This window comes from Ancylobacter rudongensis (assembly GCF_900100155.1).
GTDB classification, from domain to species: domain Bacteria; phylum Pseudomonadota; class Alphaproteobacteria; order Rhizobiales; family Xanthobacteraceae; genus Ancylobacter; species Ancylobacter rudongensis.
Genome location: NZ_FMTP01000008.1, coordinates 56,864 through 113,492 on the forward strand (window position 1 = coordinate 56,864; position 56,629 = coordinate 113,492).

Annotated in this window: 49 protein-coding genes and 1 pseudogene (2 of these 50 cut by a window edge); 28 read left to right on the forward strand and 22 right to left on the reverse strand. The window is 69.9% G+C overall.

All coding sequences use genetic code 11. The annotated features are described in order from the left end of the window. Positions 1-773, reverse strand: the 5' portion of a protein-coding gene (locus BLO63_RS17565) for a mannose-1-phosphate guanylyltransferase/mannose-6-phosphate isomerase (RefSeq protein ID WP_091443287.1). It extends 670 nt beyond the left edge of the window; the window shows 773 of its 1,443 coding nt (coding positions 1-773); it begins with the start codon at positions 771-773; its stop codon lies beyond the left edge, outside the window. Positions 774-975: 202 nt separating this feature from the next. On the opposite strand from BLO63_RS17565, the gene BLO63_RS17570 reads away from it, so the two are divergent. Further along, the gene (locus tag BLO63_RS17570; RefSeq protein WP_091443289.1) at positions 976-2,337 is read left to right on the forward strand and encodes a phosphohexomutase domain-containing protein; all 1,362 of its coding nucleotides are present in this window, start codon (positions 976-978) and stop codon (positions 2,335-2,337) included. Between the two features lie 3 nt (positions 2,338-2,340). On the opposite strand, the gene BLO63_RS17575 is transcribed toward BLO63_RS17570, so the two are convergent. The 5 genes from BLO63_RS17575 to mdoH all read right to left on the reverse strand — a co-directional run bounded on the left by BLO63_RS17575 (position 2,341) and on the right by mdoH (position 7,509). Continuing rightward, entirely contained in the window at positions 2,341-3,255 is a 915-nt protein-coding gene (locus BLO63_RS17575) for an alpha/beta hydrolase family protein (RefSeq protein WP_091443292.1), read from the reverse strand. A gap of 183 nt (positions 3,256-3,438) precedes the next feature. Beyond that, positions 3,439-3,642: a hypothetical protein gene (locus BLO63_RS17580; protein WP_091443294.1), complete on the reverse strand. Its 204-nt coding sequence runs from the start codon at positions 3,640-3,642 to the stop codon at positions 3,439-3,441. Positions 3,643-3,793: 151 nt separating this feature from the next. After that, positions 3,794-4,276: a hypothetical protein gene (locus BLO63_RS17585; protein WP_244517942.1), complete on the reverse strand. Its 483-nt coding sequence runs from the start codon at positions 4,274-4,276 to the stop codon at positions 3,794-3,796. 199 nt (positions 4,277-4,475) lie between these two features. Beyond that, complete coding sequence (locus BLO63_RS17590) at positions 4,476-5,543, reverse strand: rhamnan synthesis F family protein (RefSeq protein ID WP_091443298.1); 1,068 nt, start codon at positions 5,541-5,543, stop codon at positions 4,476-4,478. 151 nt (positions 5,544-5,694) lie between these two features. Next, the gene (gene mdoH, locus BLO63_RS17595) at positions 5,695-7,509 is read right to left on the reverse strand and encodes a glucans biosynthesis glucosyltransferase MdoH (protein WP_091443300.1); all 1,815 of its coding nucleotides are present in this window, start codon (positions 7,507-7,509) and stop codon (positions 5,695-5,697) included. A 151-nt stretch (positions 7,510-7,660) separates the two neighbouring features. Here mdoH and BLO63_RS17600 point away from each other — a divergent pair, with 151 nt between their 5' ends. From BLO63_RS17600 to BLO63_RS17615, 4 genes are read left to right on the forward strand one after another with little or no spacing between them, the layout of a single operon-like run. After that, the gene (locus tag BLO63_RS17600) at positions 7,661-8,644 is read left to right on the forward strand and encodes a zinc-dependent alcohol dehydrogenase (protein ID WP_091443579.1); all 984 of its coding nucleotides are present in this window, start codon (positions 7,661-7,663) and stop codon (positions 8,642-8,644) included. An 8-nt stretch (positions 8,645-8,652) separates the two neighbouring features. Next, on the forward strand, positions 8,653-9,054 hold the full coding sequence (locus tag BLO63_RS17605) for a 6-pyruvoyl trahydropterin synthase family protein (RefSeq protein ID WP_091443302.1): 402 nt from the start codon (positions 8,653-8,655) through the stop codon (positions 9,052-9,054). A gap of 10 nt (positions 9,055-9,064) precedes the next feature. Continuing rightward, positions 9,065-10,111: a glycosyltransferase family 4 protein gene (locus BLO63_RS17610; protein ID WP_091443305.1), complete on the forward strand. Its 1,047-nt coding sequence runs from the start codon at positions 9,065-9,067 to the stop codon at positions 10,109-10,111. Beyond that, the gene (locus BLO63_RS17615) at positions 10,108-10,944 is read left to right on the forward strand and encodes a class I SAM-dependent methyltransferase (protein ID WP_091443307.1); all 837 of its coding nucleotides are present in this window, start codon (positions 10,108-10,110) and stop codon (positions 10,942-10,944) included. The genes BLO63_RS17610 and BLO63_RS17615 overlap by 4 nt, the downstream gene beginning before the upstream one ends. Before the next feature lie 20 nt (positions 10,945-10,964). On the opposite strand, the gene BLO63_RS17620 is transcribed toward BLO63_RS17615, so the two are convergent. Further along, positions 10,965-11,531, reverse strand: coding sequence for a cytochrome b (locus tag BLO63_RS17620; protein ID WP_091443309.1), 567 nt, complete (start codon positions 11,529-11,531; stop codon positions 10,965-10,967). Next, a complete protein-coding gene (locus BLO63_RS17625) occupies positions 11,518-12,267 on the reverse strand; it encodes a RibD family protein (protein WP_091443311.1) in 750 nt (249 codons plus the stop codon). The genes BLO63_RS17620 and BLO63_RS17625 overlap by 14 nt, the downstream gene beginning before the upstream one ends. A gap of 111 nt (positions 12,268-12,378) precedes the next feature. Between BLO63_RS17625 and ribA the strand changes: the two genes are divergently transcribed. The 9 genes from ribA (at position 12,379) to BLO63_RS17670 (ending at position 22,189) form a co-directional block, all read left to right on the forward strand. Then, positions 12,379-13,533: a GTP cyclohydrolase II RibA gene (ribA, locus tag BLO63_RS17630; RefSeq protein WP_091443314.1), complete on the forward strand. Its 1,155-nt coding sequence runs from the start codon at positions 12,379-12,381 to the stop codon at positions 13,531-13,533. Between the two features lie 190 nt (positions 13,534-13,723). Next, positions 13,724-14,428, forward strand: coding sequence for an FCD domain-containing protein (locus BLO63_RS17635; protein ID WP_091443317.1), 705 nt, complete (start codon positions 13,724-13,726; stop codon positions 14,426-14,428). Between the two features lie 119 nt (positions 14,429-14,547). Further along, a complete protein-coding gene (locus tag BLO63_RS17640) occupies positions 14,548-15,504 on the forward strand; it encodes a Bug family tripartite tricarboxylate transporter substrate binding protein (RefSeq protein ID WP_091443320.1) in 957 nt (318 codons plus the stop codon). Positions 15,505-15,649: 145 nt separating this feature from the next. Continuing rightward, positions 15,650-16,141: a tripartite tricarboxylate transporter TctB family protein gene (locus BLO63_RS17645; protein ID WP_091443324.1), complete on the forward strand. Its 492-nt coding sequence runs from the start codon at positions 15,650-15,652 to the stop codon at positions 16,139-16,141. Next, positions 16,129-17,634: a tripartite tricarboxylate transporter permease gene (locus BLO63_RS17650; protein WP_244517944.1), complete on the forward strand. Its 1,506-nt coding sequence runs from the start codon at positions 16,129-16,131 to the stop codon at positions 17,632-17,634. The genes BLO63_RS17645 and BLO63_RS17650 overlap by 13 nt, the downstream gene beginning before the upstream one ends. Further along, complete coding sequence (locus BLO63_RS17655; RefSeq protein ID WP_091443330.1) at positions 17,631-19,001, forward strand: MmgE/PrpD family protein; 1,371 nt, start codon at positions 17,631-17,633, stop codon at positions 18,999-19,001. Before BLO63_RS17650 ends, BLO63_RS17655 begins: the two co-directional genes overlap by 4 nt. Continuing rightward, complete coding sequence (locus BLO63_RS17660) at positions 18,998-19,762, forward strand: SDR family NAD(P)-dependent oxidoreductase (RefSeq protein ID WP_091443333.1); 765 nt, start codon at positions 18,998-19,000, stop codon at positions 19,760-19,762. The genes BLO63_RS17655 and BLO63_RS17660 overlap by 4 nt, the downstream gene beginning before the upstream one ends. 33 nt (positions 19,763-19,795) lie before the next feature. Beyond that, positions 19,796-20,551, forward strand: coding sequence for a sulfite exporter TauE/SafE family protein (locus BLO63_RS17665; RefSeq protein ID WP_091443336.1), 756 nt, complete (start codon positions 19,796-19,798; stop codon positions 20,549-20,551). A 114-nt stretch (positions 20,552-20,665) separates the two neighbouring features. Continuing rightward, positions 20,666-22,189, forward strand: a complete 1,524-nt coding sequence (locus BLO63_RS17670; protein WP_091443339.1) for an MFS transporter — start codon at positions 20,666-20,668, stop codon at positions 22,187-22,189. Positions 22,190-22,204: 15 nt separating this feature from the next. On the opposite strand, the gene argE is transcribed toward BLO63_RS17670, so the two are convergent. Then, complete coding sequence (gene argE / locus BLO63_RS17675) at positions 22,205-23,359, reverse strand: acetylornithine deacetylase (RefSeq protein ID WP_091443342.1); 1,155 nt, start codon at positions 23,357-23,359, stop codon at positions 22,205-22,207. A gap of 218 nt (positions 23,360-23,577) precedes the next feature. On the opposite strand from argE, the gene BLO63_RS17680 reads away from it, so the two are divergent. After that, on the forward strand, positions 23,578-24,828 hold the full coding sequence (locus BLO63_RS17680; protein WP_091443344.1) for a Zn-dependent hydrolase: 1,251 nt from the start codon (positions 23,578-23,580) through the stop codon (positions 24,826-24,828). Between the two features lie 48 nt (positions 24,829-24,876). Here BLO63_RS17680 and BLO63_RS20990 read toward each other — a convergent pair whose 3' ends face one another. The 5 genes from BLO63_RS20990 to BLO63_RS17700 form a co-directional block, all read right to left on the reverse strand. Further along, positions 24,877-25,224 (reverse strand): hypothetical protein, encoded by a 348-nt coding sequence (locus BLO63_RS20990; RefSeq protein ID WP_143007081.1) that lies wholly within the window; start codon positions 25,222-25,224, stop codon positions 24,877-24,879. A 156-nt stretch (positions 25,225-25,380) separates the two neighbouring features. Continuing rightward, a complete protein-coding gene (locus tag BLO63_RS17685) occupies positions 25,381-26,103 on the reverse strand; it encodes an ROK family protein (protein WP_091443347.1) in 723 nt (240 codons plus the stop codon). A 13-nt stretch (positions 26,104-26,116) separates the two neighbouring features. Beyond that, a complete protein-coding gene (locus BLO63_RS17690) occupies positions 26,117-28,615 on the reverse strand; it encodes a glucan 1,4-alpha-glucosidase (protein WP_091443350.1) in 2,499 nt (832 codons plus the stop codon). A 157-nt stretch (positions 28,616-28,772) separates the two neighbouring features. Further along, positions 28,773-31,484, reverse strand: coding sequence for an autotransporter domain-containing protein (locus BLO63_RS17695; protein WP_244517945.1), 2,712 nt, complete (start codon positions 31,482-31,484; stop codon positions 28,773-28,775). Positions 31,485-31,641: 157 nt separating this feature from the next. Further along, positions 31,642-32,679, reverse strand: coding sequence for a LacI family DNA-binding transcriptional regulator (locus BLO63_RS17700; protein WP_091443357.1), 1,038 nt, complete (start codon positions 32,677-32,679; stop codon positions 31,642-31,644). Between the two features lie 164 nt (positions 32,680-32,843). Between BLO63_RS17700 and BLO63_RS17705 the strand changes: the two genes are divergently transcribed. The 8 genes and pseudogenes from BLO63_RS17705 to xth all read left to right on the forward strand — a co-directional run. Then, complete coding sequence (locus tag BLO63_RS17705; RefSeq protein WP_091443360.1) at positions 32,844-33,902, forward strand: sugar phosphate isomerase/epimerase family protein; 1,059 nt, start codon at positions 32,844-32,846, stop codon at positions 33,900-33,902. After that, entirely contained in the window at positions 33,899-35,050 is a 1,152-nt protein-coding gene (locus BLO63_RS17710) for a Gfo/Idh/MocA family protein (protein ID WP_205409356.1), read from the forward strand. The genes BLO63_RS17705 and BLO63_RS17710 overlap by 4 nt, the downstream gene beginning before the upstream one ends. Then, positions 35,047-36,576, forward strand: a complete 1,530-nt coding sequence (locus BLO63_RS17715) for a sugar ABC transporter ATP-binding protein (protein WP_091443361.1) — start codon at positions 35,047-35,049, stop codon at positions 36,574-36,576. Before BLO63_RS17710 ends, BLO63_RS17715 begins: the two co-directional genes overlap by 4 nt. Further along, on the forward strand, positions 36,569-37,609 hold the full coding sequence (locus BLO63_RS17720) for an ABC transporter permease (RefSeq protein WP_162841837.1): 1,041 nt from the start codon (positions 36,569-36,571) through the stop codon (positions 37,607-37,609). The genes BLO63_RS17715 and BLO63_RS17720 overlap by 8 nt, the downstream gene beginning before the upstream one ends. A gap of 28 nt (positions 37,610-37,637) precedes the next feature. Continuing rightward, complete coding sequence (locus BLO63_RS17725; protein WP_091443364.1) at positions 37,638-38,603, forward strand: ABC transporter substrate-binding protein; 966 nt, start codon at positions 37,638-37,640, stop codon at positions 38,601-38,603. Between the two features lie 75 nt (positions 38,604-38,678). After that, on the forward strand, positions 38,679-39,212 hold the full coding sequence (locus BLO63_RS17730) for a DNA-3-methyladenine glycosylase (RefSeq protein WP_091443365.1): 534 nt from the start codon (positions 38,679-38,681) through the stop codon (positions 39,210-39,212). 158 nt (positions 39,213-39,370) lie between these two features. Continuing rightward, positions 39,371-41,482: a catalase gene (gene katE / locus BLO63_RS17735; protein WP_091443368.1), complete on the forward strand. Its 2,112-nt coding sequence runs from the start codon at positions 39,371-39,373 to the stop codon at positions 41,480-41,482. Between the two features lie 58 nt (positions 41,483-41,540). After that, a pseudogene (xth, locus tag BLO63_RS17740) lies at positions 41,541-42,306 on the forward strand (exodeoxyribonuclease III); the annotation flags it as partial. A gap of 47 nt (positions 42,307-42,353) precedes the next feature. Here xth and BLO63_RS17745 read toward each other — a convergent pair. Genes BLO63_RS17745 through BLO63_RS17765 form a run of 5 tightly spaced genes read right to left on the reverse strand, consistent with a single transcriptional unit; the run spans position 42,354 to position 45,828 of the window. Then, positions 42,354-43,604 (reverse strand): RNA polymerase sigma factor, encoded by a 1,251-nt coding sequence (locus BLO63_RS17745; protein ID WP_205409357.1) that lies wholly within the window; start codon positions 43,602-43,604, stop codon positions 42,354-42,356. After that, positions 43,604-43,975 carry a YciI family protein gene (locus tag BLO63_RS17750; protein WP_091443373.1) on the reverse strand — a complete coding sequence of 124 codons (372 nt, stop codon included), beginning with the start codon at positions 43,973-43,975 and terminating at the stop codon, positions 43,604-43,606. The genes BLO63_RS17745 and BLO63_RS17750 overlap by 1 nt, the downstream gene beginning before the upstream one ends. Positions 43,976-43,999: 24 nt before the next feature. Next, complete coding sequence (locus BLO63_RS17755; RefSeq protein WP_091443376.1) at positions 44,000-44,308, reverse strand: ubiquitin family protein; 309 nt, start codon at positions 44,306-44,308, stop codon at positions 44,000-44,002. 5 nt (positions 44,309-44,313) lie between these two features. After that, the gene (locus BLO63_RS17760; protein WP_091443378.1) at positions 44,314-45,399 is read right to left on the reverse strand and encodes a WD40/YVTN/BNR-like repeat-containing protein; all 1,086 of its coding nucleotides are present in this window, start codon (positions 45,397-45,399) and stop codon (positions 44,314-44,316) included. Positions 45,400-45,411: 12 nt separating this feature from the next. Further along, complete coding sequence (locus BLO63_RS17765; RefSeq protein WP_091443381.1) at positions 45,412-45,828, reverse strand: VOC family protein; 417 nt, start codon at positions 45,826-45,828, stop codon at positions 45,412-45,414. A gap of 154 nt (positions 45,829-45,982) precedes the next feature. On the opposite strand from BLO63_RS17765, the gene BLO63_RS17770 reads away from it, so the two are divergent. Continuing rightward, positions 45,983-46,426: an SRPBCC family protein gene (locus tag BLO63_RS17770; RefSeq protein WP_091443384.1), complete on the forward strand. Its 444-nt coding sequence runs from the start codon at positions 45,983-45,985 to the stop codon at positions 46,424-46,426. A 27-nt stretch (positions 46,427-46,453) separates the two neighbouring features. Here BLO63_RS17770 and BLO63_RS17775 read toward each other — a convergent pair whose 3' ends face one another. Further along, entirely contained in the window at positions 46,454-47,092 is a 639-nt protein-coding gene (locus tag BLO63_RS17775) for an NrsF family protein (protein ID WP_091443386.1), read from the reverse strand. Between the two features lies 1 nt (position 47,093). Then, on the reverse strand, positions 47,094-47,630 hold the full coding sequence (locus BLO63_RS17780; RefSeq protein WP_091443388.1) for a sigma-70 family RNA polymerase sigma factor: 537 nt from the start codon (positions 47,628-47,630) through the stop codon (positions 47,094-47,096). Positions 47,631-47,816: 186 nt separating this feature from the next. On the opposite strand from BLO63_RS17780, the gene BLO63_RS17785 reads away from it, so the two are divergent. The 4 genes from BLO63_RS17785 to BLO63_RS17800 all read left to right on the forward strand — a co-directional run bounded on the left by BLO63_RS17785 (position 47,817) and on the right by BLO63_RS17800 (position 50,373). Then, entirely contained in the window at positions 47,817-48,104 is a 288-nt protein-coding gene (locus tag BLO63_RS17785; protein WP_091443391.1) for a BufA1 family periplasmic bufferin-type metallophore, read from the forward strand. 74 nt (positions 48,105-48,178) lie between these two features. Then, positions 48,179-49,093, forward strand: coding sequence for an MNIO family bufferin maturase (gene bufB / locus BLO63_RS17790; RefSeq protein WP_091443394.1), 915 nt, complete (start codon positions 48,179-48,181; stop codon positions 49,091-49,093). Positions 49,094-49,096: 3 nt separating this feature from the next. Beyond that, positions 49,097-49,867: an HvfC/BufC N-terminal domain-containing protein gene (locus tag BLO63_RS17795; RefSeq protein ID WP_091443396.1), complete on the forward strand. Its 771-nt coding sequence runs from the start codon at positions 49,097-49,099 to the stop codon at positions 49,865-49,867. Continuing rightward, positions 49,864-50,373: a DoxX family protein gene (locus BLO63_RS17800; RefSeq protein WP_091443398.1), complete on the forward strand. Its 510-nt coding sequence runs from the start codon at positions 49,864-49,866 to the stop codon at positions 50,371-50,373. The genes BLO63_RS17795 and BLO63_RS17800 overlap by 4 nt, the downstream gene beginning before the upstream one ends. 12 nt (positions 50,374-50,385) lie before the next feature. Here BLO63_RS17800 and BLO63_RS17805 read toward each other — a convergent pair whose 3' ends face one another. Beyond that, positions 50,386-56,629 carry the 3' portion of a type I polyketide synthase gene (locus tag BLO63_RS17805; RefSeq protein ID WP_244517952.1) on the reverse strand. Its footprint extends 2,702 nt past the window's final position, so only the last 6,244 of its 8,946 coding nucleotides appear in the window; the start codon falls outside the window, past its right edge; its stop codon occupies positions 50,386-50,388.

The following is a 56,629-nucleotide window of genomic DNA, read 5'->3' on the forward strand; positions in this document are numbered from 1 at the left end:
TCCATGATGGCGTAGTCGATGGAGATATCCTGCGCCCGCTGCCACGGCTCCGGGGCGAGACGCAGGAAATCGAGGTCGCTGGCCGCCTCCTCCACCGCCTGCCGCACCGGGGCGAGCATATCGGGCGCATGCGCCGCGAAGGCCTTCAGCGCGGTCTCGACCGAGAACAGGAAGATGCCGGCGTTCCAGAGATAATGCCCGTCCGCCAGCATGGCACTCGCGCGCTCGGCGTCCGGCTTCTCGACGAAGCGGCGCAGCGGCACCGGGGCAAGGGCCTCGCCCTCCGGCGCATGGGAAAGCTCCAGCCAGCCATAGCCGGTTTCCGGCCGGGTCGGGCGGATGCCGAAGGTGACGATGCGCCCGGCCTGCGCGGCGGGCAGGCCGGCGCGCACCGCGGCGGAAAACGCCGCGCTGTCGGGCACCACCTGGTCGGAGGGCATCACGAGGAGCAGCGCGTCGGGATCGCGCGCCGCCAGATAATGCACGGCGGCGAGAATGGCGGGAGCGGTGTTGCGGGCGCTGGGCTCGATCAGCACCGCGCCGGGCGCAATGCCGGCCTCGCCGAGCTGCTCGGTGACGATGAAGCGGAAATCGGCATTGGTGACGATGAGCGGCGGGCACACATCCGGGCCGGACAGGCGCCGGGCCGCCGCCTGGAACAGCGTCTCGCCCTCGCCCAGCTTGACGAACTGCTTGGGAAAGCTCTTGCGGGAGAGCGGCCACAGGCGCGTGCCCGAGCCGCCGCAGAGAAGAACGGGATAGAGATGTGCCATGAAGCCTTGAAGGTCGCGGTGAGCCGTTCGGGGTCGCGGTGAGCCGTGCCCGCGCGGGAAGTGTGGGCGGCGCGCGGGCGAAAGGCAAGACAGATCAAAAAGCAAGACAGATCAATCGTCTTGATCTCGCGCCGCGAAATCCGTATCGCCGAGGGCGGCGCGCCGGGGTCCCGCCTGCGCCGACGCACGGAAAGGCCCGGCCATGCTCACCTGCTTCAAGGCCTATGACATTCGCGGACGGCTCGGCGCGGAGCTGAACGAGGCGATCGCCCGCCGCATCGGCCGGGCCTTCGTCGAAGGGCTGGGGGCGAAAAGGGTGGTGATCGGCCGCGACTGCCGCGCCTCCTCGGAAGCGCTGGCGGCGGCCTGCATCGAGGGGCTGGTGGCCGGCGGGGTCGAGGTGCTCGATCTCGGCCTGTGCGGCACCGAGGAAATGTACGCCGCCGTGACCGACCTCAACGCCGATGGCGGCATCGAGGTGACGGCCTCGCACAACCCGATGGACTATAACGGCATGAAGCTGGTGCGCGCCGGCTCCGCCCCGCTCGACACCGCGACCGGGCTGGCGGCGATCCAGGCGCTGGCGGAAGGCCCCGACCTGCCTGATGTGCCCGGCGGCCACGTCCGGCCGGCGGAAGGCGCCCGCGCCGCCTATGTCCAGCGTGTGCTTTCCTTCGTCGACACCGGCGCGCTGCGCCCGCTGACCCTGCTCGTCAATGCCGGCAATGGCGCGGCAGGGCCGACCTTCGATGCGCTGTCGCAAGCGCTTGCGGCGCGCGGGGCGCCGCTCAGCTTCGTGCGGCTGCACCATGAACCGGACGGGCGCTTTCCCCACGGCATCCCCAACCCGCTCCTGCCGGAGAACCAGCCGGTGACATCCGAGGCGGTGGTGGCGGCCGGCGCCGATATGGGCGTCGCCTGGGACGGCGATTTCGACCGCTGCTTCCTGTTCGACGAGACCGGGCGGTTCATTCCCGGCGAGTACATTGTCGGCCTGCTGGCGCAGGTGTTTCTCGCCAAGGAGACCGGCGCCACCATCGTCCACGACCCGCGCGTGATCTGGAACACGCAGGACCAGGTGGCCCGCGCCGGCGGGCGGGCGGTGCAGGCGCGCACCGGCCACGCCTTCCTCAAGCAGGCGCTGCGCGACACCGGTGCGGTCTATGGCGGGGAAATGTCGGCGCACCACTATTTCCGCGACTTCATGTGCTGCGATTCCGGCATGATCCCCTGGCTCCTGGTGGCCGAACTGATGGGGCGCAGCGGGCAGACGCTCAGCGCGCTGGTGTCGGCCCGCATGGCGGCCTTCCCCTCCTCCGGCGAGATCAATTTCCGGCTGAAGGACCCCGCCGCCGCGGTGGCGCGGGTGGAGGCGGCGTTTGCCGGGCTGAACCCGGCACGCGACGAGACCGACGGGCTGTCGCTCGACTTCGGCGACTGGCGGCTCAATCTGCGCCGCTCCAACACCGAGCCGCTGCTGCGGCTGAATGTCGAGGCCAGGGGCGCGCCGGAAACGGTGGCGCGGCGGGTCGAGGAGATCACCGCCCTGATCGAAGGCGGCTGACGCTCAACCCGGCGGCAACGCCGCCACCACATGGTCCGGCCAGGGGTTGCGCCCCTCGCGCAGGAAGGTGAGCGTGTCGCGCCAGAAGCCGTCCGCATGGCTGTCGTGGAACAGGCTGAAATGGCCGATCGCCGCGCGGCCATAATCGGCGGGGGCGAGGCGGACCAGCGTGCGCCGGGCGCCGGTGTAATAGGCCAGCGTGCGGGTGAGCGCCGGCACCGTGCCGAGCGGATCGTCGCTCATCGCCACGGCGAGGATTTCGGCCCGCACGGCCGCCATGCGCGCACGCGCCGCCGCGCGCTCGGCCCGGGGATGGCTGGCTTCGAAGCGGGGGCCGCGAAAGCTCCATTCATGGGCGACGCCGGCGGGCAGATCCTCCAGCCAGCCGAGCCGCTTGCCGGGGAAATAGCCGAAAAGCGCGGTGAGAGCCGGCATGGCGACATGCCATTTCAGAAACAGGCCGGCGCGCTGGCGCGGGGCATAGTCGCGCCACCACGCATATTGCGCGCCCATGGTCAGCATGCGGGTGATGGCGGCGCCGCTCGGCGCGAGGCCCGGCAGGAAGCCGCCGATGGAATGGCCGACGACCATGAGCGGCGCGGCGGACTGCGCCGCCAGGAAGCCCAGCGCCGCGTCGACATCGCGCTCGCCCCAGTCGCGCCAGCGATAAGGTGAGCCGCGCAGGCGGGCGGGGCGGGACAGGCCGATGCCGCGATAGTCGAAGGTCAGCACATCGAAGCCATGGCCGGCGAGGAAGCGGGCGTAGCGGTGGTAATAGCGCGCGGCCACGCCGGTGGCGGGGTTGATGACCACCGCGCCGTGGATCTGGCCCGCCGTCGTCGCCGGCCAGACATGGCCGCCAAGTTCAACGCCATCCCGGCAGGCGATGCTCACCGCGCGCGGCGTGCCAAAGCCCATGCTCCTGCCTCCCGTCACCCCCCGACATCGGACCGACGGTCGAAAGCCGCCCCCGCATTTTTGGTAAGTATAGCTGCCCTGAGGCTGCGGAAGGCAACAGCGATGAAGGGCGCCGGCAGCCCTCAAAATGCGTTCGGCCCGGTCAGGGGACCGGGCCGACAGGCTTGAAGGGCGGTGCCGTGCTCAGCCGGCGGAGCGCATATTGGCTTCCACCTGCTCGCGGATCGCGGCGGCGCCGTTCCGGGCGGCGAAGCTCTCGGTCATGTTGCGGCCCTCGACGACGGTCTGGGCGGAGGCGGGCGCCGGGCGGGTGGCAGCCGCTTCGGCCGAGACCGCGCCGAGCACGAGCGAGGTGGACAGGACGGCCAGGGTGAGGATCTTGTTCATGGCGGTTCTCCTGATTTCCGGCCCGCGGGATGCGGCGCCGATGACCAGGAGGTTAGGCGGGGGTCCGGCGCGCCGGTATCACGCCTGCGCTTAGCCGGATAATCCATGGATGTGGGCGACCCCATCCCTTGGGATGATCGCGCACACCGCCTCAGCGAAACAGCAGCGCCAGCCGGCGCCGGAGATCGCGCGCGGTGCGGCGCAGGCCGGCCTTGAGCCGGTCCAGCCGCAGCGCCGCCACCACCCGGTCGCGCAGCGTGGCGAGGGTGAGGATCACCCAGGCCATCCAGGGCAGGGTCATCAGCTTGGCCCGGCCGGCGGAATAGATGCGCTCGATGATGACAAAGCTGAGGAGATAGGCGATGAGGAACAGCACCGTGCCGGCCTTGGGCCAGCCGCCGGCGATCCACACCAGCGCGACGAATTTCAGCGGCTCGATCGTGGCGTAGGGAACGGCCAGCAGCACAAGAATGGTCCAGACCGAGCGGGCGGCGACCCAGCGCTCGAAGGCGTGCATGATCTTCAGCGCCGCGAGGCGGGCGATCAGCGGGCGGTAGAGCGGGCGCACCAGCTCGTCGAGCAGGATCAGCGGCGCGCAGATCAGCCGAAACAGGAAGCCGAGCGCGACCCGCACCGGGCGCTCGCGGAAGCGGGCGCGGCGGCGCGGGTGCGAACGGGGCCCCTCGCCGCCAGGCGGAGAGGCAGCCGGAACGAGAGGCGCGGGGGGCGGAGCGGGTTCCATCCTCACCTTATCGGCGCGAAGCCGCGCCATGGCTAGAGCACGCCCTGGCTGTCGCCGGCGCGAGGGTGCGAGCAAAGGCGGAGGACGGGCGCTACAGGTCGAGATCGAACCGGATCCGCGCCCGGCCGCGCAGCTGGCCGCCAATGCCCTTGGCCCGCATCTCGGTGAGAATGTCCGGCGCGTGGTGTTCCTCGCCGATCGCGTGCAGCAGCGTTTCCAGCTCATGCAGGTGATATTGCGAGCGATAGACCAGATCGCGCTTCATCAGCGGCGCGCCAAGGAAACGGCGGTAGAGAAAGCCGCCCGTATGGATCTGCGAGCGGGCCATGACGGCGTCCAGCAGCTGAGCGACCAGAGGCTCCTGCCGCAGCCTCGCGCCCCGCAGCGCCGGCCGCAGGTCGATCGGCAGATAGGGCGCGAGGTCGCGCAGTTCCGCCGGATCGAGGCCATTGAGCGCCTCGCGCAGCCGCGCCGGGGTGAACAGCACCTCGACCGAGCGCGCCTGGCGGATCATGCAGCGCGAGCTGCGCACCTCGCCCTTGTTGATCGCCCACCGGCGGACATTGACCGGCAGGTAGCGCTGCCAGAAGCGCTGGTAGGCCGGCTGCTCCAGCACATGGCGCGAGATCGAATAGCAGAAGGACTGGATGTGGTGGTGATGGTCCCAGTTCTCATAGGTCGCGCAGATATCGGACGGCGAGGTGGCGAGCCTCCGGAACATCTCGACGAGGCCGGCGCGGAGATAATAGACGCTGTCGTTCAGGACCAACAGCCGCTCGGGCGGACGCCCGGCGAAGGACAGGATGGCGTCGCGGTAGCCCCCCATGTCGAAGCCGGCATTGTTCCGCAGCATCAGCCGGTCCACCCAGGGGGTGAGCTCCGCCAGCCGCGCCTCGCTCAACGGATGGTTGACCACCAGCGTGACGTTGATGCCGGCCTGCGCCAACGCCTCCAGCGCGTTCGTCACATACCAGGGGGTCTGGTGCGGCTGCCAGATGAGGAAGACCGCGTGCACATTGCCGGGATGGTGCAGCTGGCCCGCAAGCTCCACCGGGACGGCCTCGCGGCGCAGCAGCCGGTCAAGGCGCGCCCGCAGGATCGGCAATCGGTAGCTGACGAGACGGACATAGGCCCTGCGGTAGTGCTTCTTGATATTCATCGATCGCTCGCCGTAAGCCGCCCCTGCCCGGCGACAGCGTCTGCTCAGGCGCCGGCATCACCGGAGCCCCATGGCATCCCCCTTACCATATGGAAGGCGTCGCGCCGATCCCACCGCCGGGCGGGCCCGCAGGCGAGGAGCGCCCCCCGCCTCAGGCGGCCCGGTGGGCGACCTCCAGCGCCCGCAGGCTGCCGGTGGGGGCAACCTCTTCCGGCGTCGCGCACAGGCCGCGCCGGGCGAGCCAGCGCCCGAGCGCCGGCTCGGCGGTCAGCACCGCGAAGGGCACGGCGCCCATCAGGCCAACCAGCACCGGCAGCGCCCAGGGAAGAGTCCCCGGCGCGAAGGCGGTGAGCAGGCCGGCGAGAGCGCCGCCGAACAGGAATTGCGGCCACAGCCCGGCCAGGGCGGTGCGCCAGGACAGGCGCTGGGCATCGCGCGACTGCGCCTCCCAGGTCACGGTGCGGCCGAACAGGAGGCCGACCATGAACAGGGCGATGCGGAAGGCCACCACCGGGCCCAGCAGCACCGAGAAGACGAATTCCGACAGCGCCCCGCCGACCAGCCGGCCGGTGCCGCCATAGCGCCGGCGCTCGCCTTTTCGCAGCAGCACGTCGAGAAAGCCGGCGACCTTCGGCGCCAGGCTCATCGCGAACATGGTGGCGAACAGAGTGAGGCCGAGCGCGGCGGGAAACGGGCCGTCGGCCCGCTCGGTATCGAACACCTTGAGCGCGGCGAGGGCGATGAAGGCCATCCAGGCGACCGCGCCGACATACATCAGCATCGCCCAGGCGATCTGGAACCGGCTCATCGGCCGGAGCCCCGGCAGGGCGATCAGCCGCCAATACTGCATGTTGCCCTGGCACCAGCGCAGGTCGCGGCGGGTGAATTCGGTCAGATGCGGCGGGTTCTCCTCGAAGCTGTCCATCTCCTCCGGCAGCACCCGCACCTCATAGCCGGCGCGGCGCATCAGCACCGCCTCGATCTGGTCGTGCGAGAGGATGTGGCCGGAGAGCGGGCCGGTGCCGGACAGGACGGGCAGGTGGCAATGCGCCTTGAACGGGGCGACGCGGATGACGGCATTGTGCCCCCAATAGGGCCCACAATCGCCCGCCCACCAGGACGCGCCCATCGTGTAGGAGCGCATGCCGTGGCGCATGCCGAACTGGAAGATGCGGGCAAAGGGCGAGGGCGAGGGCAGGCCGACGACGAGGCTCTGCAGGATGCCGAGGCGCGGATTGGCCTGCATGATGCGGATGAGGCGCAGCGTGGCGGAGGCGCCGAGGAAGCTGTCGGCATCGAGCACCAGCATCAGCTCATAGCCATCGCCCCAGCGGTCGAGAAAGTCGCGGATATTGCCGGCCTTGAACCCTGAGTTCTCGTTGCGGCGGCGGTAGTGAAGCGCCGCGTCCTCGCCAAGCTCGGCCTGCCAAGCGGCGAACAGCGCCTCTTCAGTGGCGGCGATGGCGGGTTGGGTGGTGTCGGAGAGCACGAACCATGCGAAATTTGCGCCGGCGCCGCTGGCGGCGATCTCGCTTTGCATGGCGCGCAGCCGGGCGAAGGCGCGGGCGGGGTCCTCATTGCGCAGCGTCATCACCATGGCGACGCGCGAGGTGATCGCCGCGTCATCCGCGGCCCGCCCGGCATAGGGATAGACCGAGCGCCGGGCATCGCCCGGACCGTGCAGCAGCCACAGGCCGATCACCGCGTTCCAGAAGCCGAGAATGGTCCAGGGGGTGGAGAGGCAAAAGGCCAGCAGCAGGAACCCGTCCAGCACGGTGAAGCCGCCATGGCCGAGCAGATGGGCGAACAGGGCGACGAGCCCGGCATAGGTCGCGCCGATCAGGGTGAAGACCAGCGCCCGCCGGCGGAATAGCTGCCGCAGCGACTGCACGCCGGTCGGCGTCCGGTACTCCGCCCGTTCGGCGGGAATGAAACGCCCTTCGGCGACCTTCTCATCCAGACTCATGCGGTCCTCTGTTCGACCAACCGAACTGCCCCTGCGGCACTTCGCTGAGCTTGTACGCAGCCCGGGGCGGACGGTTCACGCGGTTTTGGGGATCTAACCGGACCGTGATGCTGTTATGCACGCGAATACGGCAGGGGAGTGCCCTTTGGTGATGGTCGGAAAGTCTGAGACAGCCGGGCAGCTCTGGTGCGTGGCGCCGGGGCGCTACGAACTGCGCCGCGCCCCGCTCGACCCGGCCGGCGACGACACGTTGACCGTGCGCGCCCTCGCCTCGGCGGTGAGCCGGGGCACGGAGCGTCTGGTGCTGGAGGGCGCGGTGCCGGCGAGCGAGCACCAGCGCATGCGCGCGCCGTTGCAGAACGGCGATTTCCCCTTTCCGGTCCATTATGGCTACCAGAGCGTTGGCGTGGTGGAACAAGGCCCGCCGGAATGGCTGGGCCGCACCATCTTCGCGCTCCACCCGCATCAGGACCTCTATCGCCTGCCGGTCGCGGCGGCGATGGCGGTGCCGGACGGGCTGCCGCCGGAGCGGGCCACGCTGGCGGCGAATATGGAAACCGCGCTCAACGCGCTGTGGGATTCCGGCGCCGGGCCGGGGGACCGCATCACCATTGTCGGCGGCGGGGTGATCGGCCTGCTGCTGACCGCGCTCGCCGCCAAGCTTCCCGGCGCCGAGGTGACGCTGGTGGACGTGAACCCCGCGCGGGCCGCGCTGGCACAAGACTTCGGCGCCGCTTTCGCCCGACCCGATGCGATCTCCGATGATGCCGACCTCGTGTTCCACACCAGCGCCAGCGCCGCCGGGCTGACCACTGCGCTGGCGGCGGCGGCGTTCGAGGCGAAAGTGGTCGAGGTGAGCTGGTATGGCGGGCACGCGCCCACCGTGCCGCTGGGGGAAAGTTTTCACAGCCGGCGGCTGCAACTGATCGGCTCGCAGGTGGGTTCCGTATCTGCATCGCGTCGGCCACGCTGGCCGCATGCGCGCCGGCTGGCCAAGGCCCTCGCCCTGCTCGACGATGCGCGGCTCGACCAGCTGGTCACGCATGTCGTCGCGTTCGACGAGGCGCCCGAAAGACTGCCGGCCCTGCTGACCGAGGGCGAGGACGCGCTGGCGATCCTGCTCGATTACCGATGAGGAATTCCATGTACTCTGTCGAAGTCCGCGACCGCATCATGATCGCCCACTCGCTGCCCGACCGGTTCTTCGGCCCGGCGCAGGGGCTGCACGGCGCCACCTTCGTGGTCGATGTCGCCTTCTTCCGCGAGGCGCTGACGGCGCAAAACGTCGTGGTCGATATCGGCGCCGCGCTCGACGTGCTGAAGCAGACGCTGGCGCCGCTCGCCTACCAGAATCTCGACACGCTGCCGGACTTCGCCGGAAAACTCACCACCACGGAGTTTCTCGCCCGGCACATTTTCGACGCGATGGCCGCCGCCGCCAAGGCCGGTGCGCTGGGCGCGGAAGGGCATGGGCTGTCGAAGATCCGCGTCACCCTGCACGAGACCGACCTCGCCCGCGCCAGCTTCGAATCCGGCCTCAGTTGAGGCGCCCGGCGTGACCGGCTTCGCCTTCGCCATTCCCGGCGATATCGGCCTCCCCACCGGGGGCTATGCCTATGACCGCCGGGTGATCGCGGAAGCGCCGCGCGCCGGGGGCAGGCTCACCCATGTCGCGCTGCCCGGCGGCTTCCCCTTCCCCTCGCCGGCGGAGCTGGAGGCCAGCGCGCAGACCCTGCGCGCCCTGCCGCCCGGCCAGCCCGTGCTGATCGATGGCCTCGCGCTCGGCGCGCTGCCGGCGCCGCTGCTGCGGGCGCTTGACCGCCCGCTGGCGGCGCTGGTGCACCACCCGCTCGCGCTGGAGAGCGGGCTGGATGCGGGCCAGCGCGCGCAGCTTTTCGCCAGCGAGACGGCGGCGCTGGCGCAGACGCAGGCGGTGATCGCCACCAGCCCCGCCACCGCCCGGCTGCTGGCGCAGGACTATGGCGTGCCCGCCGCACGGCTGAGCGTCGCCCTGCCCGGCACCGACCCCTGCCCGCGCGCCACCGGCACCGGGCGCCCGGTGCGGCTGCTGGCGGTGGGCGCGGTGATCCCGCGCAAGGCCAATGTCGTGCTGGTCGAGGCGCTGGCGACCCTGCGCGCGCAGGACTGGACCTGCCATATCGTCGGCGCCACCGATCGCGACCCTGCGGAGACCGCGCGGGTGCAGGCGCGCATCGCCGCCCTGGGTCTGGGGGAGCGTATCCGCCTCACCGGCACGCTGCCCTCGGAAGCGCTGGCCGGCGAATTCGATGCCGCCGATCTTTTCGTCACCGCCTCGCTGTTCGAGGGCTATGGCATGGGGCTGACCGAGGCGCTGGCACGCGGCCTGCCGGTTGTCGCCACGCGCGCCGGCGCCATTCCCGACACCGTGCCGCCGGCGGCCGCGCTGTTGGCCGAACCGGGCGATGCCGGCAGCCTCGCCGAAGCGCTGCGCCGGCTGCTCGACGACCCGGACCGCCGCCGTCGCATGGCGGACGAAGCGTGGCACTATGGTCATTCCCTGCCGACCTGGACGCAGACTGCCGCGGTGCTGATCGCCGCCCTGAAGGAGATGCCCCGATGAGCGGCTTTGCTGCCGACTGGCTCGCCCTGCGCGAGCCGGTGGACCACGCCTCCCGCAACCCCGCGCAGGCGGCGCGGATGCGAGCCCATTTCGCCGAACGCGAGGCGCTCACCATCGTCGATCTCGGCTGCGGCACCGGCTCGAATCTGCGCGGGCTCGCCGGCGAGCTGCCGCCCCGCCAACGCTGGCACCTGATCGACGGCGACCCGGCGCTGCTGGAGCGGGCGCGCAAGGACCTTGCCGACTGGGCCGAGACGGCGCGGCCAAGCGGCGACGGCCTTGAACTGCACCGGGACGGGCGGGTGATCGAGGTGCGCTTCGAATGCGCCGACCTCACCGTCCGCGACCTCGACTTCGCCGATGTCGGGGCGGAGCTGGTGACGGCCGCGGCGCTGTTCGACCTCGTCTCCGAGGACTGGCTGGAGCGCCTCGTCGCCCGGCTGGCGGCGCGCAAGCTGCCGATCTATGCCGTGCTGAACTATGATGGCGAAGCCGAATGGCTGCCGGCCGCGCCACTGGACGGACGGGTGATCGCCGCCTTCAACCGCCACCAGCGCGGCGACAAGGGGTTCGGGCCGGCGCTGGGCCCGGCCTCAAGCGAGGCACTGGCGCAGCTGCTGCGCCAGCACGGTTACACATACGGGGCCGGCACCAGCCCGTGGGTGCTCGGCCCGGCCCATGCCGCGCTGATCCGCGCCCTCACCGACGGCTTCGCGACGGCGGCCGGCGAGATCGAGCCGGCACGGCGGGCCGAATTCGCGGCATGGGCGCAGGCGCGGGCGACGGCGGAGACGGTGAGGATCGGCCATCGGGACATCTTCGCCCATGCCTGAGGCGCGCCGGTGCTGCCGCCTCAGAAGGGCGGCCACATCCGCGCCATCACCCCGTCGCGCTTGAGGAAGCGATGGTAGAGCGCGGCAGCGATATGCAGCAGCGCTAGCCCCCCGAGAATCTTCGCCAGCAGCCCGTGCAGGCCGAGAATGCGCTTGGCAAGCGCCTCGTCCGGCGACAGCAGCGCCGGCACATCGAACAGGCCGAACACGTTCAGCGCCGGATAGGCCGACACCCCGGCCCAGCCCAGCAACGGCACGACCAGCAGCAGCGCATAGAGACCGGCATGCACGGCGCCTGAGGCCAGGCGCTCGAACGGGGTGAGCGTCGCCTCCGGCGGCGGGGCGCCGCGCAGCCGCACCAGCACCCGCAGCACGATCAGCCACAGCACGAGGAAGCCGATGAATTTGTGCAGGCTGTAGAGCGAGCCCGTCAACGCATCGAAGCCGGTCGCCTCGCCGCGCGCCACCATGTAAAGCCCGAGCGGGATGAGGCCGATGACGATGAGCGCCACCACCCAGTGCAGCGCGCGGGCCGTGGTGCCATATCGCGCAGGCACGTCCGGCACGTTCCGATCAGAAGCCGACATGCGCCCCTCCCTCGCCGGTCCGCCGCAGGTCACAGTCGCAAAGAATATTGCCGTCGTCGAGCAGATAGGTATCGACGCGCGGGCGCAGCGCGCCCTCCAGCCCGTCGATCGGCTTTAGCGCGAGGCCGACGCGGCCCGAGCCGAGAATGATCGGCGCGACGCAGACATGCAGCCGGTCGACCAGCCCGGCGTCGATGAAGCGTGAAATGGTCGACGCCCCGCCCTCGATCAGGATGGTGCGGTGGCCGCGCACCGCCAGCGCGTCGATGAGCTTTGCCGGCTCGAAAAACTCCGCTTCCCCCTCCGGGCCGATGCGGTCGACCTCGTTGGGCCAGCCAGCGCTATTGCGGGTGAACACAATCCTGTGACATCCGTCCGCCTCCAGCCATTTGGCGTCGCGCGGCGAGCGGCCGGTGCGGTCGATAACGGCGCGCGCCGGGCTGCGGCCGGGAACGCGGCGGGTGGTAAGCCGGGGATCGTCCGCCATCACCGTGCCGACGCCCACCACCACCACATCCACCAGCGAACGCAGCCGGTGCAGATGGTCGAGGCCGCACAGGCCATTGATATCGCGGGATTTTCCAGTCGGAGTCGCGATCCGTCCATCCAGCGATTGGCCGAGCTGGGCGACCACGAAGGGCGTCGTGCGCGGCCGCAGGATCGGCTCGTAGAGCGCGGCCAGCGGATCGATCGGTATCTCGCGTCGATTCAAGGTAGCCCCCCGCAGCTTTGACATGAATCACTCCCGGCGCGATGCGCGGGCACTGGCAGCATTGGTCCGTTCGCGCCCTACATCCGTAACTACTACGTGCGAGATGCGGAAATGGTGCAGCGGAAGAGGCCTCAAATGACCAATAGCGCGGCGGGCGAAGGTACGATTGCGAGCCTCTTCGGCGACAGCTCCCTGACCGAGGCGGAGCGCGCCATCGCCGAGATGCGCGCCGGGCGCCCGGTCATTCTCGCGCAGGCCGGTCGCCTCTTTCTGGTCGCCAGCGCCGAATTCGCCGATGCCGGGCGGCTGGCGGCGCTGAATGAACTGACCGGCGGCGCGCTGCAGCTGGTGCTGACCCCCGCGCGCCTGCGCGCGCTCGGCCGGCCGGAATGGGCACAGCCGATGGCGATCCCGGCCTCGGAGCTCGCCAGCGCGCGGGTGCAGGCGCTGATCGCGCAGGATATGAGCGGACTGGCCGGCAACGGGCTGGACGAAGATCTGGTCGAGCCGGACCAGTCTGCTGCTGCCGCGCTGCAGCTCGCCACCCTCGCCCTCATGCTGCCCGCCGTGCTGATGGGCCCGCTCGCCCCGGCGGCGCTGACCCTGCCGGCGCTGACCGTGCGGGCCGAGGCGATCACCGGCTTCGGCGAGGACCGCGCGACCCGGGTGGAAATCGTCTCGCGCGCCCCGGTGCCGCTGCTCACCGCCCGCAATTGCGAGTTCGTGGTGTTTCGCGGCGGCGAGGGCATGCGCGAACAGGTGGCCGTCATCGTCGGCACGCCCGATCCTGCGCGGCCGGTGCTGGTGCGGCTGCATTCGGCCTGCCTGACCGGCGACCTGTTCGGCTCGCTGCGCTGCGACTGCGGCGACCAGCTGCGCACGACGGTCGCCTCGATGGCGAAGGCCGGCGGCGGGGTGCTGCTCTATCTCGACCAGGAAGGCAGGGGCAACGGCATCGCCAACAAGATGCGCGCCTATCGCCTGCAGAGCGACGGGCTCGATACCTATGAGGCGGACGAGACTCTCGGCTTCGATCTCGACGGCCGCCGCTTCGACTTCGCCGCCGCCATGCTGCGCCAGCTCGGCTTTGAGAGGGTGGTGCTGATGACCAACAACCCCGAGAAAATCGCCGCGCTCACCCGCGCGGGGCTGCAGGTTTCCGGCGTCGAGCGCGCCCACGGAAGGCGCGGCGACGACAATATCCGCTATCTCGCCGCCAAGCGCGACCGGGCCGGCCATTTCCTCGATCTCGACGCGCTCGACCACCACGCGCCGACCTCCTGCGGCTGACGGCGCCGCCGCCCTTTCCTTTGCTTCGCGTTCCCCAGGCCTTCCCGTTGAAGGCCCGCCTCAACCCCGGCTCCTCCGAGCCGGGGTTTTTCTTTGTCGACCGGGCGGCCGCCGCACACGGCGTGGTGTCGAATGCAATATGGCGACATTAAATTGTTGACACTTTACACTCGCGGCGTAGGCTCAGCGCATGTCGTCCTCCTCCGCCGCCCATGATGTCAGCTTCCTGCGCCTCACCTCGCTGCCCATGCTGCTGGAGCGCGAGATCGAGAGCATGATTCTCGATGGCCGGCTCAGCATCGGCGGGCGGATCAACGAGAACCAGCTCGCCGCCACCTTCGGCGTCAGCCGGGGCCCGGTGCGCGAGGCGCTGCGCTCGCTGGAAGCGCTGGGGCTGGTCGAGCTGCTGCCCAATCGCGGCGTGTTCATCCGCAGCCTCGACATCGCGCAGGTGGTGGAGATGTATGGGGTGCGCGCGGCGCTGTTCGGCTATGCCGCGCAGCTTCTCGCCGGCCGGATGGAAGCGGGCGTGGTCGCGCCGCTGCGCGCCATGCTGGATGAGATGGCGGAGGCGGCGCGGGCGCATGATTTCGACCGCTACTACCCGCTGAACTTCGCCTTCCACGACTTCATCGTCGAGCAGGCCGGCAATGGCGTGCTCACCGCGCAATATCGCGGGCTGGTCAAGCAGCTGCGTCTCTACCGCGCCGGCAATCTGATGACCGGCAACACGCTGGAGCTTTCCAACGAGGAGCACGCCCGCATCGTCGCGGCGATCGAGCAGGGCGATCCCCTCGCCGCCTACCAGACGAGCTTCGACCATGTCGAGCGCGGCAAGGAGCGGCTTCTGGCCCGCTCCGTGTCACTCGCCCATGCGGAGGAGCGCCGCGCCTGACGACATATCAGGCGGACCGCCCGCGCCAACGGGAGACGCCGATGCGCTGAGAACGTGACGTCACACCATCATCGGGAGACCGCCCGGCAGAGGCGGCCCCGCACCCTGGGAGGAAGTCCATGCGAAAGACCCTGACCGGCCTTCTGGCCGTACTCGCCATGGGGCTCGGCACGCTGAGCCTTCACGCCGAACCGCTCGCCTATCCGCACAAGGTCGTCACCCTCGTCACTCATTCGAGCCCCGGCGGCGGCAGCGACGTGTTCCTGCGCGAGCTGACCAAATATCTCGGCAAATATATCGGCGCGACCTTCATCGTCGAGAACGTGCAGGGCGGCAGCGGCGCCAAGGCGGTGGCGCGCGTGGCAGGGGCGCCGGCCGATGGCAGCGTGTTCTATGCCACCACGCCGACCTATATCTACACTTCGCTGCTCTCCAAGCCGTCCGCCACCTATAAGGACCTGGAGCCGCTGGTGAATCTGTTCGCCGACAGCGAGGTGATCTACACCCGCACCGATGGCCCCTTCAACACGCTGCAGGACGTGATCGACAAGGCGAAAAAGGAGCGTGGCCGCTGGGGCGCCGCCAACCCGGCCTCGCTGGAGCGCCAGGCCGCCGAACAGCTCAAGCGCGCCGCCGGCGTCAACGCCGCCATCGTCACCCATGAGGGCGGCGGCGACATGATGCTCAATGTGATGAACGGCACGCTCGACATCGGCATCGGCGAGATCCAGGAGCTGCGCTCGCAGCTCGCCGCCGGCACGATCCGCCTGCTCGCCACCTTCAATCCCGAGCGGATCCCCGAGAAGCCGGACGTGCCCACCGTGAGGGAAAGTGGCTACGACGTCTCGCTGGTGAAGTTCCGTGGCCTCGCCGGCCCCAAGGGGCTGCCGGAGGATGTCACCAAGGTCTGGGACGTGGCGATCAAGAACGTGCTCGCCGACCCCGATTACAAGAAGCGCTACACCGAAGAAGTGCTGGTGCCGAACTTCATCCCGCACGCGCAGTACCAGGCCTTCATTACCAACTTCGCCGACACGACCGAGGCGTTCCTGAAGGAAACCGGCGCGGTCAAATAGGCCCTCGCCCCCTGCGGCGCCGGCGAAGCCTCCGGCGCCGCGAACTGGAAGCCGCGCCGGCAAAGCTCCCGGCGCGGGGACCACGAACCGACGCCGGCAAAGGGTCGGCGCCGCGCGCTGCCCTCTCCGCCTCGAGGAACGCACCATGAAACGGGACTTCCTGAGCGGCGGCGTCCTCGTCGCCCTCGCCGCCGCCTATTACATCGCCACCGGCTCGATCGCCGAGAGCACGCTCTCGGACGAGATCGGCGCCACCGGCCTGCCCCGGCTGCTGGCCGGCCTGCTCGCCCTTATCGGGCTGGCGCTGATCGCCCGCACCGCTTTTGTCGCCTACGCCGCCCGCCGCGCCACGGTGCCGGCGGCTGTTCCCGCCGAGGAAGAGGAAGGCGCGCCCCTGCCGCGCGCCATCGGCCTTCTGCTGATCGGCGGCGCCTATGTCGTGCTGCTGCCCGTCATCGGCTACTTCCTCGCCGTCGCTCTGCTGATCGGCGGCGTCGCGCTCTATGAGGGTGCCGCCCGCAGCTGGGTGGTGCCAGCCGCCGCACTGGGCGGGGCCACGCTCTACTGGGCGATCTTCGTCAAGCTGCTGGGCGTTCACCAGCCGGCCGGCACCCTCTTTCAGGGATGGCTCCTGTGACCACTTTCTGGGACATCGTCCATCTTCTCACCGCCACGCCGCTGGTGCTGGTCGCCATAATGGGGCTGACCTGGGGCATTCTGGGCGGGGCGCTGCCGGGCATCTCGGCCTCGATCACCATGGCGCTGGTGCTGCCCTTCACCTACACGATGGACCCGGCGATGGCGATCGCGCTGCTCGCCTGCGTCTATATCGGCGCGGAATATGGCGGCTCGATCCCGGCCATCCTGATCCGCACCCCGGGCACCAATTCCTCGGCGGCGACGGTCATCGACGGCTATGAGCTGAACCGGCAGGGACGGGCCGGCGAGGCGCTGGGCATCTCGCTGATGTCCGGCGTGGTGGGCAGCCTGTTCGGCCTCGCCATGCTGGCGCTGCTGACCGAGCCGCTGTCCTGGCTGGCGCTGGCGTTCCGGCCGACCTCCTATTTCGCCCTCGGCATTCTCGGCCTCAGCGTCATCGCCTCGATGAGCGGGGATTCGCTGCTGAAGGGCCTCGCCTCGGCGGTGGTCGGGCTGATGATCGCCACCGTCGGCACCGACCCGATCTCCGGCGTCACCCGCTTCACCTTCGACGTGGCGGACCTGCTCAGCGGCGTCGAGCCTGTGGTGGTAATGGTCGGCCTGTTCGCGCTGACCGAGCTGATGAGCCAGTCCGGCTCCACCACCGTCACCCAATTGGGCGGCTCGATCCGCATCCGCCTGCCCGGCTGGGCGATGATGCGCAAGCTGCGGCGCTCGCAGGCGATCGGCTGCTTCCTCGGCCTGTTCGAGGGGCTGACGCCCGGCGGGGGCGGTTCGGTCGCCGCCTTCATGTCCTATAATGAGGCGCGGCGCTGGTCGAAGACGCCGGAGAAATTCGGCAAGGGGTCGGAAGAAGGCATCGCCGCGCCGGAGGCGGCCAACAACACCGTCGCCTCCACCGCGCTGATCCCGCTGCTGAGCTTCGGCATTCCCAGCTCCAACTCCACCGCCGTGCTGCTCGGCGGGCTGTTGATGCACGGGCTGCTGCCGGGCCCGCGCCTGTTCGAGCAGAACCCGCAGGTGATCGACAGCCTCTATGTCGGCTCGCTGATCGCCATCATCGCCCAGATCGGCGTCGGCGTGCTCATCCTGCCAGCCTGCATCTGGCTGGTGAACCGGCCGCGCCCCTACCGCGCCGGGTTCATTCTCGCGCTCATCCTGTCGGGCCTGTTCACCCTCAACAACAGCCCGTTCGATCTCGGCCTTGCTTTGGCCCTCGGCCTTATGGGCTATCTGATGCGGCTCGCCCGTTTCCCGGTGCTGCCGATGATCCTCGGCGTCGTGCTCGGCCACATGGTGGAATCGAGCTATCGCCGCTCGCTGGTGCTCTCGGGGGGCGACTTCCACATCTTCGTCGAGGACCCGATCGCCGTCGGCCTGCTCGGCGCCGCCTTGTTCTTCATTGCCTTCTCGCTGGCCCGCGAATACCGCGACGCGCGCCGGACCCAGCTGCAGGAAACCCATTCGTGAACCAGCACCGCGCGCTCTCCGAGGACACCGTCGCCGGCCGGCTGGCGGCCTTTGCCGTCAGTGCCGCGCCCCCGCCGGCCGCCGAGGCGGTGAGCCGGCGCCTGCTGCTCGACATTTCCGGCCTCGCCTTCGCCGCCCGGCACGAGACTTATACCAGCGCCGCGCGGGCCAGCGCCGCCGGCACGGGGCCCTGCACCGCCATCGGCCATGCGCAGGGGCTGAACCTCTACGACGCCGCTTTGGTCAACGGCACGGCGGCGCATGGCGAGGATTATGACGACACCTTCGAGGGCGGGCCGGTGCATGCCGGCGTGGTGGTAGTGCCGGCGGCACTCGCCATCGCCCAGCATCGCGGGCTGGACGGCACGGCGGTCATGCGCGCCATCGCCATCGGCGCCGAGTTGATGAGCCGGCTCAGCCTCGTCGCGCCGCAGGCGATCCACAAGGCAGGATTCCACCCAACGGCGGTGATCGGCGCCATGGCGGCGGCGGCTTCCGTGGGCGCCGCCATCGGGCTTGACCGGGCGCGCCTCGCCAACGCGCTGGGCATTGCCGGGAGCCTTGCCTCCGGCATCATCGAATATCTCGCCGACGGCTCCTGGACCAAGCGGCTGCACCCCGGCGCGGCGGCACAGGCCGGGCTGCGCGCGGCGCTGCTGGCGGAGGGCGGCTTCATCGGGCCGGCGAGCGTGTTCGAGGGCGGACACGGTTTCTTCCGCGCCTTCGCCCCCTCCAAACCGGCGAATTTCGGGCCGCTGCTGGACGGGCTGGGCGAGGACTGGATCATGCCGACCATCGCCTTCAAGCCCTATGCCTGCGGAACCATGACCCAGCCCTTCATCGACTGCGCCATCGCGCTCGCTGGCCAGGGCGTGCGGGCGGAGGAGATCGTCCGCCTCGTCTGCAAGGTCGGCGAGGGGACGGTGCACCGATTGTGGGAGCCGCTGGCCGCCAAGCAGGCGGTGCCGAATGGCTATGCCGGCAAATTCTCCACCCCCTTCTGCATGGCGGTGGGCTTTCTCGACGGGGCGGCCGGGCTGGTGCAGTTCACCGACGCACAGACGCTGCGCCCGGATGTGCGAGCCCTGGCGGCGAAAATCTCCTACGAGATCGACCCCGCGGATGAGTATCCAAACAACTTCACCGGGCATCTCCGGGCGACGCTGACCGACGGCTCGGTGCGCGAGATCCGCCAGCCGCATATGCGCGGCGGCGCGCGCGAGCCGCTTTCCGATGCCGAGCTGATCGCGAAATTCAACGCCAATGTCGCCTTTGGCGGCGGCGACGCAGCAGCGGCGGAAGCACTCTTTGCGGCCATAAACGCCATCGCCGCCGGCGGACCGGTACGGATGGGAGAGAGCGCATGAGCGCCCTTGCGGAAGGTGCCGCGCGCCCCGTCGCCATCGTCACCGGCGGCTCGCGCAATATCGGCCGTGCCATCGCTCATGCGCTGGGGGCGGCGGGCATGGCGGTGGTCATCGTCGCCCGCTCGGACCGGGACGCGGCCGAACAGGTGGTGCATGAGCTGGAGGCGCTGGGCACGCCGGCGACGTCGGTGCTGGCCGACGTCGCCCGCGAAGCCTCCGCCGATCTCATCGTCGCCCATGTGCTGGAGCGCTTCGGCCGGCTCGATGTGCTCGTCAACAACGCCGCCATCCGCCGCGAGAAGCCGGTGGAGGCGATGAGCCTAGCGGAATGGCGGGAGATCACCGGCATCTGCCTCGACGGTGCCTTCCTGCTCTGCCGCGCCGCCATCCCGCATCTCGCCGATTCGCCGGCGGGCGCGATCATCAATATTGGCGGCCTCACCGCCTATACCGGCGCCCCCAACCGCGCCCATGTGGTCGCCGCCAAGGCGGGGCTGGACGGGCTGACCAAGGCGCTGGCGGTGGAGCTGGCGCCGCGCGGCATCACGGTGAACCTGGTCTCGCCCGGCCGTATCGGCACCGACCGCAGCCACGCCTCGGCCGAGAAGAACCCGGCCCACCATGCCCGCAACCAGACCCTGCTGGGGCGGGAGGGCACGGCGGAGGAAGTGGCGGCGATGGTGGCCTATCTCGCCGGCCCACAGGCCCGCTTCCTCACCGGCCAGACGATCCACGTCAATGGCGGCGCGTTTTTGCCCTAGTGGGGAGCGCCACCCAGGAGGACGCAAGCCGCCATGCTCGGGGATGTGAGCCTGCTGCATTATGCGCTGGTGGCGGCGGTCGCCTTCGTCGCCGGCATTGCCGGCGGTGTCACCGGCTATGGGCCGGGCCTGTTGATGCCGCCCATCCTGCTGCCGATCATCGGCGCCGAGGCGGTGGTGCCGGTCATCGCCGTCTCCGCCATGCTGTCCAATACCAGCCGGCTGTTCGCCTTCCGCCGCGCCTTCGATCCGCGCCGGGCCGCGCTGGTCATCGCGGTGGCGCTGCCGACCTCGGCGCTGGGGGCCTATGGCTATACCCGCCTGTCGGGGGCCGGCGTGTCGGTGGTGATCGGCGCGGTGCTGATGCTGGCCATTCCCGTCCGCCACTGGCTGGGCCGTTTGAAGGGCCATCTCGACGGGCCGGGGCTGATGGCGGCGGGCGCCGGCTTCGGGCTGCTGATGGGCGGCACGGCCGGCACCGGCGTGGTGCTGCTGTCGATCCTGCTGGCGGCGGGGCTGAACGGCGCGGCTGTCATCGCCACCGATGCCGGCATCTCGCTCGTGCTCGGCGCAGTGAAGGTGGCGGTGTTCCAGGCGGCCGGCGCGCTTTCCCCCGCCTCCTGGGTGATGGCGGTGCTGATCGGGCTGGCGGCGACGCCGGGCGTTTTCCTCGCGCGACGGCTGGTCGGCACCCTGTCCGAGGGCGCCCATATCCGCGTCCTCGACGCCGTGGTGATCCTCGGCGGGCTGGTGCTCACCCTCCAGGGGCTGCGGGCGCTGGCGATGTGACGCTCCGGCCGCCGCCATCCGACGAACTGGCCGACCGGCGCGCAATCAGCTAATCAGGCCGGCCGCGCCGCCGGTGGCAACAGGCCGCCATCGTCGCCGGGCAGGAAACACGATATGTACGCCGCCACCTTCCCCGCAACCCATCGGGCCAGCCCGCGCGACTGGCTGGCGCTCGCCGTCATCGCGGTGCCGTGCCTCGTTTATGCGATGGATTTGACGGTGCTCAATCTCGCCGTGCCGCATCTGGCGCTCGATCTGGCGCCCTCGGCGGCGCAGCTTCTGTGGATCATCGATATTTACGGCTTCATGGTCGCCGGCGCGCTGATGCTGATGGGCACGCTGGGCGACCGCATCGGCCGGCGCAAGCTGCTGCTGATCGGCGCGGCAGCCTTTGCCGTTGCCTCGGTGCTGGCGGCGATGGCGCGGAGCGCCGAACAGCTCATCCTCGCCCGCGCCTTGCTCGGCCTTGCCGGGGCGACGCTGGGACCTTCAACCCTTTCGCTCATTCGCAACATCTTTCTCGACGACCGCGAGCGCACCTTCGCCATCGGCGTGTGGATCGCCTGCTTCTCGTCGGGTGCGGCGCTCGGGCCGCTGGTCGGCGGGGTGATTCTGACCTATTTCTGGTGGGGTGCCGTCTTCCTCGCCGCCGTTCCGGTCATGCTCGCTCTGCTGATCGCCGGACCGCTGCTGCTGCCGGAATTCCGCGACGAGACCGCCGGCCGGCTCGATATTCTCAGCGCCGCCCAGTCCGTCACCGCCGTGCTGGCGCTGGTCTATGGCATGAAGCGCATCGCCGAGCATGGACCCGGCCTGGAGGCCGGCGCGGCGCTGGCGCTGGGGCTGGTGGTCATCGGCTTCTTTATCGCCCGGCAGAAGCGCCTCGCCGACCCGATGATCGACCTCGCTTTGTTCGCCCATCCCGGCATCGGCGCGGCGCTGGCGATCAACGTGCTGGCGATGATGGGGGTGATGGGCATCTTCGTGTTCATCTCGCAATATCTGCAGCTGGTGCTCGGCATGAGCCCGCTGGAGGCGGGGCTGTGGACCGCGCCTTCCGGCGTGTGCTTCGCCATCGGCTCGATGGCGACGCCGCGCCTGGTGCGCCGCTGGCGGGCGGTGAATGTGCTGTCGGTGGGCCTCGTCGCGGCGATTCTGGGCTTCCTGCTGCTGACCCAGCTGCGGGCGGAGGCCTCGCTGCCGGTGCTGATGGGCGCCATCGTGCTGATGTGCCTCGGCCTGTCGCCGGCCGGCACCATCACCACCGATCTGGTGATGCGCCTCGCCCCGCCCGAGCGCGCGGGCGCCGCCTCCGGCATATCCGAGACCAGCTTCGAATTCGGCGGCGCCATCGGCATCGCCTCGCTCGGCAGCCTGGTGGCGGCCAGCTACCGGCTGAGCATGGAGGGCGCCGCCCTGCCCGCCGGCATCCCGCCGACGCTGCTGGAGCCGGCGCAGCACACGCTGGACGGCGCCGTCACCGCCGCCGCGAAGCTGCCCGAGGCGCTGGCCGCGCCGCTGCTGCAGGCGGCCCATGGCGCCTTCTCCCACGCCATCGACCTCGCGGCGCTGGCCTGCGTCGCCACGGCGGTGCTGGCGCTCATCGTGGCGCGGACCCGGCTGACCCGGGTGCGGTAGGCGACCCGGAGACGCTCAGGCGCTGATCTCGTCCACCAGCCGCGCCAGCATCACCTCGCAGCGGGCAAGCTGGTCGCGGCTGACATATTCGTCCGGCTTGTGGGCGTCGCGAATATCGCCCGGCCCGCACACCACGGTGGGAATGCCGAGCTTTTCCCGGAACAGGCCGCCCTCGGTGCCGAAGGCGATCTTGCGCAGCGGACCCGGGCCGGTGAGCCGGCGCACCAATGCCACCACCTCGGCCTCCGGCGGGGTCTCCAGCCCGGGATAGGCGTTGACGATGTCGATGCTCACCCCCGTGCCGGCAAAGCGCGCCTGTGCCGTCCGCGTCAGTTCCGCCGCCTTGTCGAACAGCCGGTCCATCAGAGAAGCGGGATCGTCGCCGGGCAGGTTGCGGATCTCCATGTCGAGCGTGCAGGCATTCGGCACGATGTTGAGCGCGGTGCCGCCCTGGATGGTGCCGACATGGACGGTGGTGAAAGGCACGGCATAGGCGTCGTCGCGCGGGCCGGCGGCGAGCTCGTCCTGCATCGTCCGTATCTCGCCCACCATGTCGGCGGCGAGGTGGATGGCGTTCAGCCCTTCCGGCGCGTGGCTGGAATGGCATTCGCGCCCCTGGCAGGTGACACGCGCCGCCAGCTTGCCCTTATGCGCGACCACGGTCTCCAGCATCGTCGGCTCGCCGATGATGCACAGCGCCGGCAGGTCGTCGGCGCCCATGAGGCGCTCGATCAGCCCGCGTACGCCAACGCAGCCGATCTCCTCGTCATAGCTGAACGCCAGGTGCAGCGGCCGAGTGAGCCGGCGTGTCGCTGCCGCCTCCGCCGCCGCCAGCACGCAGGCGAGAAAGCCCTTCATGTCGCAGCTGCCGCGCCCGAGCAGATGATCGCCGCGCGCGGTGAGGCGGAACGGGTCGCTGGTCCAGGCCTGCCCCTCCACCGGCACGACGTCGGTATGGCCGGACAGCAGCACCCCGCCACCACCGGGCGGGCCGAGCACGGCATGGAGATTGGCCTTGGTGCCGGCCGCGTTGTGCACCAGCGTCAGCCGGGCGCCGAGCGGGGCCAGCAGATCGCGGACATAGTCGATAAGCGCGAGGTTGGAGTCGCGGCTGACGGTGGGAAAGGCGATCAGCCGTTCTAGGATTTCGATCGGGCGGGAGGTGGGCATAGCGGGCCGGCTGGTCTGGTGGCAGGGCGGGCAGAATGACGGCCAGCGGGCCGGCGGCAAACCATTAAATTGGCATGGTCTCGATCGGAAAAGCTGAGGCCGGCGGTACAACCGTCGCGAAAACGGGCACGCAAAAATTCTAGTCACCGCTGCTTGGTGGAGCGACGCCGCGCCCCTAACATGCGCCGCCCAGGAGGGGCCTGACGGAGAGCGAGCGGATGAACCAGCAGACCGGCAATATGCGCGTCGATGGCGGGCGGCTATGGGGCAGCCTGATGGCGATGGCTGAGATCGGTCCCGGCCTTGCCGGCGGCAACAACCGGCAGGCGCTGACCGATGCCGACCGCGAGGGGCGCCTGCTGTTCCAGCGCTGGTGCGAGGAGGCCGGAATGGTGGTCGGCGTCGATGCCATGGGCTCGATGTTCGCCCGCCGCGAGGGGACCGAGGCCGACGCGCTGCCGATCCTGATCGGCTCGCATCTCGACACCCAGCCCACGGGTGGCAAATATGACGGCGTGCTCGGCGTGCTGGCGGCGCTGGAAGTGGTGCGCACCTTGAACGATCTCGGCATCCGCACCCGCCGGCCGGTCGAGGTAGTGAACTGGACCAATGAGGAAGGCTCGCGCTTTCCCCCCGCCATGATCGCCTCCGGCGTCTATGCCGGTGTCCACACGCTGGACTGGGCCTATGACCGCACCGACGCCGCCGGCCTGCGCTTCGGCGACGAATTGGAGCGGATCGGCTTCAAGGGCGCGGAGCCGGTGGGCCAGCGCAAGGGCCACGCCTATTTCGAGCTGCATATCGAGCAGGGGCCGATCCTCGAAGAGGAAGGGGTCGATATCGGCATCGTCACCCATGGCCAGGGGCTGCGCTGGGTCGAGGTGACGCTGACCGGGCGCGCGGCCCATACCGGCACCACGCCGATGGACCGGCGGCTCAATGCCAGCCTCGGCGCCGCCCGCATCATCGACCGCATCGAGACCATCACCCGCGCCCACGGGCCCAACGCAGTGGGGGCGGTGGGGCAGCTGGTCTTCGCGCCGAACTCGCGCAACATCCTGCCCGGCACGGTGGTGTTCACCGCCGATCTGCGCCATCCCGATCTGGTGGCGCTCAACTCTATGGCGGAACAGGTGAAGCAGGCGGCGCGCGAGGTGGCGGCCGATCTCGGCATCGGCGTCGCGATCGAGGAAGTGGGCGCCTTCGACCCCACCGCCTTTGACGAGGATTTGCTGGCGGGCCTGCGCGGGGCGGCGGAGCGGTTGGGCTATTCGCACCGCGACATGGTGTCGGGCGCCGGCCACGATGCGTGCTGGGTGGCGAAGACCATGCCCTCGGCGATGATCTTCTGCCCCTGCGTCGACGGGCTCAGCCACAACGAGGCGGAGGAGATCACCCCGGAATGGGCCGGCGCCGGCACCGATGTGCTGCTGCAGGCCGTGCTGCAGGCGGCCGAGGTGGTGGAGTAGGGGCTCGACCAGAGAACGATGAGGCCGATCGGCCCGGAAGCTTAAGTGTTACGGACACCCCCAGTATAATTTATATTGGGGGTGATCTCGAAAATATGCTTCGAAATCAACGCCTTTAATTCCGATGACATGCGCTTCTCGTTCACCGAGAGAGTCCATGTAATCGTGTATAAGGATAAACTGACAGTCAACCAGGCTTCCATCTAGGAGATGTACGGAACATTTATCAGAATCATATTCCTGGTTCCCTTCACCATCCACGATGCTCGCGTGACGTTTTGGGTCGTATGAGTCTCCTGGAATAAATTCACCCAAGGCGACCCCCATTGGGGGATCGAGTTTGTTCAGGTCACAGCGGCCGATGATCGTACCTGCATAAACGATATCCACCAGCATGGTCGGTTTTCCTGGACAGATTCGCTATCTCTGCCGGCCTCTAGCCCGGCGAACGCCAACAAGCTGAGTGCGCTGAAGCCCATTGCCCTGGACGTTTACGATCCTGCGGACCCCTCCGACCTCGGCGGCGGATTCCACTCGCCCGCCTCCGCCCCGCTATCCCTTGCGCCAGAGCGCGGCGCCGCCGGTCAGGCCGGCATCGTTGGAGGCCAGGCTGACATTGGCCGGCAGCTCGATCTCGACATGCTTGGCATTGCCGCCGCCGAGATAGAGATGGTCGTAGTGCAGCAGCACATAGACCAGCTCGATCACCCGCTTCACATGGTGGTTCCAGTGCTTCTTGCCGTGCGCCTCATAGGCGGCGACGCCGAGATATTCGTCATAGGTCAGGTTGTCGTGCACCGGATGGTGCGCCAGCTCCATATGCGGCATCAGCTCGCCGTCGCGGAACAGCGCCGTGCCGCAGCCGGTGCCGAGCGTCATCACCATTTCCAGCCCCTTGCCGGAGACGATGCCATAGCCCTGCATCTCGGCATCGTTGATCAGCCGGGCGGGGGCCTTGAGGCGCGCCGCCATCGCGTCGGCCAGCGCGAAGCCGGCCCAGAGCTCGGTGCCGAGATTGGGCGCGGTCAGCACCTTGCCCTCGCGCACCACGCCGGGGAAGCCGATGGCGATGCGGTCGAAAGCCGGGTGCTTGGCCGCCATTCCGGCATAGGCGTCGAGCAGCGCCTCCGGATGGCAGGGATGGGGCGTGTCCACCCGCTCGCGCTCGGAGATCATGGTGCCATGATCGTCGATGACGGCGCATTTCAGCCCGGTGCCGCCGATATCGACCGCGAGAATGCCCGCCGCGCCGCCGGCGGCCGTCGTGTCTGTCATAGGGTTCATCCTCTCACTTCGACGCCTGCGCCGGCTCGGCCACCCGCCGGCTCACCTCATGGTCGTCCTCATCCGCACTGGCATGGAACAGCGCGCCATCGCCATCGACGGTGACGACGAAATCCTCGCCCTCCCACGTCCCGGACTCGGTCCAGAAGAAGGTGAACCGAAGGTGCCGGCCATGCTGTTTGACGGTGGTCGGAAGGTCGGCGATGTGAAAGCCGAAGCCGGTGGGCCGCGTCGGCGTGTCCTGCGTCGTGGTCCAGCCGTCGAGCGACCAGTGGATGACCGCCGGCGCCGGCAGCTCCACCCGCAGGGCGAGGCCGGCGGGCACCGAGCGGAGCTTCTGGTTGAAGTGCCAGAGCCGGCGCGGCGAGGTCACCTTGTCGACGAGATAGCGCTGCACGGTCTGCGGCGGCGTGTCGAACACCTTGCCGTCGCGCAGCGAGCGCATCAGCTTGATATGCTCGGAATGGGCCCAGACCAGCGGCATCGCGCTGCCCGAGGGGCGGCCCTTGAACAGTTCGCGGGCGGGAATGTCGTCCTGGTCCCACACCTGCTCGGGCAGCAGTCCGCCGGGGCCGGCGCAATCCTCCAGCGTGACCAGGAGCTGGCCGGCGCGCACCAGATTGCCGGCGGCGATCTCGTAATGGGCGCGCTCGCCGGTGAGCAGCGGCCAGGCCCGGCCGACGCCGGTGCCGTCGAAGGGCGAGCCATCCTCATGCTCGCCATAGCCGTCGCCATTGTAGCGGTACCAGACCGGGCCCTGCGGCAGCTCCACCTTCAGGATGGCGTCGATCGCCTTGATGGTGGCGAGGATGCGCGGGTCGTCCGCCGCGCGCAGCCCGAAGCGCACCAGCGCCAGTGCGTCCGGCGAGATCAGCTGCGCCGCCGGCCGGTCGCTGTCGCCCGGCGGACGGTTCTTCACCGGCACGAAGCCGTCGAGCGGGGACGCGGCGTCGGCGGTTTCCGGCGGGGCCACGCGCACATAATAGCCCTCGACCCCGAGCTTGTCCGCGAGGTCGGTGCCGGTGGCGAAGGTCCAGTGCTCGATCGAGTCGTTCCAGGCGTCGGCCTTCTCGCGCAGATACTGCGCCTCGTCCTTGCGGCCGAACAGCTCCATCATCTCGGCGGCGGCCAGAAGGGCGGAGATTTCCGCCGCCAGGGTGAAGGGCGAATAGCCGGCATCCTCCTCCCAGCGGTCCTGGCCGGTGACGGGGCCGTTGAGGACGATGAATCGCGCGGCGCGCTCGATCATGTCCATGTAGCCGTCGAGCTCGCCGCGGGCGAAATGGCCGCCGCGGCGGATCATGTCGGCAAGCAGGATGGGAAAGGCGCACTCGTCCATCTGCACGCCGCCCCAATAGGGAACGCCGTCGAGCCAGACATTCTGCGACCAGTGGCCGTCAGTCTCCTGAATGCTGCGCAGATAGCCGAGCACCGCCTTGGCCTCGTCGGTGGCGCCCGCCGCCAGCAGGCCGCCGGCGTTCTCGACCAGATCGCGCGGCCAGACGAGGTGATAGCCGCCCAGATCCTCGTCGCCCTTGTTGAAGCCCCAGGGAATGGAGAGGCTGGCGATGATGGCGCCCGGCACGGAACTCGGCTGGTGAGTGGCCAGCACAATGGTGCTGGCGCGGTAGGAATTGATGTTGGAGCGGTTCTGCGGATGGTCGAGCGGCAGCAGTGTGCCCTGCCAGGCGCGCCAGCCCTGCACATAGGTGCGGCGCAGCTCCTCAAAGCCTTCCTGCAGGCTGGAAACGGTGCGGAACCCCGCCTCCTCCGGCCGGGCGCCGAAGCCGAGCGCGACCAGCATCTCGCCATTGCTGGCGGCAAGGTCGATCTCGGCGCTGAGCGCCACATTGCCGGATTCGGCACGCTGGTAGCGCTCGTCCAGCTCACCGGAGCGGGCGAGCTGCTGCCAGCCATCGGAGGTGCCGACATAGCCCACCGAGCGGGCCTTCCACGGTACCGAGCAGGCGAGCGCCAGCGACTGGCCATGCCGGCCGGAGGCGAACAGCATCGGCGTGCCCTTGTAGTCGCCGACCCAGCCGGTGTTGTCGGCGCCGGCATTGATGAGATGCGGCGCCAGCAGAGCGAACAGGCGGTAGTCGGAGATATCGCCGATCAGCGCCTCGAAGGTGATCTTTTGAATCAGCACTTCCCGGCGTGGATCGGTGAGGATCTGCTTCTGGATGCGCCAGCGCCCGTCATTGGCGGTGTTGAGCAGGTGGTAGGCCGGCACGCCATGCTCCAGCACGCCGACCTCGTGCTCGGCGTCGCGCTTCTCCTCGGCGAAATAGCCGTCCGGGCCGGTGACGAGGAAGCCGAAATCGCGGGTGCAGGCGGTGTCGACGCGGGGGTAGTAGATCTCGTTGAGGATGCCGTGACTCAGTGTGAACCACAGCCGGCTCGCCGCCGTGCGGGCGGTGCCAACGCCGACCTTGGCGCTCGATGTCCAGCGCGCCGGTCCGCCGGGGCCGCCGGGCGGTGTGAGATCTCCATCGGTGCTCATCGCTTTCCCCACTCACGCGCCCATTGCAATGGGCGATCCTTGCCTTGGCGGGCCGGGCCAGCCCGGCGCGCGCGCCTCCCGTGCCCCACCGAGGAACCTGCGAGAGATTTCCGATGGGGTCAATCGCCATCGCTCCCGGGGAGAAGGCGGGCGGAAGCTAGAAGCTGACCCGCACGCTGGCCTCAACGCCATTGTCGCGCAGCCCGTCGCCGAACTGGCCGGTGTACTGCACGCCCAGATGCAGCCTGTCGCCAGCGTGGGCGACCAGCCCCGCCTCCAGCAGCGCCGTGTCCCGCGCCAGCGGCGCGCCCGTGGTGGTGAAGGCCGGCCCGCCGGCGAAGCGGACTGCGAGCGCGGGCAGCGTGTCGCCCCAGCCGTGCTGCCAGCCGGCGGAGGCGTCGAGGCGCAGGCCAAGCGTCGCCCGCTCCACCAGCGGCATGGAAAGCCGCGCGCCGAGCGTGCCGAAGCCGGCGCTGGTGTCGAGCCCCGAGACGGCCAGCGCGGCGCTACCGCCGGCCTCGCGGAAGCCATCGCCCTCCAGCGCGACATAAGCGAGGCTGGCGAAGGGCTCCAGCGTCGCACCCGGAAGTGCGAGGGCGTAGCCGAGCTCGCCGAAGAGCTGGCCGGTGCCGGCGCTCATGTCGGTGGTGAGGCTCTCGGCCAGGCCCGGCAGAGCGAGGCTGCGGTGGGCGGAAATCTCGCTCCAGCCATAGGCGCCGCCGAGCCGCAGCGCCAGCGGGCCCCAGCTGCGCCCGCCATAGAGACCGAGCGTGTAGGTATCGATGCCGTAGGACGCGGCGAGCGCACCGGCCCCGATGGAGCTGTGGCTGTAGCCGCCGAACGCACCGATCCGCCAGACATCGAGAAACAGCCGGTCGAGACCGGCATGGAAGCCGCCAATGTCGCGCGACAGGCCGGCGCTGGCCGGGGTGGCGGCGACATCGCCGAAGGCGCCGAAGCCCTGCAGCCAGAGGTCCGTGCCCGTGCCGGGCGTGGGTTCGACAAGGCGGGTGCCGTCATCGGCGAAGCTCGCCACCTGCATCCCCGGCGCGCCGGCCCCACCGGCAGCCGCCCGCAGCCGGTCCAGCGCCGCCTGGCGGGTGAAGCGGCTGTCCTGCAGCAGAACGGTTTGAAGCGAGGCGTAGCCCTGGCCGGAGAGCCGGTCGAAGGCGCCGCGCGCGGCGGTGAGGCTCGGCAGCCAGGCGGCGGAGGCGACCAGCGGACTTTCCGGGTCCATCCGATCGAGCGCCGCGCCGACGGCACGCTGGTTGGCGGTGAGGCCGGCGGAGGCGAAGGCGCGCGACTTATCGACCCGGAGCGCGACGTCGCTTTCACCTGTGACCGCCGTGACCGAGGCAAAGACGGAGGACGGCCCCGCAAGCGCGGCGAAGGCGCCCGCGATCCCCTCGCCCGCTGTCAGCACCGAGTAGCTGCCGAAGGGGGCGGGATCGAACAGGCCATAGGCGAGCGTGCCGCCGATCTCGGCGGTGCCGCTCACCGCCAGAAGGTCGGCGCCCGCTGCCCCGAGCCGCACATTCAGCCGCGCCGCGTCGGTCGCCGCATAATCGCCGGCGAGCGTGAGCGTGCCGAGCGCGCCGGCCGCGCCCGGGGCGAGCGTGCCGCCGGCATGGACATAGCCCCAGGCCGCCTGGAGGGTTCCGGTGCCGGAGACAACGCCGCCAAACTGCAGCAGGCGGCCAGTGTCCAGCGCGCCGCCAATGGCGAGGCTTCCGCCGGCCAGCGCGGTGTCGAGCAGCACCTCCAGCCGGGTGGCGGCGGCGATGTCCAGTTGGGCGTCCTCATGGGACAGGGTGAGCCGGTCGATGGTCGGCGAGAGGTCGAGGCGGACCTGCGCGGCATTAGCGAGCGTCACCTCATAATAGCGGCCGAGCGTTCCATAGCCGGCGAAGTCGCCATCCGCATTGTCCGGCGTCTCGTGGCGGCCGAGCGTGTCGGTCCAGCGCGCCGCCTCGCTCCAGGCGAAGGCACCGGCGGCGGCGGTGGTGGTGCGCAGCGGGTTGGCGGCGGCGAGCCAGTCCGCATGGTCGGCGACGGCGCCGTAGGTGGCGAAGTTTCCATAGGTGTAGATGTACTGATCGGGATTGTCGGGGTCGGGGATTCCGCCTGTTGACGTGACGCCGATCTGGATCAGCCCGCCATCCGGCCCGACCATGAACAGCGGTCCGCCGCTGTCGCCCGGCGCGGTGAGGCCCTCCCAGGCCGGCACCGGAGCGTCGAGATTGAAGTAGTTCGGATCGTCCGGGTTCAGCGGGTCGCGAAACTGGAGATTGAGGAGATAGCCGCCATCCGGCAGCGTCTCGATTTGCCCGAGCGTGTTGGTGACGGCGCGGCGGCGGTCGTCATAGCCGAGATTGTTCTGGGTGCCGGTGCCGATCTCACCGTAGCCGGCCACCCACACCACATCGCCGACAGCGGGCAGCTGAGCGGGCGAGGTGGCGAGCGTCACCGGCGCGATCTCGGTCACCGGCCGGGCCAGCGAGATCAGCGCGACGTCATTATAGGGATAGCCGGCGGGAGCATAGGCCGGATTGACCGCGACGCCCGTGATCGCGCGGTCATTGGCGGTCGGCTGCGTCGAGTCGGGGGAAAAGCGGACCTCCACCTCGTTGAACCAGCTGAGCACCACGCCGGTCTCTTCGCTCAGCGCGCAATGGGCGGCGGTGAGCACGGTGCGGGAATTGATCAGCGTGCCGGAACAATGCGAGAGGCCGTCAATCGAGACCGCGACGACATTGGAAAACTGGTTTTCGCTGTCGTACCAGTTCTGCACCCCTCCGACGGCCTCGGCATCCACATCGTTGAGATAGATCGCACCCGCCGGCGCGGCGGCGAGCGAGGCACAGCCCAAGGTGAGAAGAGCCGCAAGGCGCCTCCCGGTCCGTCCCGTCCGGCCACCAGCGCGCCGCCGGAAGTGGGTTTTCGCCGCCGATCGCCCGCCTTTTGTCCCCACGCCGCCTTCCCTCGCCGCGACACCTTCCGCAGCGATAGCCCGAATTCCGCCGCGCTCACAAGCGCGCCGGGCCGGCCTCGCGGCTCTTTATGGCAGGGGTGGTAACGGGCGGGGAGGTGCTGGCGCGCAGCACCAGTTCGGTGGGCAGTACGATGTCGCCCTCCGGCGCTTCGCCGCCGATCATCGCCAGCAGGCACTGCGCCGCCCGTCGGCCGATCGCCTCGCGCGGCTGGCGGATGGTGGAGAGCGCCGGCGTCATGTGCGAGACCAGCTCGATATCGTCGAACCCCATCACCGAGACGTCGCGCGGCACGGCGAGGCCGCAATGCTGCACCTCGCCGATGAAGCCGCAGGCCATGGCGTCGCTGGCGAGGAACACCGCCGTGGGGCGCTGCTCCGCCGGCAGAGCGAGCCAGGCTTCGCCGGCGAGGCGGCCGGAATCGAGGCTGAAATCGCCGGGAAGCACGAGGGGCGGCGGCAGGCCCTGCGCCGCCAGCGCCTGCTCGGTGCCGGCAAGGCGGGCCTCGCTCAACACATTGCCCGGCGGCCCCATCACATGGCCGATGCGCCGGTGGCCGAGGCCGATCAGGTGCTCCACCGCAACCCGCGCCGCCGCGCGGTTGTCGATCTTCACCCGTGGCGCCTCGATGCCGGGTATCCATTCGCAGGCCAGCACGATCGGCACCCGACGCTTGAGGCCATCGGCCGGCAGCGTGCCGTCGAGCACGATCAGCCCGTCGGCGCGGCTCGGCTCGGCATAGCCGAGCAGGGTTTCCCCGCCCATGGCGCAGGTATCGGCAATCAGCAGATTATAGCCCGCCCCCGCCAGCACCGCCGCCATGCCGGCCAGGATCTGCGAGAAGAACGGGTTGGACAGGTTCGGCACCAGCGCCACCACCCCGCCGGTGCGCCGGTGGCGCAGATTGCGCGCGGCGTGGTTGAGCCGGTAGCCGGTCTGGCGGATCGCCTCCTCCACGCTGCGACGCGTCTCGGCGCTGACCACGTCGGGATTGGAGAGCACGCGGCTGACCGTGGCGGTGGAAACGCCGGCGAGCCGCGCCACGTCCACGATCTTCGGTCTCTGGTGCTGCATGGCCACTCCATAGACGCGCCGGGGGCTCTCTGGCAATGCGCTCGCGCTGCCGTTGCGGCATTCCCGGCCACACCCTCTTGCAATCGATTACAAGCCTCCGTTAGGCTGAATGCAACCGATTACAAAAATCAACGGTTGGCCGGCACGCCGGTCGGGAGGAAAACATGCGGACCATCAAGGGACCGGGCCTGTTTCTGGCCCAGTTCATCGGCACAGACGCGCCCTTCGACAGCTGGCACAACATCACGCGCTGGGCAGCCGGATGCGGCTATGCCGGGGTGCAGGTGCCGACCAACGACCCGCGCATCCTCGATCTCGACCAGGCCGCCGCCTCGCGCGACTGGTGCGCGCAATGGGCCGGGCAAGGTTCGCAGAACGGCGTCGTCGTCACCGAATTGTCGACCCATCTGCAGGGCCAGCTGGTGGCGGTGCATCCCGCCTATGACGCGATGTTCGACGGCTTCGCGGCGCCTGAGGTGCGCGGCAACCCCAAGGCGCGGCAGGAATGGGCTGTGGACCAGATGAGGAAGGCGCTCACCGCCTCCAAGCATCTAGGCCTCACCGCGATGGTGACGTTCTCCGGCGCGCTGGCCTGGCCCTATATCTATCCCTGGCCGCAGCGCCCGGCCGGGCTGGTGGAGGAAGCGTTCGACGAACTGGCCCGCCGCTGGCGGCCGCTGCTCGACCATGCCGATTCCTGCGGCGTCGACCTCTGCTTCGAGATCCATCCGGGGGAGGATTTGCACGACGGCGACACGTTCGAGATGTTCCTGGAGCGGGTGGACAACCATCCGCGCGCCAAGATGCTCTACGACCCCTCGCATTACGTGCTGCAGCAGCTCGATTATCTCGACCATCTCGACATCTATGCCGAGCGCATCGGCATGTTTCACGTCAAGGATGCCGAGTTCAATCCGACCGGCCGCAAGGGCGTCTATGGCGGCTACCAGCCCTGGCTGAAGCGCGCCGGGCGCTTCCGCAGCCCGGGTGACGGGCAGGTCGATTTCGGCGCCATCTTCTCCAAGCTGGCGGCGATGGATTTCGATGGCTGGGCGGTGGTGGAATGGGAATGCTGCCTCAAGCACCCCGAGGACGGCGCGCGCGAGGGGGCCGCGTTCGTCAAGAACCACATCATCCGCGTCACCGAGAAGGCGTTCGACGATTTCGCCGCGGGCGCCACCGACCGCGCCGCCAACCGCGCGCTGCTGGGGCTGGACCGATGAGCGGCCCCTCGGCGAACGCCCCGCTGCGGCTCGGCATGGTCGGCGGCGGTTCGGGCGCCTTCATCGGCGCCGTGCACCGCATCGCCGCCCGGCTGGACGGCGAGTTCACCCTCATCGCCGGGGCGCTTTCCTCCACCCCGGAAAAATCCCGCGCCTCGGGCGAGGCGCTGGGAATCCCGCGCGTCTATGACGACTACCTCGCGATGGCCAAGGGCGAGGCGCGGCGCAAGGACGGCATTGAGGCGGTGGCGATCGTCACGCCCAACCACATGCATGCCGGCCCGGCGATCGAGTTCCTCAAGCGCGGCATCCACGTCATCTGCGACAAGCCGCTGACCGCGACGATGGCCGAGGCGAAGAAGCTGGCCAAGGTGGCGGAACAGGCCAAGGCGCTGTTCGTGCTCACGCATAACTACACCGGCTACCCGATGATCCGGCAGGCCCGCGCCATGGTGGCGGCGGGCGAGATCGGCCGCGTCCGGCTGGTGCAGGTGGAATATGTGCAGGACTGGCTGACCGAGGCGGCGGAGAAATCCGGCTCCAAGCAGGCGGAATGGCGCACCGACCCGGAACGCTCCGGCGCGGGCGGGGCGACGGGCGACATCGGCACCCATGCCTATAACCTCGCCTGCTTCGTCTCCGGCCTGACGCCGGAAGCGCTGGCGGCGGACCTCCAGACTTTCGTGCCCGGAAGGGCGCTCGACGACAACGCCCATGTGCTGCTGCGCTTTGAGGGCGGGGCGCGCGGCATGCTGTGGGCGAGCCAGGTGGCGCCAGGCAATGAAAACGGGCTGCGCCTTCGCGTCTATGGCGACAAGGGCGGGTTGGAGTGGGCGCAGGAGGACCCGAACTATCTCTGGTTCACCCCCTTCGGCGAGCCGAGGCGCCGCATCACCCGCAATGGCGCCGGGGCGGGGCCGGAGGCGGGCCGTGTCTCGCGCATCCCGCCCGGCCACCCGGAAGGCTATCTGGAAGGCTTCGCCAACATCTATGCCGAGGCCGCCCGCGCCATCCGCGCCCACCAGAAGGGTAAGGCGGCGCCGGAAGGCGTGATCTTCCCGACGCTGGCGGACGGGCTGGCGGGGATGCGCTTCGTCGAGGCCTGCGTGCAGTCCTCGCGCCGCAATGCCGGCTGGGTGACGCTGTGAGCGCCGCCCCGGAGCGCGCGGCCGCCCCAGTGCTCGAACTTGTCGATGTGCGCAAGAGCTTCGGCCCGATCGAGATCCTGCACGGCATCGACTTCGCGCTCCATGCCGGGGAAGTGCATGCGCTGATCGGCGAGAACGGCGCCGGCAAGTCGACGATCATGAAGATCCTCGGCGGCTTTCTCGCGCCCTCCTCCGGCGCGGTGCGGCTGGACGGCAAGCCGGCGCCCTATTCCAGTGGCGCGCAGGCGGAAGCGGCCGGCGTGGTGGTGATCCACCAGGAGTTCAACCTCGCCCCCGACCTCACCGTGACCGAGAACATCTTTCTCGGGCGGGAGCTTGGCGGGCTTTTTCTCGACCACCGGGCGATGCGGGCGGGCACGCAGGCGCTGCTCGACGAGCTCGACAGCCCGATCCGCCCGGAGGCGCGCATCCGCGACCTGCCCGTCTCCGACCGGCAGATGGTGGAAATCGCCAAGGCGCTGGCGCGCAAGGCGCGGGTGCTGATCATGGACGAACCTTCCGCCGTGCTCACCCATAAAGAGGTGGAGGTGCTGTTCCGCCAGATCGAGCGGCTGCGGGCGCAGGGCGTGGCGCTGCTCTACACCTCGCACCGGCTGGAGGAGATCACCCGCCTCGCCGATCGCGTCACCGTGCTGCGCGACGGGGCGGTGGTGCGCAGGGCCGGGCGCGGCGAGCTGACCGAGGACGGCATGGCCACCGCCATGGTCGGGCGCAAGCTAGAGGATATCTACCCGCAGAAGCGCCACCATGCCGGCGCGGTGGCGCTGGAGGTGAAGGGGTTTTCTGTGCCGCCGCTGGTGAAGGACATCTCTTTCTCCCTGCGGCGCGGCGAGGTGCTGGGCATCTCAGGCCTGGTCGGCTCCGGCCGCACGGAACTCGCCGAGGGGCTGGTCGGCCTGCGCCCGGCGACGGGCGAAATTCTGCGCCACGGCGTGCCGGTGCGGGTCGGCTCGGTGCGCGAGGCCGCCGCCTGCGGCATGGCCTATCTCACCGAGGACCGGAAGGAGCACGGGCTGCTGCTCGACAAGAACCTCGCGGTGAACCTCACCCTCTCGACGCTGGCGCGCTTCGGCACGCCCTTCATCGATGCCGGGCGGGAGGAGGCGGCGCTGACGCGGGCGATCGGCGAGTTCGACATCCGCGCCCCGCGCCGCGACATGAAGGTGGGCAACCTCTCCGGCGGCAATCAGCAGAAGCTGCTGTTGGCCAAGACCATGCTCGGCGACCCGGAGATCGTCATCATCGACGAGCCGACGCGCGGCATCGATGTCGGCACCAAGAGCCAGATCTACGCCTTCATCGACGCGCTCGCCGCCGAGGGGCGCAGCGTTGTCGTCATCTCCTCCGACATGCCGGAAATCCTCGGCCTGTCCGACCGCGTGCTGGTGATGCGCCATGGCCGGATCGCTGGCGAGCTGGAGGGCGAACGCCTCACCGAGAACGCCGTGGTGCGCCTCGTCATGGGCACCAATGAACAGGCCTCAGGGAGCGCCGCCCATGTCTGATATCCCGCGACCTGACCTCACGCGCGCCGACACCGTGCGCGCCGACACCGCGCCGCCCTCCCTCGGCTCGCGCCTGCCCGGCCTGTCGGCGCTCGGCCCTTTGCTGGCGCTGATCCTGCTGGTGGCGCTCGGCGCCTATCTCAACGAGAACTTCCTTTCCGCCGGCAACATCACCAATGTGCTCGCCCGCTCCGCCTTCATCGGCATGATCGCGGTGGGCATGACCTTCGTCATCACCTCGGGCGGGCTCGACCTCTCGGTCGGCTCGATGGCGGCCTTCATCGCCGGAGTGATGATCCTCGCCATGAACGCGCTGCTGCCCTCGATGGGCGTCGGCGTGCCGCTGATCCTCGCCGGCATGGCGATCGCGCTCGGGGCAGGTTTCCTAGCGGGGCTCGGCAACGGGCTCTTGGTGACGAAGGCACGGATCGAGCCCTTCATCGTCACGCTCGGCACCATGGGCATCTTCCGCTCGCTGGTGACGTGGCTGGCCGATGGCGGCACGATCAGCCTCGATTTCGGCGTCCGCCAGCTCTACCGGCCGGTCTATTATTCCGGCCTGTTCGGCGTCGCCTGGCCGATCCTCGCCTTCGCCCTGGTCGCCATCGCCGGGCAGGTGGCGATGCGCCATACGCGCTTTGGCCGCTACTGCGAGGCGATCGGCTCCAACGACAAGGTGGCGCTGTACTCGGCGGTGAATGTCGAGCGCATAAGGCTGATGACCTATGTGCTGCTCGGCCTGCTCGTCGGCCTCGCCACCATCATGTACGTGCCGCGCCTCGGCTCGGCCTCCGGCTCCACCGGCATGCTGTGGGAGCTGGAGGCGATCGCCGCCGTCATCATCGGCGGCACCGCGCTGAAGGGCGGCTATGGCCGCGTCTGGGGCACGGTGATCGGCGTGCTGATCCTCAGCCTGATCGACAACATCCTGATCCTGGCCGACCTCGTCTCGCCCTATCTCAACGGGACGATCCAGGGCGTCATCATCGTGCTCGCGGTGGTTCTCCAGCGCAGCAAATCATCATCCGCCTGAGAGCGGAGACAACGGGAGGAAAAACACAATGGAACGCAGGACATTTCTCACCACCGCCGCCATCGGCGCGGCCACCGCCGCCACCGGCGTCTCGCTGCCCGCCATGGCGCAGGGTAAGAAGGCGGTGATCGGCGTCTCGATCCCCTCCGCCACCCATGGCTTCATGGGCGGGCTGAACTGGCACGCGCAGGACACCATCAAGCGGCTGAAGGCGACCTATACGAACCTTGAGTTCGTGCTCGCCACCGCCGGCGCGGTCGGCAAGCAGGTCAACGACATCGAGGACATGGTGGCGACCCGCAACATCGACGCGCTTGTCGTTCTGCCCTTCGAATCCGAGCCGCTGACCAGCCCGGTCAAGGCGGTGAAGGACGCCGGCAAATGGGTGACGGTGGTCGATCGCGGCCTTTCCCAGGCCGGCATCGAGGACCTCTATGTCGCCGGCGACAACACCGCCTTCGGCCGCGTCTCGGGCGAGTATTTCAAGGCCAACCTCAAGCCCGGCGCCAAGATCGTGGTGCTGCGCGGTATCCCCACCACGCTCGACAATGAGCGGGTCGAGGCCTTCCAGGCCGCCATTGCCGGCTCGGGGATCGAGATCCTCGACATGCAGCACGGCAACTGGAACCGGGACAAGGCGTTCTCGGTGATGCAGGACTACCTGTCCAAGCACAAGCAGATCGACGCGGTATGGGCGGCCGATGACGACATGGCGATCGGCGTCATGGAGGCCATCGCCCAGTCCGGCCGGCAGAAGGAGATGTGGATCGTCGGCGGCGCCGGCATGAAGCAGATCATCAAGCGGGTGATGGACAAGGACCCGCAGATTCCGGTCGACGTGTCCTACCCCCCGGCGCTGATCTCCACCGCGCTCGAGGTCACGGCGCTGAACTTCGTCTCCGCCACGCCGGTCTATGGCCGCTTCATCATCGGCTCGACGCTGATCACGGCCGAGAACGCGGCGCAGTTCTACTTCCCCGACAGCCCGTTCTGAGGGCGACACCCACCGCTCGATCCGGAGGGGGCCGCGCGCCCCCTCCCCCGGCCGACATCATGCTAGTCTCGCGGCATGATCGAGTTTGACGGCGACGCGCTCGCCCTCGCCCCCCGGCTGATCGGGATGACGTTGCTGGTCGACGGGGTCGGCGGCCTCATCGTCGAGACCGAGGCCTATCTGCGCGGCGACCCCGCCTCGCACAGCTTTCCCGGCCCCACGCCGCGCAACGCGGCGATGTTCGGCCCGCCCTTCCATGCCTATGTCTACCGCTCCTACGGCCTGCACTGGTGCTTCAACGTCGTGGCGCAGGACCAAGGCGCGGTGCTGATCCGGGCGCTGGCGCCGCTGGCCGGGCTTGAGCGCATGGCGGCCCGCCGTGGCGGGACGACCGGGCTGTGCACCGGACCCGGACGGCTGACACAGGCGCTCGCCATAACAGGCGCCCTCGATGGCGCCCCGCTCGACCGGCCGCCCTTCGACTGGCGCGAGCGCGAAGGCACGCCCGATATCGTCAACGGGCCGCGCATCGGCATCACCAAGGCGATGGACGAACCCTGGCGCTTCGGGCTGCGCGGCTCGCCCTTTCTCAGCCGGCGCTTCGCCTGACCCTCGCCGAATACCCCTGGCCGGTAGCCGGCGAAGCGCGGCGACCGGCGCAGACTAATCCGCGCCGTGAATGCGCCCTCGCCGGCAACGAAACCCCTCCCCTGCGGTTAATGACGCAATGGCCGATCACCGATCGCACGCCGAGGGAGCGCAGACATATGGCACGCAAGAGCAAGGGGGCCGCAGGGGCAACCGCTCGGATTCACGACCAGACGCTGACGCGCGGCAATGGCGACGAGCTGCACCAGTTCGCGCAGGGCGACATGCCTGTCATGACCACCGCCCAAGGCGGCCCGGTCGCGGACGACCAGAACACGCTGAAGGTGGGCGCGCGCGGTCCGGCGCTGATCGAGGACTTCCACTTCCGCGAGAAGATGTTCCATTTCGACCATGAGCGCATTCCCGAGCGCGTGGTGCATGCGCGCGGCTATGGCGCCCATGGCTATTTCGAGACCTATGAATCGCTGGCCGAATACACCCGCGCCGACCTGTTCCAGCGCCCGGGCGAGAAGACCCCCGCCTTCGTGCGCTTCTCGACCGTGGCAGGCTCCAAGGGCTCGTTCGACCTCGCTCGCGACGTGCGCGGCTTCGCGGTGAAGATCTACACGCAGGAAGGCAATTGGGACCTCGTCGGCAACAACATCCCGGTGTTCTTCATCCAGGACGCGATCAAGTTCCCCGATATCATCCACGCGGTGAAGCCGGAACCGGACCGCGCCTATCCGCAGGCGCAGTCGGCGCATGACAATTTCTGGGACTTCATCTCGCTGACCCCGGAATCCATGCACATGATCATGTGGGTGATGTCGGACCGGGCGATCCCGCGCTCCTTCCGTTTCATGGAAGGCTTCGGCGTCCACACCTTCCGGCTCGTGAACGCGAAGGACGAATCCACCTTCATCAAGTTCATCTGGAAGCCCAAGCTCGGCCTGCAATCGGTGGTGTGGAACGAGGCGGTGAAGATCAACGGCGCCGACCCCGATTTCCATCGCCGCGATCTTTGGGAGGCGATCCAGTCCGGCGATTTCCCGGAATGGGAATTGTGCGTGCAGCTGTTCGACCAGGATTTCGCCGACAGCTTCGATTTCGACGTTCTCGATCCGACCAAGCTGATCCCGGAAGAGATCATCAAGCCGGTGCCGGTCGGCCGGCTGGTGCTGGACCGGATGCCGGACAATTTCTTCGCCGAGACCGAGCAGGTGGCGTTCATGACGCAGAACGTGCCGCCGGGCATCGACTTCTCCAACGACCCGCTGCTGCAGGGGCGCAACTTCTCCTATCTCGACACCCAACTGAAGCGCCTCGGCAGCCCGAACTTCACCCATATCCCGATCAACGCGCCGAAATGCCCCTTCGCGCATTTCCAGCAGGACGGGCACATGGCGATGCGCAACCCGGTGGGGCGCACCAACTACCAGCCCAATTCGCGCGGCGAGGGCCCGCGTCCCGACCCCGTGCGCGGCTTCCGCTCCTTCGCCGAGGAGATCGACGCGCCGAAGGTGCGGCTGCGGCCGGAGAGCTTCGCCGACCATTACAGCCAGGCGCGGCAGTTCTTCAACAGCCAGACCGGGCCGGAGCAGACGCACATCGCCATGGCGCTAACCTTCGAGCTGAGCAAGGTGGAGGATGTGATCATCCGCGAGCGGATGGTGGCGCATCTGCTCAACATCGACGAGGCGCTGGGCGCGACGGTGGCCGACAAGCTCGGCATCGACACGCTGCCCAAGCCCGCCGACGCGGCCGTGACCCCGCGCGACGACCTCCCCGCCTCGCCGGCGCTCAGCATCATCCAGAACGGGCCGAAGAGCTTCAAAGGCCGCAAGGTCGGCGTGCTGGTCAGCAATGGCTGCGACGGCACGCTGCTGACGGCGCTGCAGGCCGCGCTGGCGGCGGAAGGCGCGACGATGGAGCTGGTGGCGCCGAAGGTCGGCGGCGTGGAGACCGCCGACGGTACCAAGCTTCCCGCCCACCACATGATCGATGGCGGCCCCTCGGTGCTGTTCGACGCGGTGGCGCTGCTTTTGTCGGAAGAGGGCGCCGAGCGGCTCACCGGCGAGGCAGCGGCGCGCGACTTCGTGGCGGACGCCTTCGCCCATTGCAAGTTCATCGGCTTCACCGCCGCCGCCCTGCCGCTGATGGCCAAGGCAGGCGTCGCCCCCGATGCCGATGAGGGACTGATCGCGCTGGAGGAGGACGCCTCGGTGGACGCCTTCATCGAGAGCTGCCGCACACTGCGCCTGTGGGCGCGGGAAGCGGCCGTGAAGCTCTGACGCCACGGCGGGGCGGCACATACCGGCGCCGCCCCGCCTTTTGCACGCACCGCGCCAGATGAAGATCGCCACCTTCAACGTCAACGGCATCAATGGCCGGCTCGCCGTGCTGCTGCGCTGGCTGGAGGAGGCCCGCCCGGATGTGGTGTGCCTGCAGGAGCTGAAGGCGCCGGATGCGCGCTTTCCCATCCGCGCCATCGAACAGGCCGGCTATGGCGCTGTGTGGCACGGCCAGAAGAGCTGGAACGGCGTCGCCATCCTCGCCCGCGGGCGCGAACCGATCGAAACAAGGCGGGGACTGCCGGGCGATCCCGAGGACGAACAGGCCCGCTATATAGAGGCGGCGGTCGAGGGGCTGCTGATCGGCTGCCTGTATCTGCCGAACGGTAACCCCGCGCCGGGGGCGAAGTTCGACGCCAAGCTGCGCTGGTTCACGCGGCTGACGGCGCATGCGGCCGAGCTGCGGGCGCTCGACGTGCCGGTTATCCTCGCTGGCGACTACAATGTGATGCCGACCGACCGCGACGTGTATAAGCCCGAGCGCTGGGTGGACGACGCGCTGTTCCGGCCGGAGGTGCGCGCGGCCTTCCACGCTCACCGCACAGGGCTGGACCGACGCGCTGCGCGCGCTGCACCCCGATGCGCGCCTCTACACCTTCTGGGACTATCTTCGGAACGCCTTCGGACGCGATGCCGGGCTGCGGCTCGACCATCTCCTGCTGAGCCCCACGCTGACGCCGCGACTCGCGGCCGCCGGGGTCGACCGCGCCGTGCGCGGCTGGGAGAAGGCGAGCGACCACGCCCCGGCCTGGATCGAGCTTACCCCCATGCGCCCGGCGCGGCGGCGCGGCGGCGCAAGAGCGCCGGCTAGCTATTTCAGCCCGTCGAGATGGCTGCGGATATGCGCGGCCTCGGCTGAGGTGGTGGCAAGGCTGATCGCGGTCATGAAGCCCTCGCGCGCCTCCCTTGTCCGGCCGAGCTGCATCAGCAGCGCCCCGCGCAGGCCGTGATAGTGGAAATAGCCGGCCAGCCGGTCGCCCAGCGGCTCCACCATGGCCAGCGCCGCCTCCGGCCCGCGCAGCTTGGAAATCGCCACCGCGCGGTTGAGCGTCACCACCGGCGAGGGCTGCAGGATCTCCAGCGTGCCATAGAGCAGGTCGATCTGCGCCCAGTCGGTCTCGTCAGGTGTTTCCGCCCGCGCATGCAGCGCCGCGATCGCCGCCTGCACCTGATAGGCGCCGGGCTGGCGGTGGCGCATCGCCTTGTCGAGCAGCGCCAGCCCCTCGCCGATCATCGCCCGGTTCCATAGGGCGCGGTCCTGTTTGTCGAGCAGGATCACCGCACCCTCGGCATCGAAGCGGGCAGAGGTGCGGGCGTGCTGCAGCAGCATGAGGGCGCAAAGACCCATGATCTCCGGCTCGGCCGGAAACAGGCGCAGCAGCAGCCGGGTGAGGCGGATCGCCTCCTCGCACAGCGGCTCGCGGGCGGCGGCCTGGTCGCCGGCGGCGGAATAGCCCTCATTGAAGACGAGGTAGAGCATCGCGGCGACCGCGCCGAGCCGTTCCGCCCGCTCCACCGGCCCCGGTGGCTCGAACGGCACCCCGCCCTCCCCGCTTTGCGCTCGGGCGATGCGGGCCTTGGCCCGGGTGAGGCGCTGTTCCATCGCCGCCTCGCTGACCAGAAAGGCGCGGGCGATCTGGCCAACGGAAAGCCCGGAGACGATGCGCAAAGCGAGCGCGATCTGCTGCGTTGATGGCAGCTCGGGATGGCAGCAGATGAACAGCAGGCGCAGCACGTCGTCGCGGTAATGCGCGCCATCCATCCGCGCGGCGACCTCCGTCTCGGCGTCCTCGGTGTCGGAAAAGACTTCCTCGGGCGGAAGTTCGCTCTGCCGGGCGCGCCGACGCACCGTGTCGAGGGCCACGTTCCGCCCGACAAAGATCAGCCAAGCGGCGGGGTCGCGCGGCGGTCCGTTCTGCGGCCAGCTCTTAAGCGCCCGCAGGCACGCTTCCTGGAAGGCTTCCTCGGCAAGGTCGAGATCGCGGAAATAGCGCAGCAGCGCCGCGAGAGCCTGAGGGCGCGCCGCCGTGAGCGTGGTGCCGATCGTGCGCGCCTCATCCATCAGGGTCGTGCGCCGCCGTCGACGAACAGCCCGACCGGACGCACCTCATAGCAGCCGCCGGGATTGGCGGCGCCGAGCTCGCGGGCGATGCCGAGCGCCTCTTCAAGGTCGGCGCAGTCAAGAATGTAGAAGCCGAGCAGCTGCTCCTTGGTCTCGGCGAACGGACCATCCAGCACCAGAGGCGGGTCCTGGTCCTTGCGCAGCGTGGTGGCGGCGGTGGTGGGCAGAAGGCGCGCCGCCGGGCCGAGCTTGCCGGCGGCCGCAAGCCGCTCATGGACGATGCCGAGCCGCGCCATCACGGCGTCGTCCTCTTCCTTGGTCCAGGCGCAGACGACGTCTTCCTGATGATAGCAAAGCAGGGCGTAGAACATGGGGCACCTTTCGTGAGGCAGGGATCAGCCGCCGCTGATCGCGGTGATGACGAAGACATCCGCCCCGGGGGCGAGCGGGGTGGTGAGACGGGCGCGGCGCCCTCCGACGAAGACGTTGATATGGCGCCTTATCGCTGGCGTCTCGTCGCAGATGCGCTCGCGCATGCCGGGCCAGAGCGCGTCGAGCCCGTCGACCATCTCGGCGACGCTGGCAGCTTCCAGCGGCACGAGCCGGTCGGCGCCGGGAAACAGCACCACGAGATGCGGCGGCAGGTGCACGAGCACGGGGGCGGGCGCCGCCTCCGAAGCCGTCCCCGGCCCTTGCGCGCCCATCGCCTTCACCGCTCCAGCACCAGCGTTTCGACCGAGGTGATGGTCGGCAGATGCGGGGCGAGACAGTCCCAGGTCGCGCCCTCGTCATTGCTGGCATAGAGCCCGCCGGCATTGCTGCCGAAATACACCCCGGCCGGCTCCAGCGTGTCGGTCGCCATTGCCTGGCGCAGCGCGTTGAAATAGGCGCCGCCCTGCGGCAGGCCGGTACGCTGCGCCTGCCAGCTGGCGCCGGCATCGCCCGTGCGCCACACGGCGGCGTTGCCCTCCGGCATGAACCGCCCCTTGATGTCGCCGTTCAGCGGGATGAGATAGAGCCCATCCGGGTCGCGCGGATGCACCGCCGCCGGGAAGCCGAAGGAGGAGGGCAGGCCTTTCTCGATGCTCTCCCAGCTGCGGCCGCCATCGTCGGAGCGGTACATGCCGCAATGGTTCTGCTGGTACAGCCGCCCGCGCCCGCCCGGCGCCATGACGAGGCAGTGCACGCACTGGCCGAATTCGGGATAGTTCTGCCCCTCCGGCATGAAGTCGGCGCGGGTGCCCCGGTTGCGGGCCTCCCAGGTGAGCCCGCCATCCTCGCTGGCGAACACGCCGGCGGCTGAGATGCCGACCCAGATCTTCTTCGGATCGGCGGGGTCCAGCACCAGCGAGTGCAGGATCAGACCGGCACCACCGGGGCTCCATTCCGGCCGGCTCGGGTGCTTCTGAAGGCCGTCGAGATGCGTCCAGCTCTCCCCGCCATCGGTGCTGCGGAAGAGGCCCGCCGGCTCGACCCCGGCATAGAGCGTGCCGTCGCCAGCTACCGCCAGGCTCCAGACGGACTTCACCGGGTCCTGCCCGGCCTCATAAGCGAGGCCCTGGCTCGAATGGGTCCAGCTGGCGCCGAGATCGGTCGATTTCCACACCGCCGGGCCGAACCATTCATTGCCGCCGCCGGCATAGAGCGTGCCGCTGGCGGGATCGGCGACCACATGATTGGTCGGCCAGGTCTCGCAGAACGGGCCGCGCAGCTGCCAGGAGCGCCGCGCCGCGTCGCTCTCCAGCACAAAGGCGCCCTTGCGGGTGCCGACAAGGACAAAAACCTGCCGTGCCATTGCCCCCTCCCCTCAACTCGCCACGACCACGACCAGCCAGGACACACCGAAACGGTCGACCAGCGAGCCGAAGGCGGGGGCGAAGAAGGTGGGGCCGAGCGGCATAGTCACCTGCCCGCCCTCCACCAGGGCGGCGAACCGCGTCTCGGCCTCTTCCTTTGTCGCGACCGACAGCGCCAGCGAGACGCCGGCAAAGCCCGCCGCGTCCGACTGGCAGCCATCGGAGGCCATCAGCTCGGCCTCGCCGACGCGGAAGCTGGCATGCATCACCTTGTCGTCCCAGCCCTCCGGTATCATGCCCGGCGGCGGCGGCTCGGGCGCCTCGCCAAAGCGCATCAGCGCCGTCACCTGCGCCCCGATCGCCTGGGTGTAGAACGCCAGCGCCTCCTCGGTGCGCCCGTTGAACATCAGATAGGCCTGCACGTTCATTGCGGTTCTCCCTCTGGCCCGCCTCGACGAACCAAGGACGAAGGGCGGGGCGCGGAACCGACAGCGCCACGGAAAAAAGATGCGGGGCGTGTCGGGGCCGGTGAAGGCCGTTCGTCCTTCGGGCACGATCCACCCATCAGGAGGCTCACCCGCCATGCCCAGCACGATACGCCTGCACCGCGTCCTCGCAACCAGCCCGGACAAGCTCTACCGCGCCTTCACGGAGGCGGACGCGTTGGCGAAATGGATTCCGCCGAACGGCTTCACCTGCACCGTGCATCATCTCGACGCCCGCGTCGGCGGCTCCTTCCGCATGGCGTTCCGCAACTTTACCACCGGCGCCAGCCATGCCTTCGGCGGCACCTATCAGGAGCTGAGCCCCGGCCGCAGCCTGCGCTATACCGACCGCTTCGACGACCCCGCGCTTCCCGGCGAGATGCAGGTGAGCGTGAGCTTGCGCGAGGTGTCGGTTGGCACCGAGCTGGAGGTCGTGCAGGCGGGCATCCCCGACGCCATCCCGCCCCAGGCCTGCACTCTCGGCTGGCAGCAGTCGCTGGAAAACCTCGCGCGGCTGGTCGAGCCGGAAATCCCCGGTTAGCGACGCCGGCGGCGAGGGATCGCCGGCCTACCAGCGCGCCAGGCGTGGGGCGAGAACAGCGCCGGCCACCGCGAGGCCGGCAATGGCCAGGCTGTACCAGGTGGCAACAAAAAGCGGGGAATCGTCCGGGCAATGCGCGGCATAGAAGGCGCCCGCCATTCCCCCGGCCAGCAGCCCGGCCACCGCCCCGGCCAAAGCCGGGCGCGTGGGCGCGCCATGGCGCAGCACCGCCAGGAACACCACCAGCGGCGCGGCGCCGATCAGCGGTATGAAGGTGAGGCAGACCCGGGCATTGACCCCGATCAGCCGTTCCGCCCAGTCGGACGAGGGAACCGCCAGCAGTTCCAGCCCCACGGCGGCGATCAGCAGCAGCGGCCCGGTCAGCAGCCAGCCGAGCGGCGCGCGCGCCGCCTCGCCCGGCCGCACCAGCCGGCGCAGCAGGACGAACGCGCTGGCGGCCAAGGCGAGCGTCACCACGAATTTGAACACGAAGCGCGCCGTCTCCAGCGAGGCCAGCGCATCGGGGCGCGGACCGAGGGCGAGCGCGAACACCGCACCCGCCAGCACAAGCGCGAGCCCCATCGCCACGCGCCAGGCGGTGCCCAGCGGCAGTGCCTGGCGGCGTGTATCGGCGGCCATCGCCCGGATGAGGTCTTGCGTGTTCATGTCACTCGCGTCCAAATCGCCGCGCGATCGCGGCCAGTCCCCGGTGCAGCGCCACCCGCACCGCCGTCTCCGTCATCTCGAATTTCCGCGCGGTCTCCTCGACAGAGCGGCCGTCGACCGAAATCGCCGCCACCACCGAGCGTTGCGTGGGGGCGAGGCCCTCCAGTGCCCGGCCGATGTCGCGCTCGCTCACGGTCTCGACCTCGGGCTGGGCAAAGGTCTCGGCAATGTCGTCGACGTCGATTTCCACCCGCCGGCCGCGCCGGCGGAAGGCGTCGATCAGCTTGAAGCGCGCAATGGCATAGACCCAGGGCAGCACGGGCGCCTCGGGCAGCCATGTATGGCGCTTCAGATGGATCGCCAGCAGCACCTCCTGCACCACATCTTCCGCATCGACCCCGCCATGGGTGATCTTGCCGCGCGCATAGGCACGGACAAGGCCCGCAACACGGTCGAGAAACGCTGAATAGCAGCGCTCATCGCCCGCAATGGCGGCGCGGAGCAGATCGGCAAGTTCGCGCTCGTTCTTGCCGGTCAACGCCGGTCTCTCCTTTTCGCGCGCCCGGGCCGCCTTGTTACGGGAGGGCGGAAATAATCTCCAACCGCTACGCCTACCTCATCACGAATTCGTGTCGAAGAGGAGCGTAACACCGGCGCCCCTTGTCTCGAATGGACCGATGCAGGGTCAAGCACGGCCCGCCGCACCGTTCAACAGGAGACGACCATGAACCGCCCGACCCTCGCTCTCGCCCTTGCCGGCTCGCTCGCCACCGCCCTTGCCGGCGCCGCCTTCGCCGCCCCGCTGTCGCCGGAAAAGATGGTCGGCAACGAGAAGTGCTACGGCGTCGCCCTGAAGGGCCAGAATGACTGCGCCGCGGGCGCCGGCACCACCTGCGCCGGCACCTCGACCATGGACTACCAGGGCAATGCCTGGAAGGCGGTTCCCAAGGGCACCTGCGTGACCATGAAGGGCGGCATGCATATGGGCTCGCTGACCCCGATCAAGAGCTGAGCCGACCCGGGAGGCCCGCGCCGCGGGCCTCCTCCTCCCGTGATCGCCCCGTCCACCAGCCGCGAGACACGACGATGAACGCTGTCGCCTGCGAGGACTTTCACGCCCGCGAAGGCTATCCGACCCTCAAAGGCCTGCCCGCCCGCGCCGGGCTCGGGCTCAAGCCCGAGCACTACAGCCATGTGCTGGAGGCCCGGCCGGATGTCGGCTTCTTCGAGGTCCATGCCGAGAACTACATGGGCGCCGGCGGACCGCCGCACCATTATCTGGAAGCGGTGGCCGGCCTCTACCCGCTCTCGCTGCACGGCGTCGGCCTCTCCATCGGCGCGGCGGGCCCGCTCGACACGGCGCATCTGCGCCGGCTGCGCGACCTGATCGACCGCTACCGGCCGCAGAGCTTTTCCGAACACCTCGCCTGGTCGACGCACGACACCGGCTTTCTCAACGACCTGCTGCCGCTGCCCTACACGCCGGAAACGCTGGCGCGGGTGAGCCAGCATGTCGACGAGGCGCAGCAGGCGATCGGGCGGCAGCTGCTGCTGGAGAACCCGTCGACCTATCTGCTGTTCGCCGAGAGCACGATCGACGAAATCGATTTTCTGGAGGCGGTGGCCGCCCGCACCGGCTGCGGCCTGCTGCTCGACGTCAACAATGTGATGGTGTCCTGCGTCAATCACCGACTGGACCCGGCGGCCTATATCGACCGCTTCCCGGTCGAGCGCGTCGGCGAGATTCACCTCGCCGGCTATGACGAGACCGTGGACGGTGCCGGCGACCGGCTGCTGATCGACGCCCATGGCTCGCCGGTCAAGACCGACGTCATGGCGCTGTACGACCTCACGCTGGCCCGCACCGGGCCGGTGCCGACGCTGATCGAATGGGACAATGACGTGCCGGCCTTTCCCACGCTGCACGCCGAAGCGGTGCGCGTCGACGCGCTGATCGCCTCGCAAGCGGCGCGGCGCAATGTGCTGAAACGGGCGGGCTGAGCCATGGACTTCGCCACAGGCCAGCATGCCTTCGCGCAGGCGCTGCTTCATGCCGACGCCCCCCTGCCCGTGGGCCTGACGGGCGCAAGCGGCACCGCCGACGCCGCACGCTTCGCGGTCTATCGCAACAATGTCCATGTCGGGCTGACCCGGGCGCTGGCGCAGCGCTTCGGTGTGACGGAACAGCTGGTGGGCGCGGAGTTCTTCGCCGGCATGGCGCGGGCCTATGCGCAGGACCGCAAGCCATCCTCGCCGCTGATCATCAACTATGGCGACGATTTTCCCGATTTCATTGCCGGCTTCGGCCCGGCGCAGGCGCTGCCCTATCTCCCCGATGTCGCCCGGCTGGAGGCAGCCTGGACGCAGGCCTATCACGCGGCGGATGCGACCCCGCTCGCCCTTGCCCGGCTCGCCAGCCTCGCCCCGGAGGCACTGGCAGGGCTCGTTCTGTTTCCGCATCCTTCCGCGACGCTGCTGCGCTCGCCCCATCCGGTCGGGGCGATCTGGGCGGCGCATCAGGGCACGGAGCTCGCCGACATCGAGGCATGGCAGCCCGAGACCGTGCTGGTCGTGCGGCCGGAGATGGCGGTGAACGTCCATGTCCTGCCGGCACAGGACGGGCTGTTCGCCGCCCGGCTGTTTGCCGGCGGCACGCTCGGCGCGGCGGCGGAGGCCGCGCTCACCGAGCAACCCACCTTCGATTTCGGCGCCGCATTGGTCGGCCTTCTCAGCCTCGGCGCCTTTGCCGACATTCACCATGGGGACGTGCCATGACGATCGAGACTCGTGTCCTGCCGCAGCGCCGGCCGCTCCCGCTTCTCGCGCCCATCGCGCGGGCGGAGGGACTGCTGGCGTCGATCCCGTCCGCTTTGCCGCTCCTGGGCCTGCGCGTCGCGCTGGCGGTGCCGTTCTTCCTGTCGGGCCTGACCAAATGGGATGGCTTCCTCACCCTGTCGGCCGGGGCGCATTTCCTGTTCGAGGAAGAGTTCCGGCTGCACCTGTTCGGCGGCAGCTATGCCTATCCCTTCCCCACCCTGATGGCGGCGGCGGCGGGAACCGGCGAGATCGTGCTGCCGCTGATGCTGCTGTTCGGCCTCGGCACCCGTTTCGCCGCGCTCGGCCTGCTGGTCATGACCGCCATCATCCAGCTCACCATTCCCGAGGGCTGGGCGAATTTCCATCTGCCCTGGGCCGCTATGGCGTTCGCGCTGGTGGTGTTCGGCGGCGGCCCGCTCGGGGTGGAAGGGCTGTGGCGGCGGTCGTCCCCGTCACAACCTTGAGATCGCCACCGGTCAGCTGAACTGGGTCAGCGTGTCGAGGTCTTCCTGGCTGAGGTCGAGCGCCGCGAAGTCGCTCGGCGAATAGCGGCGCTCCGAGCGCGCCGCTACCGAGCGGCAGGCCTCGGCCTCGTCGCGAATGGCGGCGAGCAGGCGCTCGATGGTCGCCGCGTTGTGGCCGGCGCCGAATTCGCAGCGAATGACCAGGGCGCCGCCCTCCTGCCAGCAATTGAAGGCGAGGCGGTGCGGACGCGCCGCCTGCGCCGCCCGCTCGCGGCCGGCGCCCAGCCGCACCAGAGCGAGGCCGGCATGGCCGAAGCGGCTGATGTCGCCGAGAAAGTTGAACGACACAAGCGGCCGCGCCCCGGTCAGCGGCACGGCGGCGGTGCGCAGCAGGCCGTAGCCCATGGAGCGCCCCGCTGCGGCCCGCGCCAGATCCTTGACCGCCAGCAGCCAGCCCGGCAGGTCGCTCGCCTGCCCCGGCAGCGCCAGTGGATAGCGAGTGGTGAACCAGCCAATGGTGCGCGACAGGTCGATGGCGGCATCGCCCGGCTCGCGGCCATGGCCTTCCAGCTCGATCTGGAGCGCTCCCCCCGTCCACTGCACCAGCGGGCGGGCGATGAGGGCGAGCGCGCTCTCCTGCGGCTGGTGGCCGAAGCGCTCGGTAAGATCGGCCAGCAGCGGCTGGCACAGCGCCGCCTCCAGCCGCAGATCGCGGGTCTGCGCCGCGCCCTCAACGTCCGGCGCGTCCGGGTGATCGAGCGGAACAGCGGTGGGTGCCTGCGCCACCTGCTGCCAATAGGGGCGATCGGCCTCGAAGGCCGCCCCCATCCCCGCCTGGTGGCGGCACCACCATGACCAGGAGGTAGGCGGCGCCAGGGCCGGCTGCGGCGGGTCGGACAGCGCCTTGGCGAGATCGTCGGCGAGGATCGCCCAGGACACCATGTCGAAGACGAGGTGGTGCACGGCGAGGACGAGATGCAGCACCGCGCCGGCCTCGATCATGCCGGCGGCGAACGGGCGGCCCGCCATGGGGTCGAGCATCGCCACCAGCCGGTCGGCCATCGCGTCCTCGGTCGGCGACACATCCCGCCCGACCGGCACCCGCTCGCGCAGCAGAGCGGGCAGGGTCGCCGCGCCCTCGACCTGCTGGAGCGGCGGCGGCCCCTCCTGCAGGCGCACGCGCAGCCCGTCATGGCGCTGCATCGCGCCGGCCAGCGCCGCCTCGACCGCCTCGGCCTTTGTGCCGGGGGGCAGGTCGAACACGGCGGTGAGCGCCCAGTGCCGGCGGTCGGGCATGGCGAGCCCCATGAACCAGTCCTGGATCGGCGTCAGCGGCACCGGCTCCGTGACCGGCCCGCGCTCCTCCGCCGCGCCGGACGACGCCGGCTTGATGAGCGCGGCCAGCGCGCGCGGCGTCGGCGCGGTGAAGATCTGCGCGGGGGAGAGTAGCCAGCCCGCCGCCCGGGCCTTGCCGGCCAGTTGGATGGCCATGATCGAATCGCCGCCCAGCGCGAAGAAATCATCGTCCGGGCCGATGGCGTCCGCCGCGCCGAGCGAGGCGAAAAGCTCCCGCCACAGCGCCAGAACGGTGGCGAGCGGGTCCTGCGCGTCAGCGGGCGCGGCGGGCGCGACGCTTTCGCGCGGTGGCGGCGCGGCGAACAGCGCCCGCAGCGCCGCCCGGTCGACCTTGCCATTGGCGGTGAGCGGCAGCGTCTCAAGGAGGAGCAGGCGTGACAGGCGCTGCGCCTCCGGCAACGCCTCGGCGAGCAGGGCACCGAGGCTCTGCGCGCTTTCCCCCGGCGCCACCGCCGCGCCGACAAGACGCACCGTGCCGTCTTCTTCGCGCAGCGCCAGCACGGCGGCATCGCGCACCCCGGGGCAGGCGCGCAGCTGCGCCGCCACCCCATTGGGATCGACCCGGTGGCCACGGATCTTTACCATGTCGTCCTTGCGACCGAGAAAACGGATCAGCCCGTCTTCATCCCGGCTGCCGAGATCGCCGGTGAGGTAGGCGCTCGCCCCGTCGGCCAGCCGAACGAAGCCGGCGGCAGTGGGTTCGGTATCTGCGGTCGGCGCGGCATCGGCCGGCTCCACATAGCCCAGCGCCACGCCCGCCCCGCTCACCCGGATTTCGCCGGTCTCACCTGGCGCCAGCACGGCGCCCTCCCCGTCGACGATGTCGATCCGCGCGTCGCCGAGCGGAGAACCCACCGGCACGCGGTCCGACGCCTGCGCGCCGGCGGCAAGCGCCGGCGTCACCTCCACCATGGTGCAGCCGATAGTGGTCTCGGTCGGGCCGTAATGGTTGAAGACGCGCAACTCCGGCCGCAGCGCCTTCAGCCTCTCGACCAGGCCGAAGGTCAGCACGTCGCCGCCTGAGATCAGCGCCTGCCGGGGCAGCAGGGCCGCCGCCTCGGGATGCGCCATCAGCGCGGCGAGATGGCTGGGGACGATCTTCAGCACGTCGGCCGGATGGTGCGCCATCCAGTCGATGAAGGCGGCAGGGTCGCGGGCGGTCGCGGCGTCCACCACGTTGAGCGTGCCGCCGGAGGCGATAGCGCCGACGACGCTGGTATAGCCGAGATCGGCGGCAAACGAGGTGGCGATGGCAAACACCTGCGGGCCCGGGAGGGCCAGCCGGTGCAGCAGCGCCTGCGCATAGGCATCGAGCCCGCCGCAGGACACCCTCACCCCCTTCGGTCGCCCGGTGGAGCCTGAGGTGAACAGGATATAGGCGAGATCGTCGGCCGTGCAGGTCGCCCGCGAGGGCGGCGCTATCTTTGCCGGATGACGGCTCCAGCCGAGCACGGGCACCGTGGCCGGCTCGCCCTCAAGGGCGCCATCCGCCACCAGCACCTTAGCACCACTTTCGGCGAGAAGCCTGGCGCGGTAATCGGCAGGATAATCCGGGTCGAGCGGGACGAAGGCCGCACCCAGATGGCTCGCCGCCGCCATAGCCACCAGCGGGCCGGCGCCGCGCGCGAGGCAGAAGGCGACGCGATCGCCGCGCCGCACGCCCTGCACCGCCAGCCGCATGGCGAGCGCGCCACTGGCGCGCGCCAGCTCCGCCCAGCTGAGCGTGCCCTCGCGGTCGACCACCGCCGGTGCCTCCGGCTGCAGCGCCGCCCAGTGCGCGACGTGATCGGCGAGGCTGGTCGGCGGCGGGGCGACAACCGGGGCCGCCTCCGGGGCCGCCTCAATGGGGGCCGTGCCGATTGTTTCCAGCAAAGCGCGGTAGCGGGCGACCCAGCCCTCGACGCGCGTGGTATCGAACAGGTCGGTGTTGAAATTGGCCTCGACCACGAGGCCCTCCTCGCTGGATTCGAGGTTCCAGTTCAGGTCCCAGCGCACGCTGCCATGGGCATTGGCGCGGATGGAAGGCGCCAGCCCGGCAAAGGGGGCCAGCTTCTCCACCCGGTCGAGGTTGAACGATACGCTCGCCAGCGGCGGGCGGGAGGGGTCGCGCCGCACGCCGCTCGCCTTGACGATGGCGGAGAGCGGATAGGCGGGGAAGGCCATCGCCTGCGCCATGGCGGCGCGGGTGGCCGTGAGCGCATCGCCCCCCAGGCCGGCAAGCCGCACCGGCACGGTGGAGATGCAATAGCCGGTCAGTCCCGGCTCCCCGACCAGCGGCTGACCGGCGGCGAAGATCGCCACCACCAGATCGTCCTGGCCGGAAAGTTCCGCCAGCAGCTGGCCATAGGCGGCAAGGCACAGGGTGAAGAGCGAGCAGTCGAGCCCCCGCGCCCGTGCCGCGAGTTCGGCGGCGAGGTCGGGCGATAGCAGCGCCCGCGCGGTGCCGCCCACATAGGTCTGCAGCGGCGGGCGCGGCCGGTCGGTGGGCAGGTCCAGCGGGGCCGGCGGGCTGGTGAAGACGGCTTGCCAATGGGTGGCCGCTTCCGCGTCGGCGGCGGCGTCGCGGGCAAAGGTGGCGAAGCGCTCATAGGCGACGGGCGCCGGCAGCGCTGCCTCAACCCCCGCCAGGCGCGCGGAGTAGAGAAGGCCCAGCTCATTGGCCAGCACCTGCAGCGACCAGCCATCGGTGACGATATGCGGCTGGATCAGCGCCAGTGCCGTCTCGGCCCCGCAGCGCAGCAGTCCTGCCCGCAGCTGCCCGGCGCGCGCCAGATCGAACGGCCGCGCCGCCGCCTGCCGCACCCAGGTGTCGACGGCGACGTCGTCGAGCAGATCGGCCTCTTCCAGCGCCACGATGGCGTGCGGCTCGATCACCGCCTCGCCGCCGCCGTCGGAAAAGCGCATCCGCAAGCTGTCATGGCGCGCCACGAGATCGGCCAGCGCCGCGTTCAGCGCCGGCGCATCGAGCGGCCCGGGTAGGCGCAGCACCAGCGACTGGTTATAGGCGGCAGCGCTTTCCGGGCTGAAGGCGGCGAGCGTCCACAGCGCCTGCTGCCCGGGGGCGGTGACGATGGTCCGAGGCGCGTCGGGCGCGGCCGGCAGCGACGCCCCGCCCATCAGCCCGACAGTGGCGAGGGCGCGGGCGCTCTCCCGCACCGCCCGCTCCACCGTGTCGAGGTCCTCCTCGCTATGAGCGGTGGAAAGGAAGCAGGTGCGCCCCTCCCAGACATAGACCCCGCGCGAGATCAGCTGGCTGTAGAACAGGTCGCTCGCCCCGGAAAAGCGCAGCACGGAGGAGAAGTGCTCCACCCGCAGCGGGCTGCCATCTTCCTCCAGCGCCGCGTTGAGCCGGTGGCACAGCGCCTGCGTGCGGGCGTTCAGCTGCTCCTGCAGCGCCGGGCCTGACGCCTCCAGATGGCCGAGCATGGCGGAGGCCGCCGCCATGGCGAGCGGGTTCTTGTTGAAGGTGCCGGCAAAGAAGGTCCGCTCGGCCTTGGGGCCGCCGGCGCCCTCCAGCGGCCAGACGCCGCCGTCGATGCCGTCGAGAAAAGCCCGTTTGCCGGAGACGACGCCGATGGGCAGGCCGCCGCCGACGATCTTGCCATAGGTGACGAGATCAGCCCGCACCCCGGCCCAGGCCTGCGCCCCGCCGGCGGCGACGCGGAAGCCGAGCAGCACCTCGTCGAAGATCAGCGCCGCGCCGGTGCGGGAGGTGAAGCCGCGCAGCCAGTGCAGGAAGTCGCGCGGCTGCAGGCCCGGGCGCCGGCTCTGCACCGGCTCGACGATAACGGCCGCCAGCCGGTCGCCCAGCGCTTCCAGCGCGCTCTGGCTGCCCTCGGGGTCGGCATAGTCCAGCACCACCACATCGGCCAGCATGCCGGGCGGGGTGCCGCTGGCGAGCGGCAGGCTGGCGCCGTCCGTGCCGGAACGCGCCAGCGTGCCGTCGAAATGGCCGTGATAGGAACCGGCGAACATCGCCACTAGTGAGCGGCCGGTGGCGTGGCGGGCGAGGCGCAGCGCGGTCATGACCGCCTCGGTGCCGGTGTTGCAGAACAGCACTCGCTCATTGCCGGTGAGCCGGGCGATGGCCGCAGCGGCCTCGCCGGCCTTCTCCGCCTGCGGGCCGAGGAACAGCCCCTGCTCGGCGATCTGCCGCTGGATCGCTTCCACCACCATGGGCGGGTTGTGGCCGAGCAGCTGCACGCCGAAGCCCATGGTGAGGTCGACATAGTCATTGCCGTCGGCATCGACGACATGGCTGCCCTGCCCCTTCACGCCGATGATCGGGTAGAGCAGCGACTTGGTCTCCGGTCGGAAGCCCGCCACCGCCCGGCTGTCGGCCAGCACCGCGCCATAGGCTTCGCGCTGGTGGCGGGAAGCGCCATGCGTGGCACCGTAGCGGGTTGCGAAATCGGTGATGAAGCTGGCCGCCTGCGGGCTCAGCGTTTCGGCCGGCGGGGCGGGAGGAGCGTCCGGCGGGGGCAGGGCTGGGCTGGACACATGGGCCTCCGTCGCCGCACCCATAGCGGCAGAGTTCGGGATGGCGGAATTCGGCGGAGTCGAAACGGCAGCGGCGGGGTCGGCGGCAGAGGTCGAGGCCTTGGCCTCCACCTCGCCCAGCACGCGCTCCAGCAGCGCCCGCGGCGTGGTGAGGGTGGTGAACAGCTCGCGGCGCGGAATCGCCACCTTCCACCGCCGCTCCAGCGTGGAGAGCGCCTCGGTGAGGGCGAGCGAATCCACCCCCAGCGTGAAGAAGCCGGCGTCGCCGGCAAGCGCGGCCTCGCTCAGCTGCAGGCTGCGGCGCAGGCTGGCGGCGATGCCGACGCGGATCTCCTCGCGGCTCGGCGCCGGGGGGGCGGTCACGACCGCCGCCGCGGGGATCGCGGGTGCGTGCAGGGCG

Excerpts from the sequence above, each read along its gene's own strand:
- BLO63_RS17685 (WP_091443347.1), bottom strand. The coding sequence starts at position 26,103 with ATGACAGACACGACGGCCGCCGGCGGCGCGGCGGGCATTCTCGCGGTC.
- BLO63_RS17580 (WP_091443294.1), bottom strand. The coding sequence starts at position 3,642 with ATGAACAAGATCCTCACCCTGGCCGTCCTGTCCACCTCGCTCGTGCTC.
- BLO63_RS17640 (WP_091443320.1), top strand. The coding sequence starts at position 14,548 with ATGCGAAAGACCCTGACCGGCCTTCTGGCCGTACTCGCCATGGGGCTC.
- katE (WP_091443368.1), top strand. The coding sequence starts at position 39,371 with ATGGCACGCAAGAGCAAGGGGGCCGCAGGGGCAACCGCTCGGATTCAC.
- BLO63_RS17570 (WP_091443289.1), top strand. The coding sequence starts at position 976 with ATGCTCACCTGCTTCAAGGCCTATGACATTCGCGGACGGCTCGGCGCG.
- BLO63_RS17650 (WP_244517944.1), top strand. The coding sequence starts at position 16,129 with ATGGCTCCTGTGACCACTTTCTGGGACATCGTCCATCTTCTCACCGCC.
- BLO63_RS17615 (WP_091443307.1), top strand. The coding sequence starts at position 10,108 with ATGAGCGGCTTTGCTGCCGACTGGCTCGCCCTGCGCGAGCCGGTGGAC.
- BLO63_RS17725 (WP_091443364.1), top strand. The coding sequence starts at position 37,638 with ATGGAACGCAGGACATTTCTCACCACCGCCGCCATCGGCGCGGCCACC.
- BLO63_RS17800 (WP_091443398.1), top strand. The coding sequence starts at position 49,864 with ATGACGATCGAGACTCGTGTCCTGCCGCAGCGCCGGCCGCTCCCGCTT.
- BLO63_RS17750 (WP_091443373.1), bottom strand. The coding sequence starts at position 43,975 with ATGTTCTACGCCCTGCTTTGCTATCATCAGGAAGACGTCGTCTGCGCC.
- ribA (WP_091443314.1), top strand. The coding sequence starts at position 12,379 with ATGACCAATAGCGCGGCGGGCGAAGGTACGATTGCGAGCCTCTTCGGC.
- BLO63_RS17600 (WP_091443579.1), top strand. The coding sequence starts at position 7,661 with ATGGTCGGAAAGTCTGAGACAGCCGGGCAGCTCTGGTGCGTGGCGCCG.
- BLO63_RS17730 (WP_091443365.1), top strand. The coding sequence starts at position 38,679 with ATGATCGAGTTTGACGGCGACGCGCTCGCCCTCGCCCCCCGGCTGATC.
- BLO63_RS17785 (WP_091443391.1), top strand. The coding sequence starts at position 47,817 with ATGAACCGCCCGACCCTCGCTCTCGCCCTTGCCGGCTCGCTCGCCACC.
- BLO63_RS17620 (WP_091443309.1), bottom strand. The coding sequence starts at position 11,531 with ATGTCGGCTTCTGATCGGAACGTGCCGGACGTGCCTGCGCGATATGGC.
- BLO63_RS17765 (WP_091443381.1), bottom strand. The coding sequence starts at position 45,828 with ATGAACGTGCAGGCCTATCTGATGTTCAACGGGCGCACCGAGGAGGCG.
- BLO63_RS17665 (WP_091443336.1), top strand. The coding sequence starts at position 19,796 with ATGCTCGGGGATGTGAGCCTGCTGCATTATGCGCTGGTGGCGGCGGTC.
- BLO63_RS17680 (WP_091443344.1), top strand. The coding sequence starts at position 23,578 with ATGAACCAGCAGACCGGCAATATGCGCGTCGATGGCGGGCGGCTATGG.
- BLO63_RS17690 (WP_091443350.1), bottom strand. The coding sequence starts at position 28,615 with ATGAGCACCGATGGAGATCTCACACCGCCCGGCGGCCCCGGCGGACCG.
- BLO63_RS17755 (WP_091443376.1), bottom strand. The coding sequence starts at position 44,308 with ATGGGCGCGCAAGGGCCGGGGACGGCTTCGGAGGCGGCGCCCGCCCCC.
- BLO63_RS17775 (WP_091443386.1), bottom strand. The coding sequence starts at position 47,092 with ATGAACACGCAAGACCTCATCCGGGCGATGGCCGCCGATACACGCCGC.
- BLO63_RS17795 (WP_091443396.1), top strand. The coding sequence starts at position 49,097 with ATGGACTTCGCCACAGGCCAGCATGCCTTCGCGCAGGCGCTGCTTCAT.
- BLO63_RS20990 (WP_143007081.1), bottom strand. The coding sequence starts at position 25,224 with ATGCTGGTGGATATCGTTTATGCAGGTACGATCATCGGCCGCTGTGAC.
- mdoH (WP_091443300.1), bottom strand. The coding sequence starts at position 7,509 with ATGAGTCTGGATGAGAAGGTCGCCGAAGGGCGTTTCATTCCCGCCGAA.
- BLO63_RS17700 (WP_091443357.1), bottom strand. The coding sequence starts at position 32,679 with ATGCAGCACCAGAGACCGAAGATCGTGGACGTGGCGCGGCTCGCCGGC.
- BLO63_RS17660 (WP_091443333.1), top strand. The coding sequence starts at position 18,998 with ATGAGCGCCCTTGCGGAAGGTGCCGCGCGCCCCGTCGCCATCGTCACC.
- BLO63_RS17710 (WP_205409356.1), top strand. The coding sequence starts at position 33,899 with ATGAGCGGCCCCTCGGCGAACGCCCCGCTGCGGCTCGGCATGGTCGGC.
- BLO63_RS17645 (WP_091443324.1), top strand. The coding sequence starts at position 15,650 with ATGAAACGGGACTTCCTGAGCGGCGGCGTCCTCGTCGCCCTCGCCGCC.
- BLO63_RS17770 (WP_091443384.1), top strand. The coding sequence starts at position 45,983 with ATGCCCAGCACGATACGCCTGCACCGCGTCCTCGCAACCAGCCCGGAC.
- BLO63_RS17705 (WP_091443360.1), top strand. The coding sequence starts at position 32,844 with ATGCGGACCATCAAGGGACCGGGCCTGTTTCTGGCCCAGTTCATCGGC.
- BLO63_RS17605 (WP_091443302.1), top strand. The coding sequence starts at position 8,653 with ATGTACTCTGTCGAAGTCCGCGACCGCATCATGATCGCCCACTCGCTG.
- BLO63_RS17720 (WP_162841837.1), top strand. The coding sequence starts at position 36,569 with ATGTCTGATATCCCGCGACCTGACCTCACGCGCGCCGACACCGTGCGC.
- BLO63_RS17760 (WP_091443378.1), bottom strand. The coding sequence starts at position 45,399 with ATGGCACGGCAGGTTTTTGTCCTTGTCGGCACCCGCAAGGGCGCCTTT.
- BLO63_RS17670 (WP_091443339.1), top strand. The coding sequence starts at position 20,666 with ATGTACGCCGCCACCTTCCCCGCAACCCATCGGGCCAGCCCGCGCGAC.
- BLO63_RS17635 (WP_091443317.1), top strand. The coding sequence starts at position 13,724 with ATGTCGTCCTCCTCCGCCGCCCATGATGTCAGCTTCCTGCGCCTCACC.
- BLO63_RS17625 (WP_091443311.1), bottom strand. The coding sequence starts at position 12,267 with ATGTCAAAGCTGCGGGGGGCTACCTTGAATCGACGCGAGATACCGATC.
- bufB (WP_091443394.1), top strand. The coding sequence starts at position 48,179 with ATGAACGCTGTCGCCTGCGAGGACTTTCACGCCCGCGAAGGCTATCCG.
- BLO63_RS17575 (WP_091443292.1), bottom strand. The coding sequence starts at position 3,255 with ATGGGCTTTGGCACGCCGCGCGCGGTGAGCATCGCCTGCCGGGATGGC.
- BLO63_RS17590 (WP_091443298.1), bottom strand. The coding sequence starts at position 5,543 with ATGAATATCAAGAAGCACTACCGCAGGGCCTATGTCCGTCTCGTCAGC.
- BLO63_RS17745 (WP_205409357.1), bottom strand. The coding sequence starts at position 43,604 with ATGGATGAGGCGCGCACGATCGGCACCACGCTCACGGCGGCGCGCCCT.
- argE (WP_091443342.1), bottom strand. The coding sequence starts at position 23,359 with ATGCCCACCTCCCGCCCGATCGAAATCCTAGAACGGCTGATCGCCTTT.